Genomic DNA, 46,332 nt, shown 5'->3' with positions numbered 1-46,332 from the left:
CATCGCGAAGCGACGCGAGGAACGAGCGCCCTTGACGGGCCGGCCCGACACGGAGAGACGATGGGACTGACGGGAAACCCCCAGGACATCCCTGACACCGCTCCAGCGGCTCCCGACCTCCCGCAGCCTCCCCTCGCCCTTCCCTCTCGGCCCGAGCGTCCCCCGCCCCCGCGAAGCCCCCGCGCCTCTCCGTCCCCGCCCGCGCGGAACCCGATCCCCCGAAGCCCCGCCTCCCCGGCCCCGCCCCCGCGTCCCCCGCCCACCGGAGCCCCCGGCCTGGGAGGGGTCCGGGCCCCGTCAGAGGTATTCGCGGGCGAACTCGACCGCCCACTCGATCGCCGCCACCGGGACGCTGGCCGCCGCCGGGTCGATGGTCAGGCGGGCGCCCTCCCAGCCCTGGCCGTGCTCGCGGAAGATCGCGAAGTGCCCTTCCTCCAGTGTTCCTTCCGGCCTGACCAGGAACTCGATCGCCCGGTCGTCGCCATCCGTGCCGACCGTGGTGATCGCCATGTCACCGACTACGAACTCCACTGCCCCGCGCTCCTTGGTTGCCGTCGTTCAGGCATCACTCGCCCTGGTTCAGGACCCCAGCCTCTCCCGCGGGCCCCGCGCCCGCATGAGTGCGCGTACTCAGCCCGGGTACTCAGTCACCTTCCCCCCACGTTCCACCCAAGGTGACGAGGGCAACACGCACCCCGGCGCGCAGGTCGGCCTCACCCATTTCCGTAGGTCGGACGACGGCCGCGCCCCGGATTCCAAGGGAAGAGCGCACACCCACCCGCCCATCGCGCCAAACGGGATAAATCGGCCTTGGAGTCTCTCCCGAAAAGGCAGGTCGAGCCCGCACCCGGCCCCGTAAGCTCCCGTCATGCAGGTGATCCAGTCAACGAAACTCGCCAATGTCTGCTACGAGATCCGCGGCCCCGTGCTCGAAGAGGCGATGCGGCTCGAAGCAGCAGGTCATCGCATCCTCAAGCTCAACACGGGCAACCCCGCGGCCTTCGGCTTCGAGTGCCCGCCGGAGATCCTCGAGGACATGCTCCGCAACCTGGGCTCCGCCCACGGCTACGGCGACGCGAAGGGCCTGCTGTCCGCGCGCCGTGCGGTCATGCAGCACTACCAGACCAAGGGCATCGACCTGGACGTCGAGGACATCTACCTCGGCAACGGCGTCTCCGAGCTGATCACGATGTCGATGCAGGCGCTGCTCGACGACGGCGACGAGGTCCTGGTCCCCGCACCGGACTACCCGCTGTGGACGGCGTCCGTCTCCCTCGCCGGCGGTACGGCCGTGCACTACCGCTGCGACGAGCAGGCCGACTGGATGCCGGACCTCGCCGACATCGAGCGCAGGGTGACCGACCGCACCAAGGCGATCGTGATCATCAACCCGAACAACCCGACGGGCGCCGTCTACGACGAGGAGATGCTGCGCGGGCTGACGGACATCGCGCGCCGCCACAACCTGGTCGTCTGCTCGGACGAGATCTACGACCGGATCCTGTACGACGGCACCAAGCACTTCAACACGGCCGCCATCGCCCCGGACGTCCTGACGCTGACCTTCAACGGCCTGTCCAAGAACTACCGGGTCGCCGGCTACCGGGCCGGCTGGATGGCCGTGTGCGGCCCGAAGAAGCACGCCACCGACTACATCGAGGGCCTGACGATCCTCGCGAACATGCGCCTGTGCGCGAACATGCCCTCGCAGCACGCGGTGGCCACCGCGCTCGGCGGCCGGCAGTCCATCGAGGACCTGGTGCTGCCCGGCGGGCGGATCCTGGAGCAGCGCAACGTCGCCTACGACCTGCTCACCCAGATCCCGGGCGTGACCTGCGTGAAGCCGAAGGGTGCGCTGTACGCCTTCCCCAGGCTGGACCCGGCGGTCTACAAGATCAAGGACGACCGGCAGATGGTCCTGGACCTGCTGCGGGCCGAGAAGATCATGGTCGTGCACGGTACGGGCTTCAACTGGCCCGAGCCCGACCACTTCCGGATCGTCACCCTGCCCAACGCCAAGGACCTCGCGGACGCCGTGACCCGGATCGGGAACTTCCTGGACGGCTACAGCCAGGTCTGATCCCGGCCAGAAGCGACCACACCGGCCAACATCAGGATCCAGCTCAACTTTAGAACCAATCCAATGTAGGATGGTCTCCTGACCACGCAGGAGGCCTCCTCATGTACGAGCCGATCCGCACGAAGCCGGTCGTCCAGCGCATGGGCGGCACCACGGTCGACTACCCCCACAGCAGCCGCGCCGAAGCGCTGGACATCCAGCTCGCCGGCCACCTCGCGGCCCTGCTCGCCGTCACCGACGAGCTCGGGCTCGACGAGGCCGCCGAGTCGATCGCCGCCCAGATCGCTCGGCTGCGCGGGTCCCTGCCCACGCGGGCACCCCGGCGGCCCGTGGGGGACGCCGCCGCGCTGCACCGGCGCGCGCACGACCTCGCCGCCCGTGCTCTCCTCGTCGCCGCGTCCCGCGCCGACACCACCGTCGCGATCCTCACCGCCGAGCGCATGGACGCGCATGCCGCCGCCCTGGAGTCCCTGGACCTGGCCGACGCCCTCTAGACGGCCCCGGTCCGGGGCCGCGGAGGCTCCGGACCGGGTGCCATGACCGCCGGACGGCCCTCCGGGGCCCACCCTGCCGCACGCCCCGCCGCACGCCCCACGGCCAACGAATTGGACAGATCCCCGCGCTCCGAACACGATGTTGGCTGAAACATCGCGGCAGCACGGGGGAGGCCGCTCATATGGTCCATCTCCTCCACTCCGCTTCGTCCCCGATCGAGCACCCTGGAGAGATACGCCAATGAGCTTCGGCGATCCGAACAACCCCTACGGCCAGCAGCCCCCGCAGGGCCAGCCCGGCTACGGGCAGCAGGCCCCGCAGGGCGTCCCCCCGCAGTACGGCTACCCGCAGCAGCCGGCGCCGGGCGCGGCCCCGCAGTACGGCTACCCGCAGCAGACCCCGCCGCAGGCGAACTACGGCGCGTACCCGCCTCCGGGCATGCCCGGCATGCCCTCCGGGATGCCGCCGCTGGCCCACTGGGGTCTGCGCTTCGGCGCGTACCTGCTCGACATGCTGATCATCGCCGGCCCGATGTACGCGCTGATCGGCCTCGGTTCGGCGTTCGCCGGCGACGAGGCGGGCGACACGATCGCCGGCGTGCTGAGCCTCGTCGGCATGCTGTACGCCTTCGGCATGGCCATCTTCCAGCTCTACAAGGAAGGCACCACCGGCCAGACGCAGGGCAAGAAGATCGTCGGCATCAGCCTGCACCGCGAGGCCGACGGCGCGACGCTCGGCTTCGGCATGGCCTTCGTCCGCAAGCTGGCGCACTTCCTGGACAGCATGGCCTGCTACCTCGGCTGGCTCTGGCCGCTGTGGGACGCCAAGAAGCAGACCTTCGCCGACAAGGTGTGCAGCACCGTCGTCGTCAAGGTGAACTGAACCGCGACGCCTGAGCGGGCATCAGCCTCACCCGCCCCACCCGCTACGGAACCCCGGGTGCCGGGGTCGCCGGCGTGAACTCCGCGCCGGCGACCCCGCACCAGGGCACCGTCGCCACCGGCCACACCGGGCCGACCGCCTCCGCGTACTCGGTCGCACCCGGGGCCACACCCGGGATCCTCACCAGCGCCTGCGCCGCGCGCCCTCCCGGGTCCGCTTCGGCGCGGTCGCGGAACTCCACCGTCACGACGTAGGCGCCGGCGCCCCCGGCCCGCCCCGTCGCCTCGACCGCGGCCGCCACCCGCCGGCTGGCCGGATCGACACGGCAGCCGGTGACCCGTACGTCCTCCACCGCCGCCCGCGGCGGCGCCTCCTGCGGTTCACCGCCGCTCGCCCACACGTACAGGCCCAGCGGGGCGAACACCAGCAGCCCGGCGATCGTCACCAGGCCGACCAGCCAACCCTGCCACTTCAACGCGCTCACGCCCATGCCCCCGATCCTCCCGGGCGGCCGCCCCGCCCACCAGCACCCGCGAACTCACACAGCATTTCGAAGTGGGACCGCCTGGACACCTGACGTTCACCCAAGAGGGCGCGGAATGTGGGTTTCCGTGAGCACGCTGCACCCGTGAGACGCATCCTAGGAATCGTCCTGGGCCTCCTCCTGATCGGTGGCGTGCTCTACGTCGTCGCACTGCAGGGGCAGGGTCACCCAGAATCCACGGCAACGAAGACCGTGCGTGGCGTCATCGGTTCGGAGAAGTCCGAATTCTTCCGCGACCCGGACGTCGTCAAGGCCCTTGCCGCCAAGGGCTACATCGTGAAGACGGAGACCTCGGGCTCCTGGGCGATGGACCAACTCGCCCTCGAGGAATTCGACTTCGCCTTCCCCGGCAGCAGTGAACCCGCCAAGGAGGTCGCGGCGGCCGCCGGGCTCAAGGGAGCCCAGGAAACCAAGCCCTTCTACTCCCCGCTCGTCGTGGTCGCCCGCCCGAACGCGGCCCGGGTGCTGGCCGCCAACGGCCTCGCCACCATGACCGGCAAGAACTCCGGGACCCTGCTGATGGGCCCCTTCCTCAAGGCCGCCGCCGAGGACCGCACCTGGCAGCAGCTGCCCGGCTCCTCCGCCCACGCCGAACTGACCGGCACGGTGTTCGTCAAGACCACCGATCCGGCCTCCTCCAACTCCGGCGCGCTCTTCCTCGCCGCCACCTCCAACGTCGCGAACGGCAACAGCGTCGTCGCCGACGACGCCGGCATCGAGCGCACCGCGCCCCTGATGCGCAAGCTGATCTCCGTCCAGGGCGCCCTGGAGACGAGCACGGACGACCCCTTCCGGGCCTTCATCAGCGGCAGCGGCGAACCGCTGATCCTGGTGTACGAGTCCCAGGTCGCCTCGCTGTTGCTGCAGAAGCAGGACCCCGGCGAGATGGTGGTGCTCTACCCGGACACCACCGTGAACACGGCGCACACCTTTGTCCCGCTTGGCGACGACGCGAAGGAGCTGGGCAGGCTCCTCACCACCGATCCGAAGCTTCGGGAGCTGGCCGTGCTCCGCGGGTTCCGCCCGCAGGACGGGGTGGCCGAGTTCACGGCCGCGACCGCCCCGCACGCCGACCACCTCAACCCGGGGCTGAGCGGGATCCGCCAGGTCGGCACACCCACCGTCAAGATCCTCATGGCGCTCGCCCAGCGCGCCAAGGGCTAGGGCCAAGGGGGTGTCTTGTCGATCAGACCGGATCAGGGAGCGGCGGCTGGTGCCGTGGATCGCAAGGCGGACGAGGGAGGCGACGCGGAGCGTCGTCGAGTGAGGACAACGCGGCGAGGCGCGGTGCCGGCCGCCGCGAGCCCGGCATGATCGGCAAGACACCCCCTAGGGACACACCATGACACTGACACCTCCCGAGGACGCCCCGTTCGTCCTCAGCGCTCCCGAGCCCGTCGCCCCCGTCCGCAAGGAGCAGGCCACCGGCCTGGTACCGCTCCAGGACGGCGTCCGCGACGAGATGGCCCGCCGGGCCGGGGAGTACGTCGGCTCGCTCGCCGGGATCGACGCCCGCTCCCCCGAGTTCGCGCAGCGCATCGGCGAGATCACCGCGCTCGGCTCGGCCGACATCCGCACCGCAGCCCAGCAGTCCAACCGGATGCTGGAGCGGGCCGTGCGCTCCCTCGGCTCCGACGGCGGGGGCGACGCCCAGGCGCGCGTCGCCGGCTCCCTCGTAGAACTGCGGCGCACCGTGGAGGACCTCGACCCCCGGGACACGCCCGCCAAGGGCGCCCGCAAGCTGCTCGCGAAGCTGCCGGGCGGCAACAGGTTCCGCGACCACGTGGCGAAGTACGCCTCCTCGCAGGCCACCTTGAACCGGATCGTGGGGGCGCTGCGCAGCGGGCAGGACGAGCTGCGGCGCGACAACGCGGCCCTGCACACCGAACGCTCCCGGCTGTGGGAGACGATGGGCAAGCTGCAGGAGTACGCCGTCCTGACCGAAGCCCTGGACACCGCCGTCGGGCAGCGCGTCGCCGAGGCCGAGCACACCGATCCGCAAGGAGCCGGCGCGCTGCGCGCGGACGTGCTCTTCCCGGTCCGCCAGAAGCACCAGGACCTGCTGACGCAGCTGGCCGTCTGCGCCCAGGGCTACCTGGCGATGGACGTGGTCCGGCGCAACAACGACGAGCTGATCAAGGGTGTCGACCGGGCGGCGACCACCACCGTCTCGGCGCTGCGCATCGCGGTGATGCTGGCCTCCGCACTGGACAGCCAGCGCAAGGTGATCGAGCAGGTCAACGCCCTGAAGGGGACCACCGAGGACCTGATCCGGGGGAACGCGGACATGCTGTCGACACAGAGCGGAGAGATCCAGCGGATCGCGGCAGATCCGGCGGTGGGCGCGCAGACGCTGCGGACGGCCTTCGCGCAGATCTACAAGACGCTGGACGCGATCGACACCTTCAAGGTGCAGGCCACCGAGAACATGGCCGCGACGGTGGAGTCCCTCGCCGGTGAGCTGCAGAACGCGTCGGCGTACCTGGCGCGGACGCGGACGGCCGGCGCGCTCGAAGGCGGTGCCCTGTGAGCGGGCGCGCCGGCCGCGCCTGGATCGCCGGTGTGGTCCTCGCCTCGCTCGTCGGCGCGAGCGGCTGTACCTCCGGCGGCGAGGCCGAACCGGGGCGGACGGCGTACAAGGAGGGCACCCTGCGGGTGCTGGCCTCCAGTGAGCTCGCGGACATGGAACCGGTGCTCCAGCAGGCCCGGAAGGCGACCGGGGTCACGGTGGAACTCACCTGGTCCGGGACGCTGGACGCCGCCGAGCAGGTCGCCTCCGGGCAGGCCGACGGCAAGTACGACGCGATCTGGCTGTCCTCCAACGACTACCTGCGGCTGCGGCCCGAGGCCGCCGGGAAGCTCTCCAGCGAGACCCCGGTGATGTCCTCGCCCGTCGCCCTCGGCGTGAAGCCGGAGGCGCTGGCCCGGCTCGGCTGGAAGCCCGGTGAGGTCACCTGGCCGGCGGTGCACGAGGCCGTCGCCGCGGGGAAGCTGACGTACGGGATGACCGACCCGGTGCGCTCCAACTCCGGTTTCTCCGCGCTGGTCTCGGTGGCGTCGGGGCTGTCGGGGGCGCAGGCGGCGTTGAGCGACGCGGACGTGAAGGCGGCCACACCCCGGCTGAAGGAGTTCTTCGCGGGGCAGAAGCTGACGTCGGGCTCCTCGGGGTGGCTGGTGGCCGCGTACGGCAAGCGCGGGGACGTGGACGCGCTGGTGAACTACGAGTCGGTGCTGCTGTCCATGAACCGTGACGCGAAGGGCGGCGGGGCGCCGCTGACGGTCGTCCGGCCGCGGGACGGTGTGGTGACGGCCCACTACCCGCTGACGCTGCTGACGTCGGCCCCGGCCGGGGCCCGCGATGCGGGGCGGGCGCTGACGGACTACCTGCGCGGCGCCGAGGCGCAGCAGGCGATCACCGGGCAGACCTTCCGCCGCCCGGTGGCGGCGGGGGTGGCCCCGGCGGCCGGGCTGGACCAGGAGAAGCGGCGCGAGCTGCCTTTCCCGGGGTCGCGTGTCGTCGCCGACGGGCTGCTGGCCTCGTACGAGAACGAGCTGCGCAGGCCGTCGCGGACGGTGTACGTGCTGGACACCTCGGGGTCGATGAGCGAGGAGGACCGCATCGGGCGCCTGAGGTCGGCGCTGACCGATCTGACGGGCAGCGGCAGTTCGGGTACGGGGCGGCGCTTCCGGGACCGCGAGGAGGTCACGCTGCTGCCCTTCGGGTCGAAGGTGAAGGGGGTGAACACGCACGTGGTGGAGCCGGGCAATCCGGGGCCTGCCCTGGACGCGATCCGCCGGAACGTGAAGGCGCTGGAGCCGGAGGGCGGTACGGCGATCTACGGCAGCCTGGAGGCGGCGTACCAGCAGCTGGGCAAGGGCGGCGCGGACGCCTTCACCTCGATCGTGCTGATGACGGACGGCGAGAACACCGAGGGCGTCGGGGCCAAGCACTTCGAATCCTTCTACGCGGGGCTGCCCGAGGCGCAGAGGCGGACGCCGGTGTTCGCGGTGCTGTTCGGCGACTCGGACCGCAAGGAGCTCACCCGCATCACCGAACTGACCGGCGGGCGGCTCTTCGACGCCACCGGCACGGGGGTCCCCCCAGCGGTGGCTGGGGGCGGTTCGCTGGCCGGAGCCTTCGAGGAGATCCGTGGCTACCAGTAGGGCGACCGGGGCCTTGCAGTACCTGGAGTCGAAGAAGAACCTGGCCGGCTCCGCCTGCGGCGTGGCCGGCCTGGCCCTCACCCTCGCGGGGGTGGCCGGTGCGTACTGGCCGGTGGTGGTCGCCGGGCTGTACGGGGCGGGCGCGCTGATCGCCCCGCCGGAGCGGACGGCACCGCCGCCGTTCGATCCGCGGGAGGAACTGGGCGTGCTGCGCGAGGACTTCGGGCGGCTGCGGGAGTACGTGGCCGAGGTGGAGGTGCCGTCGGGGGCCGGGGAGGCGCTCGCGGAACTGCTGGAGCTGTACGGGGCGCTGCTGGAGCCGGGGTGGGTGGCCGATGTGCTGGTCACCGATCCGGAGGCGGTGCACGCGGTGTCCCGGGCGGTGCGGCAGGACGTGCCGGAGAGCGTGGACGCGTACAACCGGACCCGTTGGTGGAGCCGGATGGCGCCGGGCGGAGAGTCGCCGGAGCGGCACCTGGAGCGGCAGCTGGCGCTCCTGGACGAGGAGGCGCGACGCGTAACGGCGGGCCTCCACGAGGTGGAGGCCCGCCGTCAGCAGACGCACACGACCTACCTGGAGGAGCGCGGACGCTCCTGACAGGGCGGGTCGGTGCTGCGGTGGGCGCCGCTTGGTCGGGGGCTCCCACAGCGGTGGGACGCCGCTTGGTCGGGGGCTCCCACGTTCATCGGCCCTTCTTCAGGGCGTGTCCTGGCTCAGCCCAGGCGCTCCACGAGTGCGTGGTACTGCTCCCACAGCTCCTTGGGAGTGTGGTCGCCGTAGGTGTTGAGGTGCTCGGGGACCAGGGCGGCCTCTTCGCGCCAGACCTCCTTGTCGACGGTGAGGAGGAAGTCGAGGTCCTCGGCCGGGAGGTCGAGGCCGTCGAGGTCGAGGGACTCCTTGGTCGGCAGGATGCCGATGGGGGTCTCGACGCCCTCGGCGGTGCCGTCGAGGCGGCCGACGATCCACTTCAGGACGCGGCTGTTCTCGCCGAAGCCGGGCCACACGAACTTGCCCGCGTCGTTCTTGCGGAACCAGTTGACGTAGTAGATCTTCGGGAGCTTGGCCTGGTCCTTGTCGGCGGCGACCTTCACCCAGTGGGCCATGTAGTCGCCCATGTTGTAGCCGCAGAACGGCAGCATGGCGAAGGGGTCGCGGCGCAGCTCGCCGACCTTGCCCTCGGCGGCGGCGGTCTTCTCGGAGGCGATGTTCGAGCCGATGAAGACGCCGTGGTTCCAGTCGAAGGACTCGGTGACCAGCGGGACGGCGGAGGCGCGGCGGCCGCCGAAGAGGATCGCGGAGATCGGGACGCCCTTGGGGTCCTCCCACTCGGGGGCGATCGTCGGGCACTGGGAGGCCGGGACGGCGAAGCGGGCGTTGGGGTGGGCGGCGGGGGTCTCCGAAGCCGGAGTCCAGTCGTTGCCCTTCCAGTCGACGAGGTGCGCGGGCGCCTCTTCGGTCATGCCCTCCCACCACACGTCGCCGTCGTCGGTGAGCGCCACGTTGGTGAAGACGGTGTTGGCGTACATGGTCTTCATGGCGTTGGCGTTGGTGTGCTCGCCGGTGCCGGGGGCGACGCCGAAGAAGCCGGCCTCGGGGTTGATCGCGTAGAGGCGGCCGTCCTCGCCGAAGCGCATCCAGGCGATGTCGTCGCCGATGGTCTCGACCGTCCAGCCGGGGATCGTGGGCTCCAGCATGGCGAGGTTGGTCTTGCCGCAGGCGGACGGGAAGGCGGCGGCGACGTACTTCGTCTCGCCCTCGCCGGCCGGCGGGGTGAGCTTGAGGATCAGCATGTGCTCGGCGAGCCAGCCCTCGTCGCGGGCCATGACGGACGCGATGCGCAGGGCGTAGCACTTCTTGCCGAGCAGGGCGTTGCCGCCGTAACCGGATCCGAAGGACCAGATCTCGCGGGTCTCGGGGAAGTGCGAGATGTACTTGGTGGTGTTGCAGGGCCACGGGACGTCGGCCTGGCCCTCGGCGAGCGGAGCGCCGAGGGTGTGGACGGCCTTGACGAAGAACCCGTCGGTGCCGAGCTCGTCGAGGACGGGCTTGCCCATGCGGGTCATGGTGCGCATGGCGACGGCGACGTAGGCGGAGTCGGTGATCTCGACGCCGATCGCGGAGAGCTCGGAGCCGAGGGGGCCCATGCAGAACGGGACGACGTACATCGTCCGGCCCTTCATGGAGCCGCGGAAGATGCCCTTCTCACCGGCGAAGATCTCCTTCATCTCGGAAGGAGCCTTCCAGTGGTTCGTGGGGCCGGCGTCCTGCTCCTTCTCGGAGCAGATGAAGGTCCGGTCTTCGACGCGCGCGACGTCGGAGGGGTCGGAGGCGGCGTAGTAGGAGTTCGGGCGCTTCGTCTCGTCGAGCTTCTTGAACGTTCCCTTGGCGACGAGCTCCTCGCACAGGCGCTCGTACTCGCCCTCGGAGCCGTCGCACCAGACGACGCGGTCCGGCTGGGTGAGGGCTGCGATCTCGTCCACCCAGGAGATCAGCTCCTGGTGAGTCGTCGGGATGGTGGGAGCCGCGTTGTCGCGCGCCACGATTGCTCCTTGTTGAGGGGTTTGTTTGGTGTAGGCCCCGTGGGGGCTGCGACCCGGACGCTTCGCGCTCCGCTCATCCGGTGTCGACCGCACTCATCTGATCATCCGGTGGATGTGCGCATATGTCCAGAGGGCCTCTCACGTGAGCATTGCCACGTCCGTCAATCTTCCGTAAAGAGGATGAGCGGAAACCTACGGACCCGTAGGTAGCATGGCGCGCATGACTTCTGACGCCGCCGCCGTCCCCGCCGCCGAGGCCGCAGCGACCTCCGAGGCCGCAGCGACCCGCGAGGCCTCCCCGGTCGTCGAGGCCGCGGAGGCCGTCGAGTCCGCCATCGAGGCCAAGCCCCTGCTGCGCGGCTGGCTCCATCTCGGAATGTTCCCCGCCGTGATCGTCGCGGGCCTGGCACTGATGGCCTTCACCGACTCGACCCGGGCCCGCGTCGCCTGCGGGGTCTACATCCTCACCGCCTGCCTCCTCTTCGGCGTCAGCGCGGTCTACCACCGCGGGACCTGGGGCCCGCGCGGCGAAGCCGTCCTGCGACGGCTCGACCACGCCAACATCTTCCTGATCATCGCGGGCACCTACACCCCGCTGACCGTCCTGCTGCTCCCGCCCTCCACCGGCCGGACCCTGCTGTGGGCGGTGTGGATCGCGGCGGCCGCGGGCATCGCCTTCCGCGTCTTCTGGGTCGGCGCCCCGCGCTGGCTCTACACCCCCTGCTACATCGCCATGGGCTGGGCGGCCGTCTTCTTCCTGCCCGACTTCATGCGCACCGGCGGCGTCGCCGTCCTGGTCCTCGTGATCGTCGGCGGTCTCCTCTACAGCGCCGGCGGGGTCATCTACGGCATGAAGCGGCCCAACCCCTCCCCCCGCTTCTTCGGCTTCCACGAGGTCTTCCACTCCCTGACCCTCGCGGCCTTCGTCGCCCACTACGTCGGCATCTCGCTCGCCGCGTACCAGCACTGAGCCCCACCAGGAGGGGCCCGGCCGCACCCTCGCGGCCGGGCCCCTCCTGCGATGCGTTCAGCAGGCCAACCCGTCACCGTCGGGGTCGAGCCGCAGCGGATCGCTGCGGTTGACCTTCAGGCGCCCGGGGTACTTTGGCGGCACTCCCGTCCCTTCAGGGACGAACCGCACCCAACTGCTCCGCCAGCTCCACCGGGTCCGTAGTAGGCCGCGCGCAGACGAAATGTCGACACACGTACGCCGCCGGAAGGTCACGCACGAGCGTGCGCTCGGCCAGAAGCGGGAACTCCCCCTCGCCACCCTCGCCACCCTCCGCGGAAGGCGGCAGCCCGACCGCGACCACCGCACCGGGGGCCGTCCCCAGCAACGCCGCCCGGTGCAGCGCCGCACGCGCCGGATCCTCCGGATGACCGACGACCGCCACCTCACGCGGCCCGTCCAGCAGCGCCTCGGCCACCGCCAGCCCGTGCCCGATGAAGCGCGGCACGCGCGGACCGAGCGCGTGCACCACCCCGAGCGCCCGCTCCGCCGCCGTACGGTGCGCATCGGAACCCGTGTGCGCGGCGTACGACAGCAACGCGCCCGCGGCGGCCGTCCACCCCGACGGCGCCGCCGTGTCGGTCGGATCCTGCGGCCTGCGGATCAGCTTCTCCGCGTCGTGCGCCGTGTCGTAAAGCGACCCGTCCTCGGCGGTGAACCGGTCCAGGACCAGGTCCGCGAGGAAACCGGCGAACTCCAGCCAGACCCCCTCACCTGTCACCGCGGCCAGGACCAGAAACCCCTCCGCGACGTCGCCGTAGTCCTCCAGCACCCCGGCGTTGGCCCCCACGTGACCGTCCTTGCTGGTCCGTGCGAGCCGGGGGGCCCGGCCGACGGCCGCGTCGAAGTGCACCCGCACCAGCAGATCGGCGGCCTCGGTCGCCCGCTCCACCAGGTCGGGCCGCTCGAAGTACGCCCCGCACTCGGCCAGCGCGGCAATGGCCAGGCCGTTCCACGCGGCGACGACCTTGTCGTCCCGCCCGGGCGCGGGCCGCTCCGCCCGCGCGGCCAGCAGCCGCGCCTTGATCCCGGCGATCCGCTCGGCCTCCACCGCCGGCCCGTCCTGCGGCAACTGGAGCACGGACTTGCCGTGCTCGAAGGTCCCCTCCTCCGTCACCCCGAAGTACCCGGCCGCGAGCGCCCCGTCGTCCTCCCCCAGCACCTCCCGCAGCTGGGCGGGCGTCCAGGCGTAGTACGCGCCCTCCACGTGCTCGCCGGTCGCCGGATCCTCGCTGTCGGCGTCGAGGGCGGAGGCGAAGCCGCCCTGACCGGTCCGCAGCTCCCGCACCATGAAGTCGGCGGTCTCCAGCGCGACCCGCCGCGCGAGCTCGGAACCGGTGGACCGCCACAGGTGGGCGTAGACCCGGCAGAGCAGGGCGTTGTCGTAGAGCATCTTCTCGAAGTGCGGCACCACCCACTCCCGGTCCACGGAGTACCGCGCGAACCCGCCGGCGAGCTGGTCGTAGATCCCGCCGCGCGCCATCGCCTCGCAGGTGTCGGCGGCCATCTGCAGCGCGCCCTCGGACCCGGTGCGGGCGTGGTGGCGCAGCAGGAACTCCAGCACCATGGACGGCGGGAACTTCGGCGCCCCGCCGAACCCGCCGCGCGTGGCGTCGTACTCGCGCGTCAGCCCGAGCAGCGCCCGCGCGAGCTCCTCGGGGCCCGGGGTCCCGGCCCTCCCGTAGTCCAGCTGCCGGCCGGCCAGGTCCCGCGTGATGTTCTGCGCGACCTCGGCGACCTCCGCGCGCCGCCCCACCCAGGCGGCCCGCACGCCTTCGAGGACCTGCATGAAGGAGGGCATCCCGTGCCGCGGCTCGGGCGGGAAGTAGGTCCCGAAGTAGAACGGCTCGGCGTCGGCGGTGAGGAAGACCGTCATGGGCCACCCGCCCTGCCCGGTGGCGGCCTGCACGGCCTCCATGTAGACGGCGTCGACATCGGGCCGCTCCTCGCGGTCCACCTTGATGTTGACGAAGTGTTCGTTCATGTAGGCGGCGGCCAGTTCGTCTTGGAAACTCTCGTCCGCCATGACATGGCACCAGTGACAAGAGCTATACCCAACGCTTAGCAGTACGGGTACGCCCCGCTCGCGCGCCTCGGTGAAGGCCTCGGGCGACCACGGCCACCAGTCGACGGGGTTGTCCGCATGCTGGAGCAGGTACGGCGAGGTCTCGTTCGCAAGGCGATTCGGCATGGCCCCATCCTGCCGCACCACCCCGTGTACGGCTCGTGACCTGGCCATCAGGCCCCCGGTTCGGCGGGAACCAGCCGATCCGCCCACTTCCGCGCGCCGTCGGGTTACGGCCTGAGTACGGGGGCAAGGTCCTTCAGCCAGGCGTCGCGGGTCGTGGTCCAGGTGTGGGGGCACGGGGTGCGGGGCGGGGTGGCCAGGCCCGGGTGGTGGGTGGGGGCGGCGCCGTAGGTGGCGCAGCGGTGGGATTCTGCGCGGGCGGGATCGGGGGCGTGTTCGTCTTCGGGGTCCGGTTCAGGATGGGCGGCGGCGGCCAGGTCGTAGGCGCGGGCCGCGGCCAGGAGGGTCTGTTCGCCGTCGGGGCGGCCGTCGCGCAACAGCATCAGCTGGGCGAAGCGGTCGGCGGCGTCCTCTTCGGTGCGGTCGTCGGGTACGGGGAGGCCGAGCGTGTCGATGAGGGCGTGGCCCGCTTCGTGGTAGAGGGTTTCGCGGGCCACGGCGGCGACGGGGTCGTCCGCCGGAGTGTCGCCGGCTTGCTCGAACAGTTCGCGGTCCTCGGTGAGGTCGTCGTAGCAGAGTTCGATGCGTCGGGTGTCGGGGTCGTAGCCGCTGCCTTCGCCCTCGCAGGAGCGGGTGGTGACCTCGATGCGGTGGGGGAGGTCGAGGTAGGTGTTGAGGTCGGCGGTGACGGTCTGCGTGATGCGGTGCCGCTCCAGGAGGGTGGCGGTCTCGCGGTCGGCGGGGGCGGGTTCTTCGCGATGTGGGACGAAACCCCTTGTCGGTGGCGCCTGTTGGCAGGAGCCGAGGGATGCGCTCAGGAGCAGTGCGGCGCAGAGGGCTGCGGCGGCGGGGATCTTGTGCGTCGTCATGGAGCTTTGTCCTTGGGGGAGTTGGGTTTTTCGACCCGACTGTATGGACGAGTGACCGCTTCCCTCTGAACTAGCTCAGATTTCCTCGCGAACGGGAGTGTCCCGCAGGACACTTGTGGCACGTTGCCGGAGCTCTCTGAGGGGGATGCCGATGCGGGACAGCCATCGCGGTGAGGCCGAGCGCCTGTTGGAGCGGGCTGTGGACGAGGCGGTCCGGCGGGGGGCCGGCCCGGCGGATGCCGCGGGCGGGGCGGTGGACGGGGCGGCGCTGCTGGCGCGCGGCAGGGAGGCCCTGGACGCGCTCGCCGCGAGTGCGGCGCCCGAGTACGAGGCGTACGTGCGGGCGCTGGACGAGGCCGCGGCCGGGGAGCAGTCGCTGGGTGAGGCGTTCCGGCGGGGCGACACATCGACGGCGGTGCTGGTGACGGCGGTCGCGGCGGTGGCCGCCGTCGGGGCGGACCTGTCGCTGGGCGTCGCGGCGGGTACGGCGCTGACGGCGGGTGCGGTCGTGGGGATCGCCGGTGCGGTGGCGACGGTGGCGAAGGTGACGGCCCTGCACGTGCCGGCCGCGAACCGGCGGGCGGGGGAGGTGGGGCGGCCCGGCGGGGCGGAGCAGCTGAGGCTGCAGTGGTTGTCGGCGCTGGAGGTGCGCGGGATACGTCCGTTCCTGGAGCAGCAGCGTGCGGTCGCGGCGGCGGCGCGGGCGCCCCGGCCGGTGGCGGTGTCGCCGGTGCGGGCGGCCGGGGATCTGCGCAGGGTGGACCGCAGTGCGGAGGCGAGGCGGCGCAGTGCGCTGGAGCACTCCTTCGGGCAGTTGCCGGACGTGGCGGATCGATTCGCGGGCCGCCGGTCGGAGTTGGCGCGGATCGCGCAGTGGGTGCAGGCGGCCCGGGCGAGTACGGAGACCCGTCCGGTGGTCGTGGTGCTGTACGGGGAGCCGGGGGTGGGGCGGACGGCGCTGGCGCTGCGGGCGGCGCACGCGTTGCGGGACCAGTTCCGGGGTGCGTGCGTGGTGGACATGCGGGGTGGTTCGCCGAGTGGTGAGCCCGGCGAGGCGCCGCTGTCGACGCGGGAGGCGCTGCTGCACCTGATGAACCGGTTGGGTGCGCCGCGCGAGCAGTTGTTGTTCCGGGAGGGCGCGTCGGCGGAGCAGCAGGTGCGGCGGCTGGGTGAGCTGTACCACCAGCACCTGCGGGGGTTGCCGGTGACGGTTCTCCTCGATGACGCGGTGGATGCGGCGCAGGTGCGGATGCTGGTGCCGGAGCGTTCGGAGAGCCTGGTGCTGGTGACGGCGCGGGAGCCGTTGGAGTTGCCCGGGGATCTGGCGGCGTGGGTCCACCAGCTGCCGGTGGGGCGGCTCGACGGGGACGAGGCGGCGGAGCTGGTACGGGCGGTGGCGCCGGAGGCGGCGGCCGGGGAAAGAGCCGCCGACGGCGTGGCTTCGGTGGTGGCGGTGGGTGGTGGGCTGCCGCTCGCGTTGCGGATGCTGGCTCCGCTGGTTCAGGGCGGCGCCGTTGCCGCCGCTGACGGGGCTGTAGGGGCCGAAGGGGCTGCAGGCGGGGCGGACGGGGTGCATCCGGTGGAGGCAGCCCTGCGGGCCGCGGATGCCCGCCTGGCGGAGCCCGCCCGGCTGCTGTTGCGGCGGTTGCCGCTGGCGGGGCGGGCTTCGCTGGGCGGTGCGGCCGCGGCCGCGCTGGCCGGCGTACCGGAGCAGGCGGCGCTGCGTACGTTGGAGGAGTTGTGGGAGGCGGGTCTGATCGAGCGGGTCCGGGGTCAGCGGTTCCGGATGCATGACGCGGTGCGGGCGTACGCGGCGGCCCGGCTGGCGGCGGACGAGGACCGGGCGCAGGTCGTGGCGGCGCACGAGCGCTTGATCCGCGACTACGCGCAGCTCGCGGACTCGGTGATCCGGATGGTCGACGGGAAGATGTCGACGCGGGCGAACCAGTTCGGGGGGCACGGCTTCGTTTCGCTGGACGCCGCGCTGCGGTGGCTGGACGACGAGTCGAGCTTCATCACGGCGGCGCTGCGGCATTCGGAGGGGGTGGATCAGCAGGCGGTGCTGGACCTGCTGGGGGCGTTGTGCGATTTCTGTCTGCTGCGGGGTGACCTGTACCGGCTGGGTGAGATCGACGAGCTGACGCAGGCGGTGGCGGCGGGCGGGCAGGAGCAGGCGGTGCAGCAGGGTCGGCTGGTGCGGTCGGTGCAGTGGCGTACGGGTATCGCGGCGCGGCAGCTGGGTGAGCTGGACAAGGCCCGTACGACGCTGACGTCGGTGGTGGACCAGTACATGGAGGCCCGTCAGGAGGCGGGGGCGGCGATGGCGCTGGTCTCGCTCGGGATCACGCTGCACCACCAGGGGAATCTGCCGGAGGCCGCGGTGCGGATCCGGGAGGCGCTGGTGCTGCAGGAGCCGGCGGAGCTGGCGGGTGACCGGGCGTGGGGTCTGCACGCGCTGGCGGCGGTGGAGCGGGACATGGCGCATCTGGCGGAGGCGACGCGGCTGCTGGAGACCTCGCTGGCGCTGCACCGGGAGAGCGAGAGCGTGCACGGGGAGGCGTGGGCGCACTTCCAGCTGGGGCAGGTGCACCTGCGGTACGGCGAGGTGGAGCAGGCGGAGAAGGAGCTGGACCTGGCGCTGCAGCTGTACGGGCGGACGCGGGACGACCGTGGTGAGGCGTGGGCGCTGACGCAGCTGGGCCGGGCGCGGGTGGTGGACGGGGATCCGGGGCCGGCGGTGGAGCGGCTGCGGGAGGCCCTGTCCCGGCACCGGGAGGCGGAGGACGCGCGCGGTGAGGCGTGGACGCAGTACTACCTGGGGCAGGCGCTGGAGGTGGGCGGCGAGCGGGACCGGGCGGTGCGGGAGCTGGAGCGGGCGCGGACGATGTTCTCGCGGATGCGGGACGTGTACGGGCTGGCGCACGCCCGGCACCATTCGGGCCGGGTGACGCGGGACCAGCGGGCGGCGCAGACGGGGAACCTGAAGAACTCGGGCTTCGCCCGGCAGCTGCTGGTGGACGCGCGGGCGGATTTCCAGCGGATCGGGCTGGCGCACGGTGAGGCGTGGACGTGTCTGGAGCTGGCGGTGGTCGACGCGGGCAACGGGCGGTTGTCGCAGGCGCTCGGGCTGTGCGAGGAGGCGGTCCGCTTGTTCATCTCGTACGGGGACCGGCGTGGGGAGGACTGGGCGCGCTTCCTGCGGTGCACGCTGCTGCCGTACGGGGGGCTGGCGGGGCCGGGGGTGCCGGAGGAGGCGCGGGCGGAGCTGGCGCGGCTCGTGGAGGCGCCGCATCCGGCGCGTGACGGCCGGCTGGAGGACTGCCTGGAGACGTACGGGGTGATCCTGGGCCGGGGCGTGGACCCGGCCGAGGGCTGGCAGGCGTGGCGCCTGGGCCTGGTCCCGAACCTGCACTCGCGGGAGGTCATGGGCGTGCCGCGGGCGTGAGCCGCCTGCCCGGGGGCGGCAGCCTCCCCGGCGGCTTCGCCCCGCGGGACCGGGCGCCCGCGCCGTGCGGCCGGTCCGCGCGAAGCCGCCGCCCCACCGGGCCGGGGCGGGCGGGCCCGTCGGGGTTGCCCGGCTGCCACCTGGAGCGCGGCCTTGGGCGTGCCCGCGGAGAGGTGCCCGGGCTCGGCGCGCGCTGCGCGGGGGCGGGCAGTGCGGGCCCGGCAGGATCCGAAAGGCGCGCGCTAGCTGGTCGGCTTCGGCGTGGGGGCGGTGGGGGCGGCCGGGTCCGGGGCTTCCTCGAAGTCCACCCGGCCCATGTGCCGGTTCATGGACTTCATCAGGGCCCACACGCCGACTGCGAGGGCCGCGAACACGATGAAGCCCAGGATTCCGGGGGTCACCTTGTTCTTGTCGAAGGTGTCACCCGCCAGGGGAAGGAGCTGGGTCAGTGCTGCCTGCGTAGCGCTCATGGCTATGCATTCTCCCGGATGCCCGCGAAGAGGTCGGACTCGGGGAGGGAGGTGTCGACGAGCGACTTCGCCAGCTCGTACTCCTCGGTGGGCCAGACCTCCTTCTGGACCTCCATGGGGACGCGGAACCAGCCGCCGTCCGGGTCGATCTGCGTGGCGTGCGCGATGAGCGCCTTGTCACGGATCTCGAAGTAGTCCGCGCAGGGGACGTGGGTGGTCAGGGTCCGCTCCTTGCGCTCGAACTCCTTCCACCGCTCCAGCCACTCGCCGTAGGGGGATTCCAGGCCGCGCGCGAGCATCGCCTCGTGCAGGGCGATGGTGCGCGGCTTGTTGAAGCCCTGGTTGTAGTAGAGCTTCTGCGGCTGGTGGGCGGGGCCGTACTCGGCCTCGGGGTACTTCTCGGTGTCGGCCGCGCCGTCGAAGGCCACCATCGAGATCCTGTGGGTCATGATGTGGTCGGGGTGCGGGTAGCCGCCGTTCTCGTCGTACGTGGTGATGACCTGCGGCTTGAACGCGCGGATCTTCTTGACCAGCTCGCCGGCGGCCTCGTCGACGTCCGCGAGGGCGAAGCAGCCGTCGGGGAGCGGGGGCAGCGGGTCGCCCTCGGGGAGGCCGGAGTCGACGTAGCCGAGCCATTCCTGCTCGACACCGAGGATCTGGCGGGCTTCCTCCATCTCCTTGGCGCGGACCTCGTGGATGTTCTCCTCGATGTACTTGTCGCCCTGGAGCTTGGGGTTCAGTACGGAGCCCCGCTCGCCGCCCGTGCAGGTGACGACCATCACGGGGACCCCCTCGGACACGTACTTGGCCATGGTGGCCGCGCCCTTGCTCGACTCGTCGTCGGGGTGGGCGTGGACGGCCATCAGTCGAAGCTGCTCGGTCAAAACAGGATCCTCTGCGATTCGGCGCGACACTCGGCTTCTATAGTGACCGAACTGGGGGACGGAAAATTCCAGGGGTGACCCGGTGACCCGCCCTCCCCAGCGAGAGGAAAAGATCATGACCGCGGTACGCGAGGGACTGCCCGAGGGCCGGTACGGCCGGTCGGCGGACGAGCGTACGGATCGCAAGCTCAAGGTCGTCGGGGCGGCGCTGGGTGCCGTGCTGCTGGGCGTGATCGGCTGGATCGGCTGGGACTACGTCGCCGGGCGGAGCGTGAGCGCCGAAGTGATCAAGTTCCAGGTGATTTCGGACACCGAGGTGCAGGTGCACCTGGAGGTCCGCAAGGACGCGTCGGTCACCGGCGTCTGCACCATGGTCTCGCAGGACGAGCAGCACGCCGAGGTGGGCCGCGGCGACTTCACCTTCGCCCAGTCCGCGTCGCGGGTCGACGAGGTCGTCTCGCTGAAGACCACCGGCCGCGCCACCATGATCGAGCTGGTCGGCTGCCAGCCCGCGGCTTCCGCCGGCTGAGGCGCGGCGCCGGCTCGGCCGCCCCGCCGGGCGAGGGTGTTCCGCCGGCTGGGCATCCCCCGCCGCGCCACCGCCACGGGGCTTCGGAGGGTGGCCCACGGGGCAATGGACCTCTGGGGTCCTCCCCCTTTTCTTCCCGAATTGTTAGGCTCGTGGTTTCGTCCGCCGCTGGCGGCCATGTAGTCCCCTGTACCGACGAGGAGCACCCGTGACCCAGACGAGCGAGAGCGTCACCTGGCTGACCCAGGCGGCGTACGACCAGCTGAAGGCGGAGCTGGACTACCTCTCTGGTCCCGCCCGCACGGAGATCGCCGCGAAGATCGCAGCCGCCCGTGAGGAGGGCGACCTGCGCGAGAACGGCGGGTACCACGCGGCCAAGGAGGAGCAGGGCAAGCAGGAGCTCCGGGTCCGCCAGCTCACGCAGCTCCTGGAGAACGCCAAGGTCGGGACCGCACCGGCGTCCGACGGCGTGGTGGCGCCGGGCACCCTGGTGAAGATCGCCTTCGACGGCGACGAGGACGACACGATGGAGTTCCTGCTGGCGTCGCGCGAGTACGCGTCCGGGGACTTCGAGACGTACTCCCCGCAGTCCCCGCTGGGCACGGGCGTCATGGGCAAGTCGATCGGCGAGGACGCCGAGTACGAGCTGCCGAACGGCAAGAAGGCCTCGGTCAAGATCCTGGACGTCAAGCCCTTCACCGGCTGATCACCCCCGATCATCTCGATCGACCCGATCGATCCCATCGATCCGATCCCTTCGATCACCCTGGATTCGCACGTGATGCCCGGCCGGTTCTCCGGCCGGGCATCACGCGTGTACGGGCGGTACGGGGTACGGGCGGCCCTACGCGGTCGCCGAGCGGTACTTGCGGACCGAGAGGGTCCGGAAGACCACGATGATCAGCAGCGACCAGAGGAGGGACGCCGTGACCGGGTGCTGCATGGGCCAGGCGTCCGGGACCGGATAGCCCGGGGGCAGGTTCCCGAAGAGCTCGCGGCACGCCTGGACGGTGGCGCTGAAGGGGTTCCACTCCGCGATGGTCCGCAGGAACGGCGGCATGTTCTCGGAGGGGACGAAGGCGTTCGAGATGAAGGTCAGCGGGAAGAGCCAGATCAGCCCGCCGGAGGTGGCTGCCTCGGGGGTGCGCACCGACAGGCCGATGAGGGCGCCGATCCAGGAGAAGGCGTAGCCGAGCAGGAGCAGCAGGCCGAAGCCGGCGAGCACCTCGCCGGGGCTCGTGTGGGTGCGCCAGCCGACGAGCAGGGCCACGACGGCCAGGACGACGAGGGTCAGCGAGGTCTGGACGAGGTCGGCGAGGGTGCGGCCGGTGAGGACCGCTCCGCGGGCCATGGGCAGGGAGCGGAAGCGGTCGATCAGGCCCTTGTGCATGTCGTCGGCGATGCCCGCGCCGGCGCCCGCGGTGGCGAAGGTGACGGTCTGGGCGAAGATGCCGGCCATCAGGAATTCGCGGTAGGCGGCGGGCGAAGTGCTGCCGCCGACGCTGATCGAGCCGCCGAAGACGTAGCTGAAGAGCACGACGAACATGACCGGCTGGATCACGCCGAAAATGATCATCTCGGGGATCCGTGACATCCGGATCAGGTTCCGCTTGGCGATCACCAGGGAGTCGTTGACGCCTTGGGTCAGGCCGCCGCGCGGTCGCGGTGCCGCGAGGTCCGGGTTCGGGGAGGTGAGGGTCACTTCGCCGCCTCCTTCCGGGCCGCCCTGCGGCCCTCGGCCTCGGCGGCGGCCCCGCCGCCGCCGTTCTCCTCCTCCGCCGCCCGTTCCGCCGCGTGGCCGGTCAGGGAGATGAACACGTCGTCGAGGGTGGGTCGGCGCAGGCCGATGTCGTCGATCTCGATGCCGCGGCCGTCCAACTCGCGGATGACCTCGGCGAGCAGCTTGGCGCCCCCGGCCACCGGCACGGTCAGTTTGCGGGTGTGTTCCTCGACCGTGGTCTCGCCCTTGCCGAAGCCGGCGAGCACCTCCCGGGCGGTGGCGATGTGGCCGCGTTCGTGGACGACGACCTCGACGCGCTCGCCGCCGGTGCGGGCCTTGAGCTGGTCGGAGGTGCCGCGGGCGATGACCTTGCCGTGGTCGACCACGCAGATGTCGTCCGCGAGGTGGTCGGCCTCCTCCAGGTACTGGGTGGTCAGCAGCAGGGTGGTGCCGCCGGCGACCAGTTCCTTGATGATGCCCCAGAGCTGCTGGCGGTTGCGGGGGTCGAGTCCGGTGGTGGGCTCGTCCATGAACATGACGGGCGGGCTGACGACGAGCGCGGCCGCGAGGTCGAGGCGCCGTCGCATGCCGCCGGAGTACGTCTTGGCGGGGCGGTCGGCGGCGTCGGCGAGGTTGAAGCGGTCGAGGAGCTCGACGGCCCGCGCCTTGGCCGCCTTGGCCCGCATCTGGTAGAGCTGGCCGACCATCTGGAGGTTCTCGCGGCCGGTCAGGTACTCGTCGACGGCCGCGAACTGGCCCGAGAGGCCGATGGCGCGCCGGACCTCGTTGGGGTGCTTGAGGACGTCGATGCCGGCTACGACGGCCCGGCCGCTGTCGGGGCGCAGGAGGGTGGTCAGGACGCGTACGGTCGTGGTCTTGCCCGCTCCGTTCGGGCCGAGCAGGCCCAGGACGGTGCCTTCCGGGACGTCGAGGTCGACGCCGTCCAGAGCCCGTACGTCGCCGAAGGTCTTGACCAGACCCTCGGCGTAAATAGCGCCTGGCATATGGATTCTCCCCATGTGAATCGGGCCAGTGGGATCAAGCCATTCAGGGCATTTATGCGCAAATCCTATGGGCGGCGGGCGGGGCCCGCTCGGCCGGACGAGTGATGGACCGCGACGGGGGCGGGCGGCGTGGGCCGTGGGGCCGAGGGGAGAGGGGCGTGGGGCACGTCCGCCGGGGCGGCCCAGCTAGCCCATCACCTTGTATCCCGCGCCGTGCAGCGTCCGTGCGACCTCCGCGCAGTGCTCCGGCCCCTTGGTCTCCAGGTGCAGCTCCACCTCCACCTCCGTGAGCCCGAGCATCGGGTCGGTCCGTACGTGGCTCACGTCCAACACGTTCGCATCCACCACTGACAACACCCCCAGGAGCCCGGCCAGCGCCCCGGGCCGGTCGGCGACGCGCAGCCGCAGCGACAGGTAACGGCCCGCCGCCGCCATGCCGTGCCGCAGGATCCGCTGGAGCAGGAGCGGGTCGACGTTCCCGCCGGACAGCACGGCCACCACCGGGCCCGAACCGTAGAGCTCGGGCTCGCTCAACAGGGCCGCCACCGTACTGCACCCGGCGGGCTCGACGACGAGTTTCGCCCGTTCCAGGCACAGCAGCAGGGCGCTGGAGAGGGCGTCCTCGGAGACCGTGCGCACGTCGTCGAGGAGTTCGCCGATGATCCTGAACGGGACGTCGCCGGGCCGCCCGACCTTGATGCCGTCGGCCATGGTGTTCGGGTCGTCGATCGACACCGGGTGGCCGGCCCTGAGGGAGGGCGGGTAAGCGGCCGCGCCCGCCGCCTGCACCCCGACCACCCGCACGTCGGGCCGCAGCGCCTTCACCGCGACCGCGACACCGGCGGCGAGACCGCCGCCGCCGATGCCGACGAGGATGGTGCGCACCTCCGGGCACTGCTCCAGGATCTCCAGGCCGACCGTGCCCTGGCCCGCGATGATGTCGCGGTGGTCGAAGGGGTGGATGAACACCGCGCCGGTGCGGTCCGCGTACTCCTGGGCGGCCAGGAAGGTCTCGTCGACGACCTGCCCGTGCAGGCGCACGTCGGCCCCGTACTCCTGGGTCGCGGCGACCTTCGGCAGCGGCGCCCCGACCGGCATGAACACGGTGGAGCGGACCCCGAGGAGCGAGGAGGCCAGCGCCACGCCCTGGGCGTGGTTGCCGGCGCTGGCGGCCACGACGCCGGCGGCGCGCTGCTCGGGGCGCAGGCCCGCGATGCGCACGTAGGCTCCGCGCAGCTTGAAGGATCCGGTGCGCTGGAGGTTCTCGCACTTGAAGTGGACCGGCGAGCCGGTGAGTGCGGAGAGGTGCCTGCTGCCTTCCATCGGCGTGACCCGGGAGACGCCGGAGAGCATCTTCTGAGCCCCCCGTACGTCGTCGAGGATGACCTGCGGGACGGGCTGGGGCACACGGTAGTTCATGCCGTCAGTCTCGCAGCCCGGGCGCGACCGGGCCCGGAGCGTCCACGAGGGCCGTGAAGGAGGGGGCTACGGGCGAGTACGGGAAGGACTGCGGCGAGGGGTACGGACGGTACGGCGGCGAGGGGCGAAATCTCGCCATCCGGGACGGCCGTGGGACGCCCGCCCGCGCGGGCCGTATCAGTTCTCGTACGAGGCGTACGAGCCGCCGCAGGGCCGCGTACTCTGTCCCCCATCCTTGTCGGACCCACGCGAAGAGAGCCCACGGCCATGCCTTCCTCCCCGGCCAATTCCGATCTGCCCGTGCCGGCCGATGCGCCTGCCGGAGCCGGTCTCCTCGACGCGCTCCAGCACCAGGTGGCGGTTTTCGCCCGCCGCGCCGAGCAGACCCGTCTGGGCGGCGTGGGCCAGGCCCGCAACTCGATGGACCGCGCCGCCTACCTGCTGCTCAACCGGCTCGACCTGGAAGGCCCGATGGGCGTCAAGGCGCTCGCCGGAGGCATGGGTATCGACTCCTCCACGGTGACCCGGCAGGTCGCGCCGCTGGTCGACGGCGGTCTGGTCAAGCGGACCTCGCACCCCGAGGACGGGCGGGCCGTGGTCCTCGCGCTGTCCCCGCGGGGGCTGGCGCGGCTGGAGGAGGTGCGCTCCTCGCGGCGCGAGCTCATGGCCCGGGTGACGGAGGGCTGGAGCGAGGACGAACGCGAGTCCTTCACCGGTCTGCTGACGCGCTTCAACCTGTCGCTGTCGGAGCTGATGGCGGCCGTGGCGGAAGCCGGGCCCGCCTCCTGAGCGGAGTATGTCCGTCCTCTTGACCTGACCGGTCCCCCCGGCCGCACTATGTGAATATGCGGGCGGTTGATCAACAGGCGGGCTCCTACGGGGAGTTCGAAGCCTTCGTCGCGGGTGCGGCCGGGCGGCTCCTGCATGTCGCGGTACTGCTGACCGGTGAACCCGAGTCGGCACGCCGGCTGCTCGCGGGCGCGCTGGCGCGTACGTACGCGAACTGGCGGCGGCTGCGCGCGGACGACCCCTACGACTTCACGCGCCACGAGCTGTGCGCGGCCTTCGCGCGGACCGGCTGGCGCCACCACGGCGGGACCGGGGTGCTGGTGCGGCTGAGTCCGCCGGAGCGGCTGGTGCTGGTCCTGCGGCTCTACGAGGGGGTCGCGGAGGAGGTCACGGCGGCGCAGCTCGGGATGCCGGCCGAGCGGGTCCGGGTGCTCTGCAACCGGGCCGTGTCCCTGCTGAGGGCCCGGGAGGCGGCGTGAGCGGGCTCCCGGACCGGAAGGAAGCCCAGGTCAAGCAGCTCCTGGAGGGCCCGTACCCGGTGGTGCCGACGGGTCTGGCCGCGGGCGCGGCGGCCCGCGGGGACCGACTGCTGCGCCGGCGCCGGGCGTTGCGCAGGTTCGGCTGGGCGGTGCTGTTCGCCGCGGCGGTGGCCTTCACGGTCTGGGCGTCCCTGACCCGCCCCTGGGCGGGCCCCCCGAGCGGCATCTCCCCACCCCTGGAGGGCTGGTAGCCGAACGGCGGATCTGTGGGCCGCGACACCCGCACCCGTGCGGCCGCGCCCGGCAGAATCCAGCCTCGCCGGCGTTTGAGGCGCGGGGTCTGGGGCGGCGCCCCAGGAAACCCGGCTCCGCCGTGCACCGGGCCCCGTCCGGACCCGCGCCTCACACGCCGGCCGGGCTGGAACAGCCCGGCGAGGCCGGCAGGCCCCACCGGGCCCGGGCGGAGCCCGGCGGGGGTGCGGCGGTGGGTCAGCCCAGCGCCTGCGTCAGGTCCGCGATCAGGTCGTCGGCGTTCTCGATGCCGACCGAGACGCGGATCAGGTCCGCGGGGACCTCCAGCGCCGAGCCGGCCACCGACGCGTGCGTCATGCGGCCCGGGTGCTCGATGAGGGACTCCACGCCGCCCAGGGACTCGGCCAGCGTGAAGATCTTGGTGCGGCCGCAGACCGCGACGGCCTCTTCCTCGCCGCCGGCTACCTGGAAGGACAGCATGCCGCCGAAGTTGCGCATCTGCTTGGCGGCGACCTCGTGGCCCGGGTGCTCGGGCAGGCCCGGGTACAGCACCTTGGTGACCTTCGGGTGCCGCTTGAGCACATCGACGATCTTGGCCGCGTTCTCCGCGTGCCGGTCCATGCGCACGGCGAGGGTCTTGATGCCCCGCAGCACGACCCACGAGTCGAACGGCCCGGCCACCGCGCCCATCGCGTTCTGGTGGTAGGCCAGTTCCTCGCCCAGCGCCTCGTCGGCGGTGACCAGCGCGCCGCCGACCACGTCGGAGTGCCCGCCCATGTACTTGGTCAGCGAGTGCACCACCACGTCCGCGCCCAGCGCCAGCGGCTGCTGGAGGTACGGCGAGGCGAAGGTGTTGTCCACGACCAGCTTGGCGCCGGCCGTCCGCGCGATGTCGGCGACGACGGCGATGTCGGTGATGCCGAGCAGCGGGTTGGAGGGGGTCTCGACCCAGATGACCTTCGTCTTCGGGGTGAGTGCGGCCCGTACGGAATCGGCGTCGGAGGTGTCGGCCACCGACCACTCCACGCCCCAGCGGGAGACGACCTTCGCGAAGAGGCGGAAGGTTCCGCCGTAGGCGTCGTTCGGGATGACCACGTGGTCGCCCGGGGAGAGCAGCGTGCGCAGCAGGCAGTCCTCGGCGGCCAGGCCGGACGCGAAGGCGAGGCCGCGCCGGCCGCCCTCCAGCGCCGCGAGGTTCTCCTCCAGCGCGGTGCGGGTCGGGTTGGCGCTGCGGCTGTACTCGTAACCGCCGCGCAGGCCGCCGACGCCGTCCTGCTTGTATGTGGAGACCTGGTAGATCGGGGGCACGACCGCGCCGGTCAGCGGGTCCGCCGTGTTGCCCGCGTGGATCGCGCGGGTCTCGAAGCTCTGGTGCTCGTGGCTGTCGTCGCTCATGGTCAGATGCTATGCCCAGGCCCGGTGTGCACCCCCCCTATTGGCCTGTCGCCCCCTCGGTCTGGTTCGCTGGAGGCATGGAGATTCTGTGGTTCCTGTTCGCGGCGCTCATGATCGTGTTCATCGTCGGCCCGTTCGTCCGGCGCAGGCGCGGCGGCATCCGTCTGGTCGCGCCCGGCAGCCCTGACGCCGCCGACCCGGCGAACTACGGATTCGACCGGCAGGAAGACCTCGACATCCGCGTCCCCGGGCCGGACCAGGACCTGATGGACGCCCTCGACAACGTGCGGCGCACCGGGCAGTGGCAGGCGGCCTCGCAGCTGCTCGCCGGGACCCCGCGGGAGGGCGAGCGGCGCTGGCAGCGCGTACAGGCCTTCGGCGGCGCGGCGGCGCTGGAGCTCGTGGCGCAGCCGGGTGTGGGCGCGCAGTGGCTGAAGGCGTGGCGGCTGGAGGCGGACAAGGACGCGGGCGGCGCGCAGGTGCACGCGGAGCTGCTGGTGCAGCAGGCATGGCGGCACTCGGGCGGCGTCGGGTCCGACGACCACCGGATCATCCTGGAGGAGGCCCGGGAGGCGTGCCGCAGGGCCGCGCTGCTGGCGCCGGGGGACCCGGTCCCGTACATCACGGAGCTGGCGATCGCGCGCGGGCTGGCGTACCCGGAGGCGCAGTTCGACGAGCTGTGGGCGAAGGTCATCGACCGGGCGCCGGAGCACATGGGCGCGCACCTGGCGGCGTTGCACTACTGGTGCGCGAAGTGGCACGGCTCGCGGGAGAAGGCCGACGCCTTCTCGCACGCGGCCGCGGCGCGTGCCCCGCAGGGCTCGCTGCTGGCGGCGCTCCCGCTGTTCGCGCTGTACGAGAACCTGCCGGACGTGATCCTGAGCAGCGGTTTCTACCGCAGTGAGGCCGTGACGCGGGCGGTGGAGGGCGCGCTGTACGCGGTGAACACGGCCCGGCAGGACGACCCGATGCTGGCGCACGTACGGCACCTGCTGCTGCTGTTCCTGGTCAACATGGAGCGGTGGGCCGAGGCGATGGAGCAGGTCCGCCACGTGGACGGGTACGTGGGCGCGCTGCCGTGGTCGGCGGCGCAGGACCCGGCGGCCCAGTACGCGGTGTACCGGGCCCTGGCGGTCGCCGGCTACGAAGCGAACGGCGGGTCCCCGGCGACGCTCCCCCAGTAGCGGGCGGTCGCCCTCGGTGCGGATCCGCGCCGGGGGCGGCACCGTCCGCAGCCACCCCGCCGGTCCACCTACCCACGGGTACCCCCCACGACCAGCGGCGACGAGCGGCGAATAAGGTTGCCGTCAACAATCTCTGAGCCGCATCATGCGGCGTGGCGGCCATCGGCCCTCGCCACGTACCTCAGCACCGCTTTCATCCCGTGGGGGGATCTGTCCATATGGGCGCTTCTCTGCGTGCCGTGCGCGCGCTCGTCCTGCTCGCAGGCTTCTACCTGCTCGGCGTCGTCCTGCTCGCCGCCCTCGTCGGCGTCGACTTCGCCGTCGTCACCTGGCTGCACGGCCCGGTCGCCTTCAAGATCATAATCGTATCGGTCGTCCTCTCCGTCCCGATCGTCCGGGGCCTGTTCATGCTCCGTACCCCCAAGGGCGAGCCGCCGACCGGCATCACCGTCACCGAGGCGCAGGAGCCCCTGCTGTGGCAGACCGTGCGCGAGATCGCGCAGCAGGTCGGCACCCGCGCACCCGACGAGATCGTGCTGATCGACGAGGTGAACGCGGCCGTCGCCGAGGACGCCGGGTTGCTGGGCCTGCGGGCCGGAACCCGCCGCCTCTACCTCGGCCTGCCCCTGATGACGGGCCTGGACGAGATGCAGCTGCGCGCGGTGCTCGCCCACGAGATGGGCCACTACGCCAACTTCGACACCCGCCTCACCCCGCTGATCGCCCGCGGCCGCGCCCAGCTGATCCGTACGATCGGCCACTTCCACGAACGCGCCGACAAGAAGGTCGCCAAGGAGCGGGCCCGCCAGGAGAAGCGGGACGAGAAGCGGGTCGCGAAGGGCAAGGGCGCCAAGGGGGTCGACACCGCCGGCGAGGGGGCGACGTACCGCGCCATGGCCAAGATCTACATGGCGTACGGCAACTTCTACATGCGTGCCACCCGCACCACCTCCCGCCGCCAGGAGCTCGCCGCCGACCTCGCCTCGGTGCGCGTCGCCGGCCGCGACTCCGCCGCGTCCGCACTGCGCGAACTCAACGCCCTGGACTCCGCGCACGACTTCTACATGAGCTCCTACGCCACCCTCGGCGTCGGCGCCGGCCTGCTGCCCCGCCCCGGCGAGGTCTTCGGCGGCCTGCGCAAGCTCCTCGACGCCCGCGCGGAGGACCTGGACGACCTGCGCCGGGAGCTGTCGACCGAGCCCGCCTCCCCGTACGACTCCCACCCCCCGCTCGCCGAGCGCGTCGCCCGTATCGAGGCCCTGCCCGACGACGGCCGCGCCGGGCAGAGCGCCCGTCCCGCCCTGGAGCTGCTGTCCGACGCGGACGCCGCGCTGGCCGCACTGGAGCAGGTCGTCCTCACCCCGGAGGCCCTCGCGCTCAAGCGGGTCGACTGGGAGGACCTCGTCCACGAGTCGATGACGCAGTACGTCGGCCAGGGCGCGGAGGAGATCCGCGAGGCCTTCGCCGCCGAGGGCGCCGGCCCGGGGCTGCCCGCCCTGCTCGACGCGGTCGACGCGGACCCGGCGGTGCTCTGGCGCATCGCCGACCGCTTCCCGAAGTCGGAGGAGGCGGCGGCCGCCACCGGCCGCACGGCCCGCGAGTTCGCCCGCCCGGTCGTCCGGCGCGCCCTGAGCCAGCTGGTGACCGTGGAACTGACGGGCCGCGGCGCCGCCCGCTGGCAGCTGTCCTGGTCCGACTCGGCGTCCCTGCGCTACCCGGCCGACGGCTTCGAGGAGCAGCTGCGCCTCGCCCTGGACTCGGCCGTCGCCGACCTGCCCGACACCGAACCCCTGCGAAAGCTGGTGCCTGCCCCGTGATCGGCCTCTACATCCTGGGCGCCATGCTGCTGTTCGGCGCCTTCAAGCTCCTGCGCGGCGTCTACTACATCCGCAAGGCGAAGCGGCTGGAGGCGGAGGTCACCGCCATCGAGGCACGGACCGCAGCCCTGAACGCCGAGACGGCCGGCATCAAGTCCGAGCGGAAGGCGCAGCAGGCCGCGGCGGTCGTCGCGCTGGGCTTCGTACCGGAGGCCGAGCTCGACACGGACAACGCGCGGCCCGTGTCGCCCGAGCAGACCGCCGCCGTCGCGGCGGTCAAGGCCGGCGACTGGGAAGCGGGCGCGGCCTATCTCGACGCGGCCGGGCAGGACTGGGAGGAGCGCTGGCAGCGCCTGCGCCCCCTGTCCGAGCTCGCTGCCGAGGACGACGCCTGGCTGCTGGCCTGGCGCAGGGCCAGGCCGTCCGACCCGTCCGCGGCGCTGGTGAACGCGGACACGGGCGTCCTGGTGGCGTGGAACGTGCGGGGCTCCGCGCGGGCCAGCCACACCACCCAGGAGCAGTTCCGGATCTTCCGCGAGCTGCTGCTCAAGGCGCAGGAGCAGGCGCGCGAGGCGCAGCGGCTGGCGGATCCCGCGGACCCGGTTCCGTACATGGTGGAGCAGTCCATCAGCCAGGGCCTGGGCTATTCGCACGAGGAATACCGGCAGCTGTGGTCGCAGATCGTGAAGCGCGACCCGAAGAACCTGTCGGCCCACACGAGCGCCATGCAGTACTGGAGCCAGAAGTGGCGCGGCTCCCACGAGCTGGCGCTCGCCTTCGCACACGAGTGCGCCGCCAAGGCCGAGCCGGGTGAGCTGCTGTCCCTGCTGCCGCTCATCGCCTACGTCGAGCAGGAACTGCACGAGTCGGACCTGAAGCCGGAGACCTTCTTCAAGGAGCCGGAGGTCCTCGCGGCGGTGGAGAGCGCCCTGGCCGACCTCGCGGCGGCCGACCCGGACGACTGGCGGTCGATCCGGCTGCGCCACATGCTGGCGTGGTTCCTGTTCTGGCAGGACCGGGACGCGGAGGCGGTCGAGCAGTTCCGCCACATCGACGGGTACATCGGGGCGATGCCCTGGTACTACTGGTCGCCGTCGCGCTACGTGTACGCGCGGGACTGGGCGGTGCGCGAGGTCACGCCGGGCCTGTGAGGCGCTGAACGGGGCAGGTCGGAGCGGACCGGGGCGGGTCGGGGCGGGTCGAGGGGAATCCCGGCCCGCCCTCCGTGCGTTGTCACTCCCACAAGGAGGGAATCCATGTTCTCGTACCGCCGCACGCCCGAGCTCCCCACCCGCGAGGAGGCCCTGACGGGCCGCGCGGAGCCGCTGTTCGATCTTCCCGAGAAGCACACCGTGCTGGGCAACCCGCTGGCCGGCCCGTACCCGGCCCACCTGGAGGTCGCCGACTTCGGCCTGGGCTGTTTCTGGGGCGCGGAGCGCAAGTTCTGGCAGACCCCGGGGGTGTGGACCACGCTGGCCGGCTACCAGGGCGGTTTCACCGAGAATCCGACGTACGAGGAGGTGTGCTCGGGCCTCACGGGCCACACGGAGGTCGTCCGCGTGGTCTTCGACCCCGCGCAGGTCTCCTACGCCACCCTCCTGAAGCTCTTCTGGGAGTCCCACGACCCCACCCAGGGCTTCCGCCAGGGCAACGACGTCGGCACCCAGTACCGCTCGGCGGTCTACACCCACTCCCCCGCCCAGCAGGCGACGGCCGAGGCCTCCCGCACGGCCTACCAGCAGGTCCTGGCCTCCTCGGGCTACGGCCCCATCACCACGGCCGTCCTCCCGGCGGCGGAACGCCCCTTCTGGCCGGCCGAGGCCCACCACCAGCAGTACCTGGACAAGAACCCGGGCGGCTACTGCGGCATCGGCGGCACTGGCGTCTCCTGCCCGATCGGCGTGGCCCCGGCCCCCGCCGAGTGACCGTCCCGCTCGCCGACGATGGCGCCGCCACCCGCCGCCGCCAACGCCTCTACCAGCATCGCGTCCCCCTTGACGGTCTCTCAGTGAGGAGCATCAGCCCAGGGCTTCCCCCACGGAGCCGGGTGCCACAAGGGAAGAGCGACCCCCCGGGGATCAGATCGTCGACGTGTCGATCACGAAACGGTAGCGGACGTCGCTCGCCAGGACGCGGGCGTAGGCCTCGTTGATCCGGTCGGCTTCGATCAGTTCGATCTCCGAGCCCAGGCCGTGCGCCGCGCAGAAGTCCAGCATCTCCTGGGTCTCGGCGATCCCGCCGATCATCGATCCGGCGAGGGTCTTGCGGCCGCCGATGAGGGAGAAGAGGTTGAGCGAGACCGGCTCCTCCGGCGCGCCCACGTTCACGAGCGCCCCGTCGACCTTCAGCAGGCCCAGGTACTTGTCCAGGGCCAGCGGGGCCGAGACGGTGGACAGGATCAGGTCGAAGCTCCCGGCGAGCGTCTCGAAGGCGGCCTCGTCGCCGGTGGCGTGGAAGTGGGTGGCGCCCAGCCGTCGGCCGTCGGCCTCCTTGCGGAGGGTCTGCGACAGTACGGTGACCTCCGCGCCCATCGCGTGCGCCATCTTCACGCCCATGTGGCCGAGGCCCCCGAGGCCGACGACCGCGACCTTCCTGCCCGGGCCCGCCTGCCAGTGCCTGAGCGGCGAGTAGAGGGTGATGCCGGCGCACAGCAGCGGGGCGGCCTCGTCCAGGGCGAGGCCGTCGGGGATGCGGACGGTGTAGTTCTCGTCGACGACGAGATGGGTCGAGTAGCCGCCGTACGTGGGCTCGCCGGCCCGGTCGAGGGCGTTGTAGGTGCCGGTCATGCCCTGCACGCAGTGCTGTTCCTGGCCGTTCAGGCAGTGCTCGCACTCGCGGCAGGAGTCGACCATGCAGCCGACGCCCACCCGGTCCCCGACGGTGAACCGGGTGACGTCCGCGCCGACCCCGGTGACGATCCCGGCGATCTCGTGGCCGGGGACCATGGGGTAGATGCCCTCGCCCCATCCGTCGCGCGCCTGGTGGATGTCGGAGTGGCAGATGCCCGCGTACTTGATGTCGATGAGGACGTCGTGGGGGCCTACGGGGCGGCGCGGGACGGTGGTGCGCTCCAGCGGGGCGCCCGCGGCGGGGGCGGCGTACGCGGCGACCCGGGTGGACGCGGTGGACCCGGTGGACGCCGTGGACCCGGTGGACGCGGTGGTGGTGACGGACATGGTGGTGCTCCTCGAAGCGGTGGTGTCTGCGGTGCGCACCAGGCTGCCCCGCACGGCGACCGGTACCCAGCCCCCTGCGTTTCCTAGGACCGGCGAACCTACTACTGGCGGGGTCAGGCTGACGCCCTCCCGGCCGCACCGCACCCGGCGATACTGGGCGGCATGGACCAGCTTGATCAGCGAGCCTGCCTGGGCGAGTTCCTCCGCTCCCGCCGCGCACGTCTGCGCCCGGAGGACGTGGGCATGACGGACTACGGTCGCCGACGGCGCGTGCCGGGCCTGCGCCGGGAGGAACTGGCCCAGCTGGCAGGGGTGTCGGTCGCGTACTACACGCGGCTGGAGCAGCGCGACGGGCACAACGTGTCGGTGGAGGTGCTGGACGCCATCGCCCGGGCCCTGAGGCTCGACGGGACCGAGCGGGCGCACCTGATGGACCTGGCACGGCCCAAGGCGCGCCGGCGCCGCCAGAGCCGGCGGCCCCAGCAGGTGCGTCCGGCGCTGCGCACGCTGATGGACGCGATGGACGGCGTGCCGGCCTACCTCGTGGGGCACCGTCAGGACGTCATCGGCTGGAACCGGCTGGCGGCGGCGGTCTTCGGGGACTTCGGGGCGCTTCCCGCGGCGGAGCGGAACCTGGTCCGGCTGATGTTCCTGGATCCGGCGACCGCGGAGCTGTACGGGGAGTGGGAGTGCCAGGCGTGCTGGGTCGTCAGCAACCTGCGGCTGTACGCCGGCCAGCACCCGGACGACGAGCGGTTGTCGGCGCTGGTCGGGGAGTTGTCGGTGAAGAACGAGGAGTTCCGGCGGCTGTGGGCGGCGCACACGGTGGCGGACAAGACGCACGGGGTGAAGCTGCTGCGGCACCCGCTGGTGGGCGAGATGCGCCTGACGTTCGAGACGCTGACGCTCCCCGACGATCCGGCGCAGTCCCTGGTCACGTTCCACGCGGAGCCGGGCTCGGCCTCCGAGGACGCCCTGCGCCTGCTGGCCTCCTGGGACGCGCAGGGGACGGCCGGGCGGGCAGCCGAGCGGCCTGCGGAGGCCGCCCGCTTCCCGGGTGCGGCTACAGCTTGATCTGGAAGATGCCGAGGCCGCGCTCGCGCCGGTAGCCGAGCGCCTCGTTCACCGCCCGCATCGGGCCGTTCTCGTCCGCCACCGTGGTGGCGATGCGGCGCAGCCGCGGGTGGCGGGCGGCGGCCTGCGCGACCATGTGCCGTTTCACGGCGCGTCCGAGGCCGTGCCCGCGGTGGGCGGGTACGACCACGGTGTCGTACTGGACGGCGCTCGTGCCCGCAGGATCCGGCAGCACGATCTCCGTGTACGCCGCGACCTCGCCCTCGGGGGTCACCGCCGCGACGGTGCTCAGGTCGCCGCCCCTGTCGAGGATCAGCTGCTGGAGGGTGTGCAGCCGCCGGGCCGTCCACGTCTGGATCCGCTGGTCCATGTCTCCGGTCGGCGCGTCCTCCATGGCTGCGTGGGCGGCGGCCGCGGCGGGCGCCCAGGCGTCGGGGACGAGGCCGTGCCAGGTCAGCAGCTCGTAGCCGGGCGTCTGCGGCCCCCGCACCGGGTCGGCGGCGGCCGGGTCGGCGGCAGACCGGCCCGCGGCAGGCCGGCCCGCGGCAGGCCGGCCCGCGGCAGGCCGGCCCGCGGACGGGACCTCCTGCGCGTACCAGGCCATCGGCAGGACGTTCTCGAAGCCCATCGCCTCCGCGAAGGCCTGGCCGGGACCGCCGAGGTCCACCATGGCCGCGACCGAGGTCCGGCCCTGCGCCATCAGTTCCTCGCGGACCCGCTCCCACAGGGCGGTGCCGACGCCCCGGCGCCGCTCCTCGGGGCGCACCGTCAGCACGTCCAGGAACGCGGTGTGCGTGTTGCCCTCCTCGGTGAACAGGAGCAGGGCCGCCACGCCCGCGCCCTCGCCGGCCGCCCACAGTACGGGCCGGCCGCGCACCGGCGTCACGCACAGCCGCCCGGCGACCTCCACCCGGGAGGGCGGGGGCAGCCGCGGCAGGTCGGCCGCCGCGGCGGCCGTCAGGACCGCCAGCCAGGCGTCCACCTCGGCGTCGGACGGGGGCAGAGCGAGGGAGTGGATCATCATGCTCCGACCCTAGAGCGCCCCCGGACGCGCCACCCCGGGGTTTTCGGCCACCGCAGCACGAGGCCGCCTCCCCGGCCGGACCTCTGGTTGCCTTACCTCTGCCGGGCGACGTCGAACGGGACGGCGGGGAACCCGTGAGGTTCCCCGCCGTCCCGTTCGTGCGAGCCGCGTCCGGTGTCAGGCGGCCGCGCCGGCCTTCCAGTCGGCCCAGCTCATGTTCCAGCCGTTGAGGCCGTTGTCCGGCTTGATGGTCTTGTCCGGGGAGTTGACCACCGTGACGACGTCGCCGATGAGCGAGTTGTCGTAGAACCAGGCGGCCGGCTGGTTCGGGTCGCCCGCGCCCTTGACGTCGTTCAGGCCGACACAGCCGTGGCTGGTGTTGACGCTGCCGAAGATCGAGTCGGCGCCCCAGTAGTTGCCGTGGAGGAACGTACCGGAGTTCGACAGGCGCATCGCGTGCGGGACGTCCTTGATGTCGTACTCGCCCTTGCCGTCGGCGTCGGTGAAGCCGACCGTGGCGCCGTTCATCCGGGTCTCCTTGAACTTCTCGGAGATCACCATCTGACCGTTGTAGGTCGGGTTGGCCGGGGCGCCCGCGGAGATCGGGATGGTCTTGATGACCGCGCCGTCCCGGGTGACCGTCATCTTCTTCGTCTTCGCGTCGACCGTGGAGACCTGGCTGCGGCCGATCTTGAAGGTGACGGTCTTGCTCTGGACGCCCTGGACGCCGGGAGCGCCCGAGACGCCTTCCAGCGCCAGCTTCAGCGTGACGGTGGAGCCCGCCTGCCAGTACTGCTCGGGGCGGAAGTCCAGGCGCTGGGCGCTGAACCAGTGGCCGACGACCTCCTGGCCGCTGCTGGAGGAGACCGAGATGCCCGCCTGGACGGCCTTCTTGTCCTTGATCGCCTTGTTGAAGGTGATCGAGACCGGCATGCCGACGCCGACGGTCTGGCCCTCCTCCGGCACGAACGACGCCACGAAGCTGTTCTCCGGGGAGACGGTCGTGAAGGAGGCGTTCTCGTGCGCCTCCTTGCCGTCGGCGTCCTTGGCGGTCGCCGACAGGGCGTACTTCGTGGAGCGCTTCAGGGCGCCCTTGGGCTTCCAGCTCTTTCCGTCGGCGGATATGTCGCCGGCGACGGCCGAGCCCTCGCTCGTCTTCAGCTCGACCTGGGTGAGCGTGCCGTCGCTGACGGCGACGTTCGCCGAGTCGTTGAGGCCGACGTTGGTCGCGCCGTCCTTCGGCGTGATGGTGATCTTGGCCTTCGAGGCGTCCTTGGCCGCTGCCGCGTCCACGTCCGCCTGGGACTTGCTGGCCTCCCCGTTGCCCTTCGGGTCGCCGCCGCCCTCGTCGTTGCACGCCGAGAGCACCAGTACGCCGCCGAGCACGACGGATATGGCCGCCAGGGCCCTTCTCCGCCGCTTGCTGTCCGTCCTCACACGCCACTCCATCGTTGCCGGATACCCCGAGACCGCCGTCCCGGGGTTGGCCCGGCAGGGGGCCCGGCCCCCTGCCTGGTCCTGACAACGCGTTAACGGCGCCGGCCGGTTCCACATTCCGTTGGGATGTGGGCAACCGCACGGTCAGGCGTTGTCGGGTTCTTCGTCGAAGTCCCCATCTTCCTCGTCGAGGTCCCACTCCATCGACTCGGGGTCGTATTCGACGGGCTCGCTGCTCCAGGAGGCCTGTGCCAGTTCCACCCCGGGGATGTCGACGACCAGGTCAGTGGGGTCGACGAGGTAGGCGAGGGCTTCCGATTCGTCTTCCCGGACGGCGGCCTCCGCATGGCTGCGCTCCTCGTCCGGCATGAACTCGTCGGCCTTGATGTGCTCGAGCGCGGCTCCGGTGAGTGCCTGGGCGTCCGGCACTTCGAGCACCAGATCCACCCGAAGCCGTACATATCGTGATGTCTCAGAAGGATTCATACGACGGAGAGTAAGCCCGCGGAAGCCCTGACTTTCCCACGACCCGCCCCTTTCCGTAGCATCACCGCACACGGCCAATTCGCTGCTGCCACAAGGGGGATCGCACCGTGTCCGCACGGCGACCGCTGCTCACCGCTCTCGGAGCGACCACCCTCCTCGCCGCCCTGTGGTTCGTGCCCTCGGCGGGCGCGACCGCTCCGGAGGCGGCGGGGAGCTCCTCCGGCGTGCCCGGGGGCGCGAACACCGCGGAGGCGGCCGACGGGGCGGCGCGCACCGGAACGATCTCGGGCTCGGCACCTTCCGCTTCCGGCCCGCGGGCGCAGTCCCTCTCGCTCGCCGACACCGGGTCCGTCGACACCACCCCCTACCTCCTGGGCGGCACCTTCTGCCTCGGTGTGGGGGCCGCCTTCGTCACCTACTCGGTACGCCGCCGCCCCGGGGTGTGATCCACGACGGCGAGGGCCGCTCCGGGATCCCTCCCGGGGCGGCCCTCGGCCGTGCGGCAGCGCGGCTGTGTGGCAGTACGGCGGCTGACGACCCGCGTCAGGCGAGCGGACCCGTCACCGGCTCCACCGCGGCGAGCAGCCCGCCGGTACGGACGAACTCGTCGGCGGCGGCCAGGTCGGGGGCGAGGAAGCGGTCCGGCCCGGGACCCTGCACGCCCGCCGCACGGGCGGCGGCGATCGCGGCGAGGCTGGCCGGGGCGGCCGTCAGCCCGTGACGCAGCTCGATGGCGCGGGTGGCGGCGTACAGCTCGATGGCGATGATCCGCGTCAGGTTGTCGACGGCGGTACGCAGCTTGCGTGCGGCCGACCAGCCCATCGAGACGTGGTCCTCCTGCATGGCGGAGGAGGGGATCGAGTCGGCCGAGGCCGGCACCGCGAGCCTCTTCATCTCGCTGACCAGGGCGGCCTGGGTGTACTGGGCGATCATCAGGCCGGAGTCCACGCCGGCGTCGTCCGCGAGGAACGGCGGCAGACCGTGGCTGCGGTTCTTGTCGAGCAGCCGGTCGGTGCGCCGCTCGGCGATGGAGCCGAGGTCGGCGGCCGCGATGGCGAGGAAGTCCAGCACGTAGGCGACCGGGGCGCCGTGGAAGTTGCCGTTGGACTCCACGCGGCCGTCGGGCAGCACCACCGGGTTGTCCACGGCGGAGGCCAGCTCGCGCGAGGCGACCAGGGCGGCGTGCGCCATGGTGTCGCGGCCCGCGCCGGCGACCTGCGGGGCGCAGCGCACGGAGTAGGCGTCCTGCACGCGCGGCGCGGACTCCTCCTGGAAGTGCCCGGTCAGCCCGGAACCCTTCAGCACGGCGGCCATGTTGGCGGCGGAGGCGCCCTGGCCGGGGTGCGGTCGGATGGCGTGCAGCTCGGGCTGGAGGACCTTCTCGGTGCCGAGCAGCGCCTCCAGGGTGAGGGCGGCGGTGATGTCGGCGGACTTGTAGAGCCTGTCGAGGTCGGCGAGGGCCATGACCAGCATGCCGAGCATGCCGTCGGTGCCGTTGAGGAGGGCGAGGCCCTCCTTCTCGCGGAGTTCGACCGGCTCGATACCGTGCTCGGCGAGCAGTTCGCCGGCGGGGCGGACGGTGCCGTCGGGGCCCTCGGCGTCGCCCTCGCCCATGAGCGCGAGCGCGCAGTGGGACAGGGGTGCGAGGTCGCCGGAGCAGCCGAGGGAGCCGTACTCGTGGACGACGGGGGTGATCCCGGCGTTGAGCACGGCGGCCATGGTCTGCGCCACGGAGGGGCGCACGCCGGTGTGGCCGGAGGCGACGGTCTTGAGCCGGAGGAACATCAGCGCGCGGACCACCTCGCGCTCGACGCGCGGGCCCATGCCGGCGGCGTGCGAGCGGACGATGTTGCGCTGGAGCTGGGCGCGCAGCTCGGGACTGATGTGCCGGGAGGCGAGGGCGCCGAACCCGGTGGACACCCCGTAGACCGGCTCGGGCTTGGCGGCCAGCGCGTCGACGATCTCGCGGGCGCGGGCGAGCGCGTCGAGCGCCTCGCCGGACAGCTCGACCCGTGCGTTGCCGCGGGCAACGGCGATGACGTCCTCGGCGGTGGTACCGGACGTCCCCACCACGACAGTGTGCATATCCATATTCAGCACCCTACGGATTGAATCGCTGTATGTCACTAGCTGGAACTGTCACGATCGCGCAGCCTCTGGACCCCTTACGGATTGACCCGCCGGGCAGGCGGGGACGCGGGTCACTGCCGGCCCCGGAAACGCCGCCGCTCCCCCGGGGCCTCCTGGGCGGCGGCGTCCGCCAGCCGCACCACCGCCGTGTCCCGGCCCGCCACCACCGGCGCGGCCGAACGCGCCGCCTTCGCCTTGTACTGGGCGGCGTCCGCGAGGCGGAACAGCCGACGGGAGGACTTCAGCGGCCCGATCGGGTCCCCGGTGGAGGCCACGCCGCAGGCGACGCCCTCACCCAGCTCCAGTTCGGCGGCGCGCGTGCACAGCTCCTCGCTGACCCGGACGACGTCGTCCGCCGGCGGGCCGACCCCGACCAGGCAGAACTCGTCGCCGCCCAGGCGCGCCACCAGGGCCCCCGGCAGCATGGCCCCGCACAGGCTCAGCACCGACCCGAACCGCTCCAGCAGCCGGTCGCCCATCGCGTGCCCGAGGGTGTCGTTGACCTTCTTCAGCCCGTTCAGGTCGCAGACGACGAGACTCACGACGACGCCGGTCCGCCGGTGCTCCTCCAAGGCCTCGTCGAGGCGCATGTCGACCGCCCGGCGGTTGGCGAGCCCGGTCAGCGGATCGGTGAAGGCGAGCCGTCGCGCCTCCTCCAGCCGCTCGTTCTGCGCAAGGCCGGCCGCGACCACGGCGGCGAGCACGGTGGCGAACTCCGCGTCGTCCTCGTCGAAGTCGGGCAGCCCCTCGTCCCGGGCCACGTACAGCTCACCCCAGGCCCGCCCGCTGAGGACGACGGGCGCGACCACGCACGTACCGCGGCCCCGGCGGCGCAGGGCCTCGCCGCGCCGCCCCGGCCGGTCGCCGACGGCGTTCTCGACCCAGGCGTGCGGGCCGCCGCCGCCCACCCACCGCTCGTGCAGGAACTCGGTGACCTCGGGGAAGTCGTGCACCGGGTAGGACTCGTCCTCGGGGAACTCCTCCTCGCCCGCCCGCCGCTCGCCCTCGTTGACGAGGACCCGCAGGCACCCGCGCTCCCGCTCCCACGCGGAGATCGCGGCGAACGAGCCGTCCATCGCCAGGCGCGCGCCCCGCGCGGCCGCACGCACACTGTCGCGCGGCGTGCTCGCCGCGGCCATCGCCTGGGCGAGGCCCACCACGGCTCGCAGCCGCCCGTCAGCTCCCATTACCCCAGGTTAGGGAGTTTTGTCGGATTTTGAGATAATTGGCGCGATTTTCAGCGCAGCCAAGATCACCAGCGGGGGAGGCGGGGGCGGCCGGGCGCACGCGGTGGCCGGCCGCGATTCGGCCCCGCCCCCCGGCCCGGCCACTACTTACTCCCCCGGCCAGTTCGGCTTGCGCTTCTCGTTGAAGGCCGCCACGCCCTCCGCGCGGTCACCGGAGAAGGCGACCGTCCGCCAGGCGGCGTCCTCGATCTCCAGACCGGCCGCCAGGTCCATCCCGTGCCCCAGCCGCAGCGCGCGCTTGGCGGCCCGCAGCCCCACCGGCGAGTTCGCGGCCATCCGCGACGCCAGCGCCAGCGCCTCGGCCGTGTCCCGGCCGGCCGGGACGACGGAGTCCACCAGGCCCAGGGAGAGCGCCTCGGCGGCCTCCACCCGGCGCGCGGTGAAGATCAGCTCGGCGGCCCGCGCCGCACCCACGCGGCGCGGCAGCAGCTGCGTACCGCCGCCGCCCGGGATCACGCCCACCGAGACCTCGGGCAGTCCGACCACCGCGGTCTCGTCGGCGACGATCACGTCGCAGGCCAGGGCCAGCTCGAAGCCGCCGCCCAGCGCGAAACCGTGCACGGCCGCGACGGTGGGCATCGGCAGCTCCAGCACGCCCCCGTACGCCCCGCGCGTGGTCGGCCGCTGCCGCACCAGCTCGGCGTCCGACAGCGAGTTGCGCTCCTTGAGGTCGGCCCCGACGCAGAAGGCCCGCGCCGCCGTGGAGGAGAGCACGACCACCCGTACGGTGCGGTCCGCGGCCAGCGCGGCGCAGGCCGCGCCGATGGCGCGGGCCATGTCGGTCGACACCGCGTTCATGGCCTTGGGGCGGTCGAGGACCAGCTCCGCGACCCCGCCCTCGTGGCGGCGTACCGCCACGAACTCCGACTCGAACTCGGACGCCATAGCACCCTCCCGGTTAACGAACGTTACCCCGGGATATTAGGGGGTGTCCCACCGGTCGGGACGGGCCCGTGGCGCATTGCGGTGCGGTCGTGATGTCGGTAAGCGCGACGGCCGCACGGTCGGGGCCACGCCCGCCGGGGTCACCGGGCCCGCCGGGGCCGCGCCGGGTCAGCGGCGCTTGCGCCGGGTCAGCGGCGCTTGCGCCGGGTCAGCGGCGCTTGCGGCGCGTCAGCGGCGCTTGCGGCGCGTCAGCGGCGCTTGCGGCGCGTCAGCGGCGCTTGCGGCGCGTCAGCGGCGCTTGCGGCGCGTCAGCGACCAGGGCTCCACGACGCCCAGGCCGCGCACCGGCCGCTGCCACATCGGCTGGAGGGCGAACCGGTAGGCCGCGCCCTCGTCGGGCTCCGTCTCCGCCTCCTTCTCCGACACCGGCGCGGCGCCGGTCCGGGACAGCTCCTCCGCCATCGCCCCGTCCACCAGCACGGCGTCCTTGGGGGCTATGGACGTCAGCCGGCTCGCGAGGTTCACCGTGGTCCCGAAGACGTCGCCCATCCGGGTCGTCACCGTGCCGAAGGCGATCCCGACCCGCAGCTCGGGCATCTGCGGGTCCGCCTCCATCGTCTCGATGAGCCGCAGCGCGATCTCCGCCGCCGTGGCCGCGTCGTCGGCGCAGTACAGCACCTCGTCACCCAGCGTCTTGATCAGCCGGCCGCCGTACGCGGCCACCAGGTCCGCCGCGGTCGTCTCGAAGGACTCGACCAGCTCGCCGAGCTCCTCCTCCTCCAGCCGGCGCGTCAGACGGGTGAAGCCCACCAGGTCGGCGAAGCCCACCGCGAGCCGCCGGTCGACCATCTCCTCGTCGTCCGCGACCTGCACCACGCGTCCGGTGGCCGCCGCCAGCTGGCGGCGCCACACGTACACGAGGAATTCCTCCAGCTCCGGCAGGAGCAGCTCGACCAGGGGGTAGGTGACCTCCGTACGGGTCATCCCCGGCTCCGGCGGCTCCGTGAGCCCCTCCAGGAACGAGTCGATCTGCCATTCCGCCAGCCGCGCCGTGGTCTGGCCGGTGGACCGCGCCACCTGCACCGCCATCGGCTCGGACAGCAGTCCGGCCTCCACCAGGCCGGCGAGCCGCCGCAGGGCCAGTACGTCGGCCTCCGTCAGCGCCCGGGCCTGGCCGATGTCGGCGAAGCCCATGGCCCGCCAGAAGCGGGAGGCGAGCTCCATCGACACCCCGGCGCTACGGGCTGCCTGGAACGGCGTGTACCGGCGCTCGGCACCGAGGATCAGCTGCTCCAGGCGGATCGCGAGGGGGTCCGCCGTCGGCTGCACGGTGTGGTCGACCTCGTGGTGCGGAGTGTGCTGGTCGCGCCCGATCGGGGTGCCCGGACCGCTGGGCCCCGGGGCGGACGTGCCGGAAGCAGAGTCGTCGACGGTCAAGGGCCGCCTCCTGTCCATTCCGTGCGCACTGCCCTGCCGAACCGGTTGATCACCACGAGCAGCGGGATCGCCTAAACCATACGGCAGGTGTGCCGTAGCTCACTCCCCTCCCCGGCTTCGATCCGGGTACGGCCCGGGCTCCTCGCGGCGGCGCATGGGGCCGTACGCACCCGAAACGCAGCGATCCGCGCATTTCGCCGCACGCCCGGCCCCACCCCCGTCAGTGCACGGATCGCAGGTGGACGACGTCGCCCGCCCCCACCGCCTCGTGGGTCCCTTCGGCCGTACGGATCACCAGGCGGCCATCGGTGTCGACGGCTTCGGCCGTTCCGGTGAGGGTGCGCCCGCCCGGGAGTTCCGCACGCACGTGCCGGCCGAGGGTGGAGCAGCCCGCCGCGTAGGTCTCCTGGAGGCCGCTGGCCGCCGGGTCGCCGCCGGCGGCGCGCCAGTTCCCGTACCACTCCTCCAGGGACCGCAGCACGGCCCTCAGCAGGGGGTCGCGGTCGGTCACGGTGGCCTTGGCCAGCGCCAGCGATCCGGCGGCGGGCACCGGGAGCTCCTCCTCGGTGAGGGTGACGTTGAGGCCGATCCCGACGACGACGCCGTCCGCGACCCGCTCGGCGAGGATGCCGCCGGTCTTGCGCTCCTCGCCCTCGACGGTGACCAGCAGGTCGTTGGGCCATTTGAGGGCGGTGTCCACGCCGGCGGCCCGGGACAGCCCGGTCGCGGTGGCCACGCCGGCCAGCAGGGTCAGCCACCCCCACTGCTCCTGCGGGACCGCGTCGCCCGGCTTGAACAGGACGGAGAAGAACAGCCCGGACCGGGCGGGAGCCACCCAGCTGCGGTCGAGCCGGCCGCGCCCGGCACTCTGCTCCTCGGCGACGAGCACGGCCCCCTCGGGCAGCTCCGGCGCCCGCGTGGCAAGGTCGGTATTGGTGGACCCGGTGGAGGCGACCACCTCCAGGGAGGTCCACAACCCGTCCCCGGTGACGAGGGCCCGCCGCAGCCCGGCGGCATTGAGCGGCGGCCGCTCCAGGCTCGACCAACGACCTGCGGAAGCTCCGGCTGATGCATCTGATGGCGTCATGCAACCCAATGTAGGTGTGTCAAACGCCGCACTGCCGAGCGCCATGCCCGCCGATACGCTACGCACCAGTAGCCAGCAGTAGTCAATCAATTGACCAGGCAGTTGACACCACGCAGGGAGCCGCGACCCCGATGTCACATCCGTCAGAGCCGATCGACATGCACACCACCGCGGGCAAGATCGCGGATCTGCAGCGCCGCATCGACGAAGCCACCCACGCCGGCTCCGCCCGTGCTGTGGAGAAGCAGCACGCCAAGGGCAAGCTGACGGCGCGTGAGCGGGTTGCCCTACTGCTGGACGAGGGATCCTTCGTCGAGCTGGACGAGTTCGCCCGCCACCGCTCCACCAACTTCGGGCTGGAGAAGACCCGGCCCTACGGCGACGGCGTCGTCACGGGCTACGGCACGGTCGACGGACGCCCCGTCGCCGTGTTCTCGCAGGACTTCACCGTCTTCGGCGGGGCCCTCGGCGAGACCTTCGGCCAGAAGATCATGAAGGTCATGGACTTCGCGCTGAAGACCGGCTGCCCGCTCGTCGGCATCAACGACTCCGGCGGCGCCCGCATCCAGGAGGGCGTCAGCGCGCTGGGCATGTACGGCGAGATCTTCCGCCGCAACGTCCACGCCTCGGGCGTGATCCCGCAGATCAGCCTGGTCGTCGGGCCCTGCGCCGGCGGCGCCGTGTACTCGCCCGCGATCACCGATTTCACGGTGATGGTCGACCAGACCTCGCACATGTTCATCACCGGCCCGGACGTCATCAAGACGGTCACCGGCGAGGACGTCGGCTTCGAGGAGCTGGGCGGTGCGCGCACGCACAACAGCACGTCCGGCGTCGCCCACCACATGGCGGGCGACGAGAAGGACGCCATCGAGTACGTGAAGTCGCTCCTGTCGTACCTCCCGTCGAACAACCTCTCCGAGCCCCCCGCGTTCCCGGAGGAGGCCGACACCGAGGTCTCCGACACCGACCGCGAGCTCGACGTGCTGATCCCGGACAGCGCGAACCAGCCGTACGACATGCACACCGTGATCGAGCACGTGCTGGACGACGCGGAGTTCCTGGAGACGCAGTCGCTCTTCGCGCCGAACATCCTGACCGGCTTCGGCCGCGTCGAGGGCCACCCGGTGGGCGTCGTCGCCAACCAGCCGATGCAGTTCGCCGGCTGCCTGGACATCGACGCCTCCGAGAAGGCGGCCCGCTTCGTGCGGACCTGCGACGCCTTCAACATCCCGGTGCTGACCTTCGTCGACGTTCCGGGCTTCCTCCCGGGCACCGACCAGGAGTACAACGGAATCATCCGGCGCGGCGCCAAGCTGATCTACGCGTACGCCGAGGCCACCGTCCCCCTGATCACCGTCATCACCCGCAAGGCCTTCGGCGGCGCCTACGACGTGATGGGCTCCAAGCACCTCGGCGCGGACCTGAACCTGGCCTGGCCGACCGCGCAGATCGCCGTCATGGGCGCGCAGGGCGCGGTGAACATCCTGCACCGCCGCACGCTCGCCGAGGCCGCTCCCGAGGAGGTGGAGGAGACCCGGACCCGGCTCATCGCCGAGTACGAGGACGCGCTGCTCAACCCGTACACGGCGGCCGAGCGCGGCTACATCGACGCGGTGGCCATGCCGTCCGAGACCCGCGCGCACGTGGTGAAGGGGCTGCGGCAGCTGCGCACCAAGCGGGAGTCCCTGCCGCCGAAGAAGCACGGCAACATCCCCCTCTAGTCCCTCCAGGAGGTCACCGTGGTGATCAAGGTCGTCAAGGGCAATCCGACCCCGGAGGAGCTGGCCGCCGCACTGGCGGTGGTCCAGGCGCGCGCGGCGCTGCTGGCCTCGTCGCAGCCGTCGGGCGCCCCGCAGGTCACGGACGAGTGGTCGACGCCGGCCCGGGTGGCACGGCGGCGGCTGCCGCACCCCGGGCCGCGGGCCTGGGGCCGCACGTACTGGCCCGGGTAGCCGGCATGGGGTGAACGCGGGGCGGCGCTTGAGTACCCGTACTCAGGCGCCGGACCCGCCCCCGGGGCCAGGATCGGAACATGCTCTGGTCCGACCCGAAGAACGAGCCGCCCAAGGACATGCGCGACGCGCAGGCGATGATCCGGCGGCTCACCGTGGTGCTCGCCCTCGCCATGCTCGTGGTGGTCTACGTCCTCGGCGTGAGCCACTTCTGAGCCGCGCCCGGCCCCGCCTA

43 protein-coding genes are annotated in these 46,332 nt (G+C 72.2%); 23 read left to right on the top strand and 20 right to left on the bottom strand.

The window, feature by feature from the left end:
- Positions 1 to 297: 297 nt before the first annotated feature.
- The gene (locus AB0F82_RS09660; RefSeq protein ID WP_030665735.1) at positions 298 to 531 is read right to left on the bottom strand and encodes a hypothetical protein; all 234 of its coding nucleotides are present in this window, start codon (positions 529 to 531) and stop codon (positions 298 to 300) included.
- Positions 532 to 868: 337 nt separating this feature from the next.
- Between AB0F82_RS09660 and AB0F82_RS09655 the strand changes: the two genes are divergently transcribed.
- The 3 genes from AB0F82_RS09655 (at position 869) to AB0F82_RS09645 (ending at position 3,457) form a co-directional block, all read left to right on the top strand.
- Positions 869 to 2,080, top strand: coding sequence for a pyridoxal phosphate-dependent aminotransferase (locus AB0F82_RS09655; RefSeq protein WP_356813023.1), 1,212 nt, complete (start codon positions 869 to 871; stop codon positions 2,078 to 2,080).
- Positions 2,081 to 2,181: 101 nt separating this feature from the next.
- A complete protein-coding gene (locus AB0F82_RS09650; RefSeq protein WP_356813024.1) occupies positions 2,182 to 2,574 on the top strand; it encodes a hypothetical protein in 393 nt (130 codons plus the stop codon).
- Between the two features lie 241 nt (positions 2,575 to 2,815).
- The gene (locus tag AB0F82_RS09645) at positions 2,816 to 3,457 is read left to right on the top strand and encodes an RDD family protein (RefSeq protein ID WP_356813025.1); all 642 of its coding nucleotides are present in this window, start codon (positions 2,816 to 2,818) and stop codon (positions 3,455 to 3,457) included.
- A gap of 43 nt (positions 3,458 to 3,500) precedes the next feature.
- Here AB0F82_RS09645 and AB0F82_RS09640 read toward each other — a convergent pair whose 3' ends face one another.
- Entirely contained in the window at positions 3,501 to 3,947 is a 447-nt protein-coding gene (locus AB0F82_RS09640) for a hypothetical protein (RefSeq protein WP_362625320.1), read from the bottom strand.
- Between the two features lie 138 nt (positions 3,948 to 4,085).
- On the opposite strand from AB0F82_RS09640, the gene AB0F82_RS09635 reads away from it, so the two are divergent.
- The 4 genes from AB0F82_RS09635 to AB0F82_RS09620 all read left to right on the top strand — a co-directional run bounded on the left by AB0F82_RS09635 (position 4,086) and on the right by AB0F82_RS09620 (position 8,763).
- The gene (locus tag AB0F82_RS09635) at positions 4,086 to 5,165 is read left to right on the top strand and encodes a substrate-binding domain-containing protein (protein WP_362625318.1); all 1,080 of its coding nucleotides are present in this window, start codon (positions 4,086 to 4,088) and stop codon (positions 5,163 to 5,165) included.
- A 178-nt stretch (positions 5,166 to 5,343) separates the two neighbouring features.
- Positions 5,344 to 6,531: a toxic anion resistance protein gene (locus tag AB0F82_RS09630; protein WP_362625316.1), complete on the top strand. Its 1,188-nt coding sequence runs from the start codon at positions 5,344 to 5,346 to the stop codon at positions 6,529 to 6,531.
- Positions 6,528 to 8,165, top strand: coding sequence for a substrate-binding and vWA domain-containing protein (locus AB0F82_RS09625; RefSeq protein WP_362625314.1), 1,638 nt, complete (start codon positions 6,528 to 6,530; stop codon positions 8,163 to 8,165). The genes AB0F82_RS09630 and AB0F82_RS09625 overlap by 4 nt, the downstream gene beginning before the upstream one ends.
- Complete coding sequence (locus AB0F82_RS09620) at positions 8,152 to 8,763, top strand: hypothetical protein (protein WP_356813030.1); 612 nt, start codon at positions 8,152 to 8,154, stop codon at positions 8,761 to 8,763. Before AB0F82_RS09625 ends, AB0F82_RS09620 begins: the two co-directional genes overlap by 14 nt.
- A gap of 116 nt (positions 8,764 to 8,879) precedes the next feature.
- On the opposite strand, the gene AB0F82_RS09615 is transcribed toward AB0F82_RS09620, so the two are convergent.
- The gene (locus tag AB0F82_RS09615) at positions 8,880 to 10,706 is read right to left on the bottom strand and encodes a phosphoenolpyruvate carboxykinase (GTP) (protein WP_362625312.1); all 1,827 of its coding nucleotides are present in this window, start codon (positions 10,704 to 10,706) and stop codon (positions 8,880 to 8,882) included.
- Positions 10,707 to 10,926: 220 nt separating this feature from the next.
- Here AB0F82_RS09615 and trhA point away from each other — a divergent pair, with 220 nt between their 5' ends.
- Positions 10,927 to 11,676 carry a PAQR family membrane homeostasis protein TrhA gene (gene trhA, locus AB0F82_RS09610; protein ID WP_362625310.1) on the top strand — a complete coding sequence of 250 codons (750 nt, stop codon included), beginning with the start codon at positions 10,927 to 10,929 and terminating at the stop codon, positions 11,674 to 11,676.
- A gap of 154 nt (positions 11,677 to 11,830) precedes the next feature.
- Here the strand turns inward: trhA and AB0F82_RS09605 are convergent, their stop codons facing one another.
- Both AB0F82_RS09605 and AB0F82_RS09600 read right to left on the bottom strand, forming a co-directional pair.
- Positions 11,831 to 13,906, bottom strand: coding sequence for a thioredoxin domain-containing protein (locus AB0F82_RS09605; RefSeq protein WP_362625308.1), 2,076 nt, complete (start codon positions 13,904 to 13,906; stop codon positions 11,831 to 11,833).
- A gap of 104 nt (positions 13,907 to 14,010) precedes the next feature.
- Positions 14,011 to 14,772: a DUF4344 domain-containing metallopeptidase gene (locus tag AB0F82_RS09600; protein ID WP_362625306.1), complete on the bottom strand. Its 762-nt coding sequence runs from the start codon at positions 14,770 to 14,772 to the stop codon at positions 14,011 to 14,013.
- Between the two features lie 151 nt (positions 14,773 to 14,923).
- Here AB0F82_RS09600 and AB0F82_RS09595 point away from each other — a divergent pair, with 151 nt between their 5' ends.
- Positions 14,924 to 18,217: a tetratricopeptide repeat protein gene (locus AB0F82_RS09595; protein ID WP_362625304.1), complete on the top strand. Its 3,294-nt coding sequence runs from the start codon at positions 14,924 to 14,926 to the stop codon at positions 18,215 to 18,217.
- A 242-nt stretch (positions 18,218 to 18,459) separates the two neighbouring features.
- Here AB0F82_RS09595 and AB0F82_RS09590 read toward each other — a convergent pair whose 3' ends face one another.
- Both AB0F82_RS09590 and mca read right to left on the bottom strand, forming a co-directional pair.
- Entirely contained in the window at positions 18,460 to 18,687 is a 228-nt protein-coding gene (locus tag AB0F82_RS09590; protein WP_356813037.1) for a hypothetical protein, read from the bottom strand.
- Between the two features lie 2 nt (positions 18,688 to 18,689).
- Positions 18,690 to 19,571: a mycothiol conjugate amidase Mca gene (mca, locus tag AB0F82_RS09585; RefSeq protein ID WP_356813038.1), complete on the bottom strand. Its 882-nt coding sequence runs from the start codon at positions 19,569 to 19,571 to the stop codon at positions 18,690 to 18,692.
- Positions 19,572 to 19,686: 115 nt separating this feature from the next.
- On the opposite strand from mca, the gene AB0F82_RS09580 reads away from it, so the two are divergent.
- Complete coding sequence (locus AB0F82_RS09580; protein ID WP_362625301.1) at positions 19,687 to 20,100, top strand: DUF4307 domain-containing protein; 414 nt, start codon at positions 19,687 to 19,689, stop codon at positions 20,098 to 20,100.
- Positions 20,101 to 20,308: 208 nt separating this feature from the next.
- Positions 20,309 to 20,806, top strand: a complete 498-nt coding sequence (greA, locus tag AB0F82_RS09575; protein ID WP_030823019.1) for a transcription elongation factor GreA — start codon at positions 20,309 to 20,311, stop codon at positions 20,804 to 20,806.
- A gap of 138 nt (positions 20,807 to 20,944) precedes the next feature.
- Here the strand turns inward: greA and AB0F82_RS09570 are convergent, their stop codons facing one another.
- The 3 genes from AB0F82_RS09570 to ilvA all read right to left on the bottom strand — a co-directional run bounded on the left by AB0F82_RS09570 (position 20,945) and on the right by ilvA (position 24,243).
- Positions 20,945 to 21,802, bottom strand: coding sequence for an ABC transporter permease (locus tag AB0F82_RS09570; protein ID WP_362625299.1), 858 nt, complete (start codon positions 21,800 to 21,802; stop codon positions 20,945 to 20,947).
- On the bottom strand, positions 21,799 to 22,824 hold the full coding sequence (locus tag AB0F82_RS09565) for an ATP-binding cassette domain-containing protein (protein ID WP_362625297.1): 1,026 nt from the start codon (positions 22,822 to 22,824) through the stop codon (positions 21,799 to 21,801). The genes AB0F82_RS09570 and AB0F82_RS09565 overlap by 4 nt, the downstream gene beginning before the upstream one ends.
- Positions 22,825 to 23,010: 186 nt before the next feature.
- Positions 23,011 to 24,243 carry a threonine ammonia-lyase gene (gene ilvA / locus AB0F82_RS09560; RefSeq protein WP_356813042.1) on the bottom strand — a complete coding sequence of 411 codons (1,233 nt, stop codon included), beginning with the start codon at positions 24,241 to 24,243 and terminating at the stop codon, positions 23,011 to 23,013.
- A 267-nt stretch (positions 24,244 to 24,510) separates the two neighbouring features.
- On the opposite strand from ilvA, the gene AB0F82_RS09555 reads away from it, so the two are divergent.
- Genes AB0F82_RS09555 through AB0F82_RS09545 form a run of 3 tightly spaced genes read left to right on the top strand, consistent with a single transcriptional unit; the run spans position 24,511 to position 25,762 of the window.
- The gene (locus AB0F82_RS09555) at positions 24,511 to 25,032 is read left to right on the top strand and encodes a MarR family winged helix-turn-helix transcriptional regulator (protein WP_356813043.1); all 522 of its coding nucleotides are present in this window, start codon (positions 24,511 to 24,513) and stop codon (positions 25,030 to 25,032) included.
- A gap of 56 nt (positions 25,033 to 25,088) precedes the next feature.
- Complete coding sequence (locus AB0F82_RS09550; protein ID WP_362625294.1) at positions 25,089 to 25,511, top strand: sigma factor-like helix-turn-helix DNA-binding protein; 423 nt, start codon at positions 25,089 to 25,091, stop codon at positions 25,509 to 25,511.
- Entirely contained in the window at positions 25,508 to 25,762 is a 255-nt protein-coding gene (locus AB0F82_RS09545; protein WP_362625292.1) for a hypothetical protein, read from the top strand. Before AB0F82_RS09550 ends, AB0F82_RS09545 begins: the two co-directional genes overlap by 4 nt.
- 238 nt (positions 25,763 to 26,000) lie before the next feature.
- On the opposite strand, the gene AB0F82_RS09540 is transcribed toward AB0F82_RS09545, so the two are convergent.
- Positions 26,001 to 27,158, bottom strand: a complete 1,158-nt coding sequence (locus tag AB0F82_RS09540) for a cystathionine gamma-synthase (protein WP_356812487.1) — start codon at positions 27,156 to 27,158, stop codon at positions 26,001 to 26,003.
- A gap of 77 nt (positions 27,159 to 27,235) precedes the next feature.
- Here AB0F82_RS09540 and AB0F82_RS09535 point away from each other — a divergent pair, with 77 nt between their 5' ends.
- The 4 genes from AB0F82_RS09535 to msrA all read left to right on the top strand — a co-directional run bounded on the left by AB0F82_RS09535 (position 27,236) and on the right by msrA (position 32,084).
- A complete protein-coding gene (locus AB0F82_RS09535; RefSeq protein ID WP_362625290.1) occupies positions 27,236 to 28,342 on the top strand; it encodes a hypothetical protein in 1,107 nt (368 codons plus the stop codon).
- Between the two features lie 218 nt (positions 28,343 to 28,560).
- On the top strand, positions 28,561 to 30,159 hold the full coding sequence (locus tag AB0F82_RS09530; RefSeq protein WP_362625288.1) for a M48 family metallopeptidase: 1,599 nt from the start codon (positions 28,561 to 28,563) through the stop codon (positions 30,157 to 30,159).
- On the top strand, positions 30,156 to 31,310 hold the full coding sequence (locus tag AB0F82_RS09525; RefSeq protein WP_362625286.1) for a hypothetical protein: 1,155 nt from the start codon (positions 30,156 to 30,158) through the stop codon (positions 31,308 to 31,310). Before AB0F82_RS09530 ends, AB0F82_RS09525 begins: the two co-directional genes overlap by 4 nt.
- A 105-nt stretch (positions 31,311 to 31,415) precedes the next feature.
- Positions 31,416 to 32,084, top strand: a complete 669-nt coding sequence (msrA, locus tag AB0F82_RS09520) for a peptide-methionine (S)-S-oxide reductase MsrA (protein WP_362625284.1) — start codon at positions 31,416 to 31,418, stop codon at positions 32,082 to 32,084.
- A gap of 153 nt (positions 32,085 to 32,237) precedes the next feature.
- Here msrA and AB0F82_RS09515 read toward each other — a convergent pair whose 3' ends face one another.
- Positions 32,238 to 33,335: an NAD(P)-dependent alcohol dehydrogenase gene (locus tag AB0F82_RS09515; protein ID WP_362625282.1), complete on the bottom strand. Its 1,098-nt coding sequence runs from the start codon at positions 33,333 to 33,335 to the stop codon at positions 32,238 to 32,240.
- 162 nt (positions 33,336 to 33,497) lie between these two features.
- On the opposite strand from AB0F82_RS09515, the gene AB0F82_RS09510 reads away from it, so the two are divergent.
- A complete protein-coding gene (locus AB0F82_RS09510; protein WP_356812480.1) occupies positions 33,498 to 34,409 on the top strand; it encodes a helix-turn-helix transcriptional regulator in 912 nt (303 codons plus the stop codon).
- Here AB0F82_RS09510 and AB0F82_RS09505 read toward each other — a convergent pair.
- From AB0F82_RS09505 to AB0F82_RS09495, 3 genes are all read right to left on the bottom strand, one after another.
- On the bottom strand, positions 34,399 to 35,433 hold the full coding sequence (locus AB0F82_RS09505) for a GNAT family N-acetyltransferase (RefSeq protein ID WP_362625280.1): 1,035 nt from the start codon (positions 35,431 to 35,433) through the stop codon (positions 34,399 to 34,401). The genes AB0F82_RS09510 and AB0F82_RS09505 overlap by 11 nt on opposite strands.
- A gap of 177 nt (positions 35,434 to 35,610) precedes the next feature.
- Positions 35,611 to 36,882, bottom strand: coding sequence for a L,D-transpeptidase (locus tag AB0F82_RS09500; protein ID WP_356812478.1), 1,272 nt, complete (start codon positions 36,880 to 36,882; stop codon positions 35,611 to 35,613).
- 132 nt (positions 36,883 to 37,014) lie between these two features.
- Positions 37,015 to 37,308 carry a hypothetical protein gene (locus AB0F82_RS09495; protein ID WP_030661679.1) on the bottom strand — a complete coding sequence of 98 codons (294 nt, stop codon included), beginning with the start codon at positions 37,306 to 37,308 and terminating at the stop codon, positions 37,015 to 37,017.
- 155 nt (positions 37,309 to 37,463) lie between these two features.
- Here AB0F82_RS09495 and AB0F82_RS09490 point away from each other — a divergent pair, with 155 nt between their 5' ends.
- On the top strand, positions 37,464 to 37,802 hold the full coding sequence (locus tag AB0F82_RS09490; protein WP_362625277.1) for a hypothetical protein: 339 nt from the start codon (positions 37,464 to 37,466) through the stop codon (positions 37,800 to 37,802).
- Between the two features lie 97 nt (positions 37,803 to 37,899).
- On the opposite strand, the gene hutH is transcribed toward AB0F82_RS09490, so the two are convergent.
- The 5 genes from hutH to AB0F82_RS09465 all read right to left on the bottom strand — a co-directional run bounded on the left by hutH (position 37,900) and on the right by AB0F82_RS09465 (position 44,142).
- On the bottom strand, positions 37,900 to 39,441 hold the full coding sequence (hutH, locus tag AB0F82_RS09485) for a histidine ammonia-lyase (RefSeq protein WP_030822968.1): 1,542 nt from the start codon (positions 39,439 to 39,441) through the stop codon (positions 37,900 to 37,902).
- A 116-nt stretch (positions 39,442 to 39,557) separates the two neighbouring features.
- Positions 39,558 to 40,673 carry a GGDEF domain-containing protein gene (locus AB0F82_RS09480; RefSeq protein WP_362625276.1) on the bottom strand — a complete coding sequence of 372 codons (1,116 nt, stop codon included), beginning with the start codon at positions 40,671 to 40,673 and terminating at the stop codon, positions 39,558 to 39,560.
- Positions 40,674 to 40,820: 147 nt separating this feature from the next.
- Positions 40,821 to 41,618 carry an enoyl-CoA hydratase/isomerase family protein gene (locus tag AB0F82_RS09475; RefSeq protein WP_362625274.1) on the bottom strand — a complete coding sequence of 266 codons (798 nt, stop codon included), beginning with the start codon at positions 41,616 to 41,618 and terminating at the stop codon, positions 40,821 to 40,823.
- Positions 41,619 to 41,906: 288 nt separating this feature from the next.
- A complete protein-coding gene (locus tag AB0F82_RS09470; protein WP_356812474.1) occupies positions 41,907 to 43,055 on the bottom strand; it encodes an adenylate/guanylate cyclase domain-containing protein in 1,149 nt (382 codons plus the stop codon).
- A gap of 220 nt (positions 43,056 to 43,275) precedes the next feature.
- Positions 43,276 to 44,142, bottom strand: coding sequence for a biotin--[acetyl-CoA-carboxylase] ligase (locus tag AB0F82_RS09465; RefSeq protein ID WP_356812473.1), 867 nt, complete (start codon positions 44,140 to 44,142; stop codon positions 43,276 to 43,278).
- Positions 44,143 to 44,273: 131 nt separating this feature from the next.
- On the opposite strand from AB0F82_RS09465, the gene AB0F82_RS09460 reads away from it, so the two are divergent.
- The 3 genes from AB0F82_RS09460 (at position 44,274) to mmpB (ending at position 46,312) form a co-directional block, all read left to right on the top strand.
- Positions 44,274 to 45,866, top strand: a complete 1,593-nt coding sequence (locus AB0F82_RS09460; protein ID WP_356812472.1) for an acyl-CoA carboxylase subunit beta — start codon at positions 44,274 to 44,276, stop codon at positions 45,864 to 45,866.
- A gap of 18 nt (positions 45,867 to 45,884) precedes the next feature.
- The gene (locus AB0F82_RS09455; RefSeq protein WP_356812471.1) at positions 45,885 to 46,097 is read left to right on the top strand and encodes an acyl-CoA carboxylase epsilon subunit; all 213 of its coding nucleotides are present in this window, start codon (positions 45,885 to 45,887) and stop codon (positions 46,095 to 46,097) included.
- Positions 46,098 to 46,177: 80 nt separating this feature from the next.
- Entirely contained in the window at positions 46,178 to 46,312 is a 135-nt protein-coding gene (mmpB, locus tag AB0F82_RS09450; protein WP_257856429.1) for a morphogenic membrane protein MmpB, read from the top strand.
- The last annotated feature ends 20 nt before the right edge of the window (positions 46,313 to 46,332 follow it).

Source organism: Streptomyces virginiae (assembly GCF_040638905.1).
GTDB lineage: Bacteria > Actinomycetota > Actinomycetes > Streptomycetales > Streptomycetaceae > Streptomyces > Streptomyces virginiae_B.
This window is presented reverse-complemented; position numbering and strand designations above follow the sequence as displayed.

Bases quoted from the DNA above. Each gene is read 5' to 3' on its own strand.
- AB0F82_RS09655 (WP_356813023.1), top strand. From the start codon at position 869: ATGCAGGTGATCCAGTCAACGAAACTCGCCAATGTCTGCTACGAGATC.
- AB0F82_RS09650 (WP_356813024.1), top strand. From the start codon at position 2,182: ATGTACGAGCCGATCCGCACGAAGCCGGTCGTCCAGCGCATGGGCGGC.
- AB0F82_RS09645 (WP_356813025.1), top strand. From the start codon at position 2,816: ATGAGCTTCGGCGATCCGAACAACCCCTACGGCCAGCAGCCCCCGCAG.
- AB0F82_RS09640 (WP_362625320.1), bottom strand. From the start codon at position 3,947: ATGGGCGTGAGCGCGTTGAAGTGGCAGGGTTGGCTGGTCGGCCTGGTG.
- AB0F82_RS09630 (WP_362625316.1), top strand. From the start codon at position 5,344: ATGACACTGACACCTCCCGAGGACGCCCCGTTCGTCCTCAGCGCTCCC.
- trhA (WP_362625310.1), top strand. From the start codon at position 10,927: ATGACTTCTGACGCCGCCGCCGTCCCCGCCGCCGAGGCCGCAGCGACC.
- AB0F82_RS09605 (WP_362625308.1), bottom strand. From the start codon at position 13,906: ATGCCGAATCGCCTTGCGAACGAGACCTCGCCGTACCTGCTCCAGCAT.
- AB0F82_RS09600 (WP_362625306.1), bottom strand. From the start codon at position 14,772: ATGACGACGCACAAGATCCCCGCCGCCGCAGCCCTCTGCGCCGCACTG.
- AB0F82_RS09595 (WP_362625304.1), top strand. From the start codon at position 14,924: ATGCGGGACAGCCATCGCGGTGAGGCCGAGCGCCTGTTGGAGCGGGCT.
- AB0F82_RS09590 (WP_356813037.1), bottom strand. From the start codon at position 18,687: ATGAGCGCTACGCAGGCAGCACTGACCCAGCTCCTTCCCCTGGCGGGT.
- AB0F82_RS09580 (WP_362625301.1), top strand. From the start codon at position 19,687: ATGACCGCGGTACGCGAGGGACTGCCCGAGGGCCGGTACGGCCGGTCG.
- AB0F82_RS09565 (WP_362625297.1), bottom strand. From the start codon at position 22,824: ATGCCAGGCGCTATTTACGCCGAGGGTCTGGTCAAGACCTTCGGCGAC.
- ilvA (WP_356813042.1), bottom strand. From the start codon at position 24,243: ATGAACTACCGTGTGCCCCAGCCCGTCCCGCAGGTCATCCTCGACGAC.
- AB0F82_RS09555 (WP_356813043.1), top strand. From the start codon at position 24,511: ATGCCTTCCTCCCCGGCCAATTCCGATCTGCCCGTGCCGGCCGATGCG.
- AB0F82_RS09550 (WP_362625294.1), top strand. From the start codon at position 25,089: ATGCGGGCGGTTGATCAACAGGCGGGCTCCTACGGGGAGTTCGAAGCC.
- AB0F82_RS09540 (WP_356812487.1), bottom strand. From the start codon at position 27,158: ATGAGCGACGACAGCCACGAGCACCAGAGCTTCGAGACCCGCGCGATC.
- AB0F82_RS09535 (WP_362625290.1), top strand. From the start codon at position 27,236: ATGGAGATTCTGTGGTTCCTGTTCGCGGCGCTCATGATCGTGTTCATC.
- AB0F82_RS09530 (WP_362625288.1), top strand. From the start codon at position 28,561: ATGGGCGCTTCTCTGCGTGCCGTGCGCGCGCTCGTCCTGCTCGCAGGC.
- msrA (WP_362625284.1), top strand. From the start codon at position 31,416: ATGTTCTCGTACCGCCGCACGCCCGAGCTCCCCACCCGCGAGGAGGCC.
- AB0F82_RS09515 (WP_362625282.1), bottom strand. From the start codon at position 33,335: ATGTCCGTCACCACCACCGCGTCCACCGGGTCCACGGCGTCCACCGGG.
- AB0F82_RS09510 (WP_356812480.1), top strand. From the start codon at position 33,498: ATGGACCAGCTTGATCAGCGAGCCTGCCTGGGCGAGTTCCTCCGCTCC.
- AB0F82_RS09505 (WP_362625280.1), bottom strand. From the start codon at position 35,433: ATGATGATCCACTCCCTCGCTCTGCCCCCGTCCGACGCCGAGGTGGAC.
- AB0F82_RS09500 (WP_356812478.1), bottom strand. From the start codon at position 36,882: ATGGAGTGGCGTGTGAGGACGGACAGCAAGCGGCGGAGAAGGGCCCTG.
- hutH (WP_030822968.1), bottom strand. From the start codon at position 39,441: ATGCACACTGTCGTGGTGGGGACGTCCGGTACCACCGCCGAGGACGTC.
- AB0F82_RS09480 (WP_362625276.1), bottom strand. From the start codon at position 40,673: ATGGGAGCTGACGGGCGGCTGCGAGCCGTGGTGGGCCTCGCCCAGGCG.
- AB0F82_RS09475 (WP_362625274.1), bottom strand. From the start codon at position 41,618: ATGGCGTCCGAGTTCGAGTCGGAGTTCGTGGCGGTACGCCGCCACGAG.
- AB0F82_RS09465 (WP_356812473.1), bottom strand. From the start codon at position 44,142: ATGACGCCATCAGATGCATCAGCCGGAGCTTCCGCAGGTCGTTGGTCG.
- AB0F82_RS09460 (WP_356812472.1), top strand. From the start codon at position 44,274: ATGTCACATCCGTCAGAGCCGATCGACATGCACACCACCGCGGGCAAG.
- mmpB (WP_257856429.1), top strand. From the start codon at position 46,178: ATGCTCTGGTCCGACCCGAAGAACGAGCCGCCCAAGGACATGCGCGAC.